Here is a 56345-nt window from a genome sequence, read left to right as displayed (position 1 = left end):
TAACAGGCGCGACCTGCCATGGCCTGATATGATCGGGCTTGGCCGCATCGCGCTCGCGGCTGGGGCCCATGGGCTGACCGTCCATCCGCGTCCCGACGAACGTCACACGCGGCGTTCCGACCTGCCCAAGATCAGGGCACTGATCGACGATGAGTTCCCCAAGGCGGAATTCAACATCGAGGGCCATCCAACCGAGGATTTCCTGGCGCTTGTGGAAATGCACCAACCCGAGCAGGTGACGCTGGTTCCCGATGATCCGGCACAGGCAACCTCCGACCATGGCTGGAACTTCGTCGCCGACGCCGCGTTCCTGTCACCGATCGTCAAGCGGCTGAAGAAGGGCGGTTTCAGGGTATCGCTGTTTTCCGATGCGGATCCCGCCGGCATCGCGGCCGCGCGTGATACGGGTGCCGACCGGATCGAACTCTATACCGGTCCTTATGGCAGTTACCATTCCGATTCCGCAAAAGCGGCCAAGGAGCTGGAAAGATTGGGGAAAACAGCAGACGCGGCATTTGCTGCCGGCCTTCAGGTCAATGCCGGGCACGACCTGACGGTAGGCAATTTGCCTGACCTTGTCCGACGCATACCGGCATTGGCCGAAGTGTCGATAGGACATGGGTTGACAGCCGACGCGTTGGAGTATGGCATGGCCGGTACGGTGGGTCGGTTCCTGAGGGCCTGCGGGTGGTAGGGATAGCTTCGCTTTGCGGATATTGGCGGCCATGGCGTGCAATTGATATCGTATCGCAGCATGCATGAAGTACCGCGCGCTTGTCAGGGAGTGGTCGATGGACCTTGCCAATCGCGGTAGCGAGGCTGAAACCGTCGAGCAATCGGGTCACTCCGGGGTCGAGCAGCACAGCACCAAGGTTCTGATGCTGGGCGCGCTTGGCGTCGTCTATGGCGATATCGGCACGAGTCCGATCTACGCCTTCCGCGAGGCGCTCCATGCTTCGCCAGGCATCGATACACGGGTTCACGTGCTTGGCGTTCTGTCGCTGATCGTCTGGGCGCTGACGATCATCGTGACCATAAAATATGTCGCCTTCGTGCTTCGTGCCGATAACAAGGGCGAAGGAGGCACGCTCTCGCTGATGTCCTTGGCGCGCAGCGCCTATCCCAAAGGCGCGCGACTGATCCTCGGTATCGGTCTTTGCGGGGCGGCGCTGTTCTTCGGTGATTCGATCATAACGCCGGCCATCTCGGTGCTGTCTGCGGTCGAAGGCCTCGAAGTGGTGACTCCGACATTGGACGCCTATGTCGTGCCGATCACGCTTCTCATCCTGGCCATCCTTTTCTCGGTGCAACGCTTCGGCACCGGAAAGGTGGCGGCGGTGTTCGGGCCGGTGACGGCGTTGTGGTTCCTGGCCATCGGCGTTGCGGGGCTCTATCACCTGATGGATGATCCATCGGTCCTCCTGGCCATCAATCCCTATTACGCGGTTGCTTATCTCGTCAGCACACCCACAGCTGCCTTCGTCACGGTCGGCGCCGTGTTCCTTGCTGTGACCGGGGCCGAGGCGCTCTACGTGGATCTCGGCCATTTTGGACGCAAGCCGATCGTGTTGGCATGGTTTTCCGTGGTTTTCCCCTGCCTGCTGCTCAATTATTTCGGGCAGGGCGCCTTTGTGCTCGCCAATGGCGGAAAGCCGACCAATCCGTTCTTCCAGATGCTGCCTGACTGGGCGCTGATGCCGATGGTGGGGCTGGCAACGGCCGCGACGGTCATTGCCAGTCAAGCGGTCATTTCAGGTGCCTTTTCGCTGACCCGCCAGGCTGTGCAGCTCAACCTTCTGCCACGCATCGAGGTACAGCATACGTCCGAAATGCAGCTTGGGCAGATTTACATGCCCCGCGTCAATCTGCTCATCGCGTTGGGAGTGATGCTGCTGGTGGTCGGCTTCGGCAGTTCGAGTTCGCTGGCTTCCGCCTATGGCATCTCGGTGACCGGCGAAATGCTGATGACGACGATCCTGCTGTTCGTGGTGATGCGCAAGATGTGGAAATGGAAGCTGGCGCTCGCTTTGGCGCTGACCCTGCTGTTCGGCATCATCGACAGCGGCTTTTTCCTGGCCAACGTCGTCAAGATCGTCGAAGGCGGCTGGGTCTCGATCACCGTTGCCTGCCTGATGGGGCTGATCATGGGGACGTGGATACGCGGCAGCCGTTACCTCTTCGACAAGACGCGCCGCAACGAGATTCCGCTCGATTTCCTCGCCGGCAATCTGCTGAAGAAGAAGCCGCAACTGGTTTCCGGCACCGCCGTTTTCCTGACCAGCGATCCGCTCAGCGCGCCGACCGCGCTGATGCACAGCCTGAAGCACTACAAGGTGCTGCACGAGCAGAACGTCATCCTCTCGGTGGTGACGGCGCCGCAGCCGGTGGTGCCCGACAGCGAGCGGGTCAAGATGGAGACGGTCAACGAGCTGTTCATGCGGGTGACACTGACCTTCGGCTACATGGAACAACCCAACATTCCGCGCGCGCTGGCCATCTGCCGCAAGCAGGGCTGGAAGTTCGACATCATGACGACCTCGTTCTTCCTGTCACGGCGTTCGCTGAAAGCCTCGCCCAATTCCGGCATGCCGGTGTGGCAGGACCGGCTGTTCATCGGCCTGGCGCGCACGGCGGCCGACGCGACCGAATATTTCCAGATTCCGACGGGCCGCGTCGTGGAAATCGGCACGCAAGTGGCTATTTAAGGCACATGCGGCAAATCTTGCTGGCGCCAGCCACGTAGGGTCGGCGGTTGTGGTCCGCGCATGTCGGGTGCCCGGCCGTTTGCCGAGCAGCCCAGCGCTTCCGGCATGGGAGCCATTACGCAGCGGCACTTGATATTGCAGTGCAGCAAGCGTAGAGCACCGCGCGCTTATCGGAGTGTCGTCCATGGCCCTTGCCAACCCTGGTAGTGAGGCAGAACCCGTCGAACAGCCGAGCCATTCGGAGATCGAACAACACAGCACCAAGGTGTTGATGCTGGGCGCGCTCGGCGTCGTCTATGGCGATATCGGCACCAGCCCGATCTATGCCTTCCGCGAAGCTCTGCATGCCTCGTCCGGCGGCAATGTTGCCAATCGTGCCGACATTCTCGGCGTGCTGTCGCTGATCATCTGGTCGCTGACGATCACGGTAACAATAAAATACATCATGTTCGTGCTGAGAGCGGATAACCGCGGCGAGGGCGGGGTGCTGTCGCTGATGGCGCTGGCGCGCGGCAGTTTCCCAAAACGTTCGGCTGTCATTCTCGGCATCGGCATCGTCGGTGCCTCATTGTTTTTCGGCGACGCGGTCATCACGCCGGCGATTTCGGTGCTTTCGGCGGTCGAAGGCATGAATGTCGTCACGCCCGCGTTCCAGCCCTACGTCGTGCCGCTCACACTGGTCATCCTTGCCGCGGTGTTCGCGGTACAGCGTTTCGGTACCGGCGGCGTCGGACTGGTCTTCGGCCCGGTGACCGCCGTGTGGTTCCTTGCCATCGGCCTTTCCGGCGTCAACCACATCGTCGCCGACCCGGAAATCCTCTGGGCGATCAGCCCTCATTATATCGCTGCCTTCCTGATCCATTCGCCCGACGTTTCCTTCGTGACGATCGGTGCTGTCTTCCTGGCCGTCACCGGCGCCGAAGCGCTTTACGCCGATCTCGGCCATTTCGGCCGCAAGCCGATCGTGCTCGCCTGGCTGTGGATCGTGTTTCCCTGCCTGTTGCTCAATTATGCGGGACAGGGAGCTTTCGTGCTGGCCAATGGCGGCGTCGTCGGCCATCCGTTCTTCGAAATGAACGAGGGTTGGGCACTGATCCCGATGGTCGTGCTGGCGACCGCTGCGACGGTGATTGCCAGCCAGGCGGTGATTTCGGGCGCTTTCTCGCTGACCCGGCAGGCCGTGCAGCTCAACATGCTGCCGCGTCTGGAAATCCTGCACACGTCGGAAAAGCAGTCCGGCCAGATCTACATGCCGCGTGTCAATCTTCTGCTGGCGCTGGTGGTGATGCTGCTGGTGGTCGGCTTCGGCGAGTCCAGCAGGCTGGCCTCGGCCTACGGCATCTCGGTTACCGGCAACATGCTGGTGACGACGACGCTGCTGTTTGTCATCATGACGCGCATCTGGAAATGGAGCCTGTGGCCAGCGATTGGACTGACGGCGCTGTTTGGGCTGATCGACGTCGGGTTTTTTGCCTCCAACATCGTCAAGGTGTTCGAAGGCGGCTGGGCCTCGCTGGTCGTGGCCTTCGCGATCGTGCTGGGAATGTGGACCTGGGTGCGCGGCAGCCGTTACCTCTTCGACAAGACCCGCCGCAACGAGATCCCGCTCGATTTCCTCGCCGGCAATCTGTTGAAGAAGAAGCCGCAGCTGGTTTCCGGCACCGCCGTGTTCCTGACCAGCGATCCGCTCAGCGCGCCAACCGCGCTGATGCACAGCCTGAAGCACTACAAGGTGCTGCACGAGCAGAATGTCATCCTCTCGGTGGTGACGGCGCCGCAGCCGGTGGTGCCCGACAGCGAGCGGGTCAAGATGGAGACGGTCAACGAGCTGTTCATGCGGGTGACACTGACCTTCGGCTACATGGAACAACCCAATATTCCGCGCGCGCTGGCCATCTGCCGCAAGCAGGGCTGGAAGTTCGACATCATGACGACCTCGTTCTTCCTGTCACGGCGTTCGCTGAAAGCCTCGCCCAATTCCGGCATGCCGGTGTGGCAGGACCGGCTGTTCATCGGCCTGGCGCGCACGGCGGCCGACGCGACCGAATATTTCCAGATTCCGACCGGACGTGTGGTAGAGATCGGGACGCAGGTGGCGATCTGACGAGCTCGATCATCAAGCGTGGTTTCAGGGGCCTGAACCACTTTGATTTCTGGGTTTAGGCAATTCCGGAAACCGCACGTACCTCCTGGAATTGCTCTTGACCTGAACAGACGCGGAGGCGGGCATGAGCGGCGAACTGGTGCTTGTCACCGGCGGATCTGGTTTCCTAGGCGCCCACTGCATCCTCGAATTGCTGAAGGCGGGCTACCGCGTGCGCACGACAGTGCGCTCCGCCAAGCGTGAAGCCGATGTCCTGGCCATGATCAAGGCTGGCGACGCCGAACCGGCCGACAGGCTATCCTTTGCCATCGCCGACCTCATGAGTGACACTGGCTGGCCGCAAGCGGTGGCCGGCTGCGACTATGTGCTTCATGTCGCTTCGCCATTTCCGCCCGGCGTGCCCAAGCATGAGGATGAGCTGATCGTTCCGGCGCGTGAGGGTGCATTGCGGGTGTTGCGGGCGGCACGGGACGCCGGAGTCAAACGCGTCGTGCTGACCTCATCCTTCGCGGCCATCGGCTATGGCGAGATGCCGTCCGACGGGCGGCCGTTCACCGAGGAGAGCTGGACAGATCCGACGGGCAAGGTCAGCGCTTATGTGAAATCGAAGACGCTTGCCGAGCGCGCGGCATGGGATTTCATCGACGCAGAGGGCGGCAGGCTGGAGCTTACGGCTGTCAATCCTGTCGGAATCTTCGGGCCGGTTCTGGGATCGGACCATTCGACCTCCACCGAATTTGTCCAGCGCATGATGAAGGGCGCCATGCCGGGCTGCCGCGCCTGTCCTTCGGCGTTGTCGACGCACGCGACGTGGCGGAGCTGCATGTGCGTGCCATGACCAATCCCATTGCCAAGGGGCAGCGGTTTCTCGCCGTCGCCGGCGATTTCATGACGGTGCGGGAAATGGCGCAGACGTTGAAAACGCGGCTCGGCGGTGTGGCGGCGCGCGTCTCGACAAGGCAGCTTCCCGATTGGCTGGTCCGGGTGGTCGGCCTGTTCAATCCGGAAGTCGCGCAGCTCGTGACCGAATTGGGCAAGGTCAAGAATGCCACCAACGCCAAGGCGGTCAGCATGCTCGGCTGGGCGCCGCGGTCTCGGGAAGACGCGCTGGCGGCGACCGGCGAAAGCCTGATCCTGCTTGGCCTGCTCAAGACATCGAAATAGCGCGGCGGGAAACCGATTCCGATTTCCCGCCGGGCTGACTTAGAGCGTTCAGCGTTCGATGGAATCGTCGATCCGCTCCAACTCCTTGTTTTTTTAGCAATCCCGAACGGAAAACCGCTACGCAATTTTCCTGGAATTGCTATAGCCCGCCAGCACGGACTCGTTGGCCTTCAGGAACTGCTTCAGCGACACCGGCTTGCGGCCGGACAGCGTCTCGACCGAATCCGTGACCATGCCGAGATCGCCGGCGCGGGTGGCGGCATCGAAGGAGACGAGAAGCCGGGCAATCGGGTCCGGCAAGCCCGCCGCCTTCATTCCCTCGGTCAAGGCCTCGTCGGACAGTTGCACAACCTCGATCGGCTTGCCGTTGACTTCGCTGACAAGCGTCGCGACCTCGGCGACAGTGTAGGCCTGGGGGCCGGTCAGTGTGTAGGTCTCGTTCTCACCGTTGCCGGAGGCAAGCCCGGCGGCGATGGCGGCCGCCATGTCGTCGCGTGCGCAATAGGAGATACGGCCGTCGCCGGCCGAGGTATACCAATGTCCGGACGCCAGGATCTGCGGCAGCGCCATAAACAGGTTCTCGGCGTACCAGCCGTTGCGGAAGATCGTGTAGGCGATGCCGGTCGCCTTGATGGCCTGTTCCGTGCCGTAGTGGTCGGGCGCGAAGAGCACGGGCGACCCGGGCTCGGTGTTGGGCAAGGAGGTGTAAAGCAGGTGCTTGACGCCGGCCTGCCTCGCTGCCGCGACCGCAGTGACCTGCTGCGCGCGCCGCTTTCCCTGAATGGCCAATTCGTTGGTCGAGATGATCAGCGCGCGGTCGGCGCCGGCGAAGGCGGTGGGGAGGGATGCCTGATCGTCGAAGTCTGCTGCCCGCACGGTGACGCCGCGCGCGGCGAGATCCGCCAGGCTCGCCGGCGTGCGGGTGGTGGCGATGATCCGGGACGCCGGCACTTTGAAGGTGTCCAGCAGGTGGTTGACGACGCTGCGGCCAAGCTGGCCGGACGCGCCGGTGACGAGAAGGGTTTCGGGCATTGAAGGATCCTGATTTTGTGCTGAAGGGGCGGGATTCTCTTTGGTCTTTCGCAGGTCTCTAAAAGAGACCAACGCTAAAATAAGAATTGACCCGTCGCCGTAAAGAAGGCAGTTTTTCGGGAGGTAGGCACACGCAGGGAACCAGCCATGGACAGCCGGATCGTCAACCTGAAATCGAAACTGGACATCTACAAAGCGATGACCGGCGGCGGCGATCTTTCCGATTGCCCGGTCAGAGACGTGATCCAGGGTCTTAGTGGCAAATGGAGTTCGCTGCTGATGGCAGCGCTCGCCGAACAACCCTATAGCTTCGGCGAACTGCGGCGGCTGGTGCCTGATATCTCGCAGCGCATGCTCACCCAGACACTCTATGATCTGCAGCGCGACGGCTACGTGCATCGCGAAGTGTTCCCGACCAAGCCGCCGAGCGTCGAATACAGCCTCACCGATCTGGGCCGATCGATGTTCGGCGCCTTGCATCAGCTGCTCCAGTGGGCCGAGCTCAACCACGATGCAGTGCGCGAGGCGCGCAAGGGATTTGATGCCGCCCAAGCCTGAGCCCGGCTTGCGCCTGACGTAAGCGTAAAAGCGCCAGCTTGCCTTGGCTGCATCCATGAGGGATTGTGCCGCCAGTTGGCGCACGGTGAAGCTTCCCGTCGGCGGAGGTTGGCTGTCATCGGCGATGCCGCGCATTCGACGAGCCCCCACCCAGGCAAGGGGCCAACGTGGCGCTGCCCTTCATCCGCGACCGGCTGGTGGCGACCATCGCGAAGATCCCGCCGGCCCCGCGGTTCCTCGCCTCGATGGGCCGGCACGGTGATCGATCCAGGCGGGCAGGGCTTGCCGAAGCGCAGTGGCCGAGCGAACGGCGTTGGGAAGCGTAGACGATCCTCCCACCATGAAGTGCCTATTCCTTGTGAGATTTCTCCTGAGGGACAACCGCCGGAACAGAACTCCAAAAAACAGGATGTGCCGGCAGAAGCTGGCCACCGCTTCTATGCACGAGGGTCAGGATTGAGTTTGCGAGTTGATGCTCAGGCGCGGTCAAAAAGCTGCACTGGATATGAGCCTCGCCGGCTTTGCGTCGCCACAACAGCGGATAGCCAAGTCGAATTGATCTGGGCAAGAGCGCCGGCTCTCGCATCCGCAAGGACACGCCCCAGTAGCCAGTCCTGCCCATTATTGGTTTAGCGCTCAAAACATCAGCCCATTTGACCGATAGGCCCGAGCGGTTGTCCAGCAAGCCATGCCTGTCGATGATCAAGGCGGGTTTGCGAAGACCTGCGTCCCAGAAGGAAAACGCTGCTGCGATAGAGAGAAACGGCGCATAGGAGAGGGCGTATAGCAGGATTCCGAACAGTGCCATCTTCTCAAAGAGAGTCCGGCCGCCATCAGGATCCCCGAGAATGAATGCGAGCGCGGGCGCCAGCATCAGCAGGGTACAGAATGAACAGAAAAGACCCTTGAATATATACATGCCGCGACGGCAGTGGACCACGAGTGGCAGTTTGATGCTCAATGGCGGCACGAGCGATTTTCGGAATGTCGGCATCCCTGGGATGAGGATAATGTTTTCGTTATCGACTGATACTCCCATCGACGATTTCCGATCTCTTTTCGCGCGAGCTAAGCTACATCTGTCTAGAGCTGGAATGATAACGGTTTCATCGCATAATCTTTCTAATGCTTCTCACCACAAATCCCTTCGGCATCGCATAAGTGCAGTTTGCGGCGGCGGCTTTTTGCCGTCGTCGAATCGGAGCGGGCCGGCCGGGCCATGCATCTTTTTCGCCTTTGCTCTTGCGCGCGGCGATGGATTGCGCAATATGCCGAACCGTAACGTACGGTACGGCTCGCGCTCACGCGGCCAAGGACCACCATCAACGGGAACGGGACGTGTTGCTGGCACACGCCGACATCGACAACAGCGAAGGGCTGACGGAGCGGCAGCAGGCCGTCCTCGACGCGGCATTGCGGCTGCTGGTCGAGGAGGGCGACAATCTGACCATGACCGCCGTGGCGCGGCGGGCTAGCTGTTCCAAGGAAACGCTCTACAAATGGTTCGGCGACCGCGACGGCCTGTTGACCGCGACCGTGCAATGGCAGGCGTCGAAGGTGCGGGTCGCTTCAGTCGACGGCAAGGGATTGGACCTTGCGTCGCTGACGGCGAGCCTCGAGCGCTTTGCCTCCGACTGGCTCAGTGTCATTTCAAGCGATACCTCGATCGCTCTGAACCGGGTGGCGGTTGGCCATGCTGGATCGGGCAAGGACGATCTTGGCGCCGTCGTGCTGGAGAATGGCCGTTTCGCGCTGGCCAGGCGGCTGAAGCCGGTGCTCGAGGCCGGGCGTCAGGCGGGGCTTCTCGAATTTACGGATGCCGAGACGGCTTTCCGTACCTTTTTCGGGCTGGTAGGCCGGGACGTGCAGATCCGTCTGCTGCTCGGCGACCGGCTGGAATTGACTGAGGCGGCGATCGGCGGCGACGCCGCCCGGGCGACGCAGCAGTTTCTCGCTCTTTTCGGAGCAAAAGCCGGGCCGCAAGGCCTTTGATCTTAGAAAACGGGAAGGAAGTAAAATGCGCGTCTATTACGATCGTGATGCCGATCTCAACCTGATCAAGGGGAAGAAGGTCGCCATCATCGGCTATGGCAGCCAGGGCAGGGCGCACGCCCTGAACCTCAAGGATTCCGGTGCCAAGGACATCGCCATCGGCCTCAAGGCCGGCTCGGCGACCGCCAAGAAGGTCGAGGCCGACGGCCTGAAGGTGATGAGCGTGGCCGATGGCGCCAAATGGGCCGACCTGATGATGATGGCGACGCCTGACGAGCTGCAGGCCGACATCTACAAGAACGAGATCGCGCCGAACATTCGCGATGGCGCGGCCATTGCCTTCGCGCACGGCCTCAACGTGCATTTCGGCCTGATCGAGCCGAAGCCGACCGTCGATGTCGTCATGATCGCGCCGAAGGGCCCGGGCCACACGGTGCGCGGCGAATATCAGAAGGGCGGCGGCGTGCCGTGCCTGGTCGCCGTCAACCAGGACGCGTCGGGCAATGCGCTCGACCTGGCTCTGTCCTACGCCTGCGGCGTCGGCGGCGGCCGTTCAGGCATCATCGAGACCAATTTCCGCGAAGAATGCGAAACCGATCTGTTCGGCGAGCAGGTCGTGCTGTGCGGCGGCCTGGTCGAACTGATCCGCGCCGGCTTCGAGACGCTGGTGGAAGCCGGCTACGCTCCGGAAATGGCCTATTTCGAATGCCTGCACGAGGTCAAGCTGATCGTCGACCTGATCTATGAAGGCGGCATCGCCAACATGAACTACTCGATCTCGAACACCGCCGAATGGGGCGAGTATGTCTCGGGTCCGCGCATCATCACCGCCGAGACCAAGGCCGAGATGAAGCGCGTGCTGAAGGACATCCAGACCGGCAAGTTCACCTCTGAGTGGATGCAGGAATACCGCGCCGGCCTGTCGCGCTTCAAGGGGATCCGCCGCATGAACGACAGCCACCAGATCGAGGAAGTCGGCGCCAAGCTGCGTGCCATGATGCCGTGGATCTCGAAGAACAAGCTGGTCGACAAGGCCAAGAACTAAGGGCTTCGCCCAGCGGTCGCAGGTATCTTCAGGACCAAGATGGTGGACAAGGCCAGAGACCCGAGCGATCCATGCTCGATATCAAAAACCAAGAACGGCGCCTCGCGGCGCCGTTTTCATTTCAACCCGATAGATCTGGTCGCATCTCACCTGTAAGGCGACCAGCACTGCTGGCGCGGGCCATTGTAGGGCTGGAACGTATTGTCCCAGGCGCGATACGACCGGTACCTGTTATAGCACCACCGGACATGGGCACTCGAGAGCCGGCCCGCGCGATAATAGCGGCGCGGCGGCGGCGCATAATAGTCGTAGTTATTGTACAGGCTGCCGAGGCCGAGCCCCAGGCCAAGGCCCAGAATCGCGGCACCCGCGCCATCATCGTAGTAGCCGCCGCGATAGTGGCGATGGCGCCAACGCCAATTGTCGCCGCGATTCCAGTCGCCACGGTTCCAGTTGCCGCGTCCCCAGTTGCCACGATCCCAGTTGCCGCGGTTCCAGTTGCCAGACCGGCGCCATCTCCATTCGTTGTTGAACGTTCCGTTGTTGTTGCCCGCCCAGTCTTCGCGGACCGGCGTGACGGTCGGCGCCGCTGTGCTGGCGGGAATCGACAGGTCCGGCTGCAGGATCGGTCCGGCGGCGGACGGCGCCGTTATGCCGGAGACAATGCCGAGCGCAATCAGCCCGGATTTGATGGTGGAAGAAAAGAGCGAATTCATTGCACTCTCCAAGAGGTACAGGCCCCACGCCTACCCTGGGAATGGAGCCAATGTGGATGTTTGCGTCTGAACGGCGGATGAACGGAAAGGTTCCGTCAACCATGGCGTGAAATGCCGCAGGTCCAGACGATCTGGGCTTGTGGCCCTGCCAGCTTGTTTTCTCCGCCGCTTGCAGGCAAAGGTCACGGCATGTCGCTGCGCCTTGCCACTTTCAATGTCGAGAACCTGATGAACAGGTTCGATTTTTCCGGCTATCGCAATCAGCTCAACGAGGATCGGACGCTGGCGCTGTTCGATATCCAGAGCGAGGCCGAGTACAAGATGCTGGAGCAGGCCCGCGCCATCGCGCAATCAGACGACACGCGCCAGCTGACGGCGCTGGCGATCGCCGCCACCCGGGCCGACATCATCTGCATGCAGGAGGTCGACAACATCGAGGCGCTTAAGGCCTTCGAATACGGCTATCTGTTCAAGATGGTGGGGCAGGGCTACCGCCAGAAATACACCACGTCAGGCAATGATTCGCGCGGCATCGACGTCGCCGTGATGATGCGCAACGAAACCGCGCAGGGACAGCCGATCGAATTCGTGCGCATGACCAGCCATGCCTATGTCACCTACGAGCAGTTCGGGCTGCACACGCCGGAACTCGAGGCGCTCGGCAAGCAGGCCAATGAGCGCATCTTCCGGCGCGACTGCCTTGAAGTCGATATCACCGTGGGCGGTGCGCCGCTGACGCTCTACCTCGTGCATTTCAAGTCGATGGGGCCGCCCCGCAACGGGCTCGACGGTCGCGAGGCGACGATGCCGGTCCGCATCGCCGAGGCGCAAGCGGTGCGCCGCATCATCGAGGAGCGCTTCGGCAAGGAGCACGCCGCCGACAAGCGCTGGGCGATCTGCGGCGACATGAATGATTACCGCCAGCGGGTCAAGATTGCCGGCGATGATGTCGGCGGCTACCGTTTCGAGGTGGTCGACGAGGCCCGGTCCAGCATCGACGTGCTGACGGCTGGCGGCTTCTGCGAGAACGTCGTCGAGCGGCGACCGGAAATGAACCGTTGGACCTTTTACCATACCCGTGGGCCCGAAGAGCGGCATCTCTGCCAGCTCGACTATATCCTGCTCTCCAGGGGACTGGCGGCCAGGAATGCCACCGCCGTTCCCGACATCATCCGCGGTGGCCAGCCCTGGCGCACGATCTTTCCGGCAGGCCAGGAAGTCGAGCGCTTCCCACGCGCCGGCTGGGACCGCCCAAAGGCATCCGACCATTGCCCGGTGGCGATCACACTGGACATGGTTCGATAGGCGGCACTGGGGCTGATACAGATGAGTTTCGACCTGCCGCGCAATGTCATCCTGCCGGTCGATACCATCGACGTCCGGCTCGATCCCGGCCCGCACCCTTTCGCGCGGGACAATGAATGCGCAATCGCCGAAAACTGGCAGCGCGAGATAGCAGCCAATCCGGCGCTGTTCGACGGCACCGTGGTGTTGCTCTCGCAACTTGCCTGGGGCGACAACCGCCTCGTCGGCCGCTGCCATGCGGTCAACTATTCCACCTTCATGCTCTGGCGTAAGCGGCGCGAGAATTCCGGTGCCGAGCACGCCTATGCCCACGCCATGCTGGTGGCCGGCGACAATGCGCTGGTGGCGATCCGTATGGGCGCGAGAACGGCCAGTCCCGGCCGGGTCTATTTCGCCGCCGGCTCGTTCGAGCCGCTCGACTTCCGCGACGGGCAGGTCGATGTCGATTTCAACATGATCCGCGAGGTGCGCGAGGAAACCGGCCTCGACCTGTCGAATGCCGAACGAGGCAAGCGCTACCACGCCCTGTCGACGGCAAGCGGTACGGTGATCTTCCGCCGCTATCACCAGACGGCACCGGCCGACGAGATCGCGCGGCGAATCTCGGCCTTCGTCGCCACTGAAACCGATCCGGAGATCGAGGGGCCGGTGATCATCCGCCATGCCGCCGACCTTCCGGATAGCCTGGCGCCGCACATGAAGCCGCTGGTCGAGTGGCATTTCGAAAGCGGCAAGTAGGATAGTCCTGGCCTTGGTGCCTTCTACTCGTGCCGCAGCGCGTCGATCGGGTCGAGCCTGGCGCCACGCAGCGCGGGAAAGAAGCCGAACACCATTCCGATCAGCGCGGAGAAGCCGACGGCGAGCAGGATGACGGCCGGGCTCGGCGCGAAGGGGATGGTCAGGGTCACCGAGGCGAGGCCGGCCAGTGCAAGGCCGATGAGGATGCCGATGATGCCGCCGAGCAGCGACAGCACCGTGGCCTCGACCAGGAACTGGATGAGGATGTGCTTTTCATGCGCGCCGATGGCGAGCCTGATGCCGATCTCGCGCGTGCGTTCGGTGACCGAGACCAGCATGATGTTCATGATGCCGATGCCGCCGACCAACAGGCTGACGCCGGCCACCGCGCCCAGCATGCCGGTCATGGTGGTGGTGGCGCTGGCCATGGCGTCGGCGATCTGCGTCATGTCGCGGATGGCGAAATCACTTTCGCGGTCTGGCGTGACGCGGCGCGCGTCGCGCAAAATGTCCTCGACGCGCGGCTGCAACTCGCTGGTCGGCGTGCGATCGTCTGCGGCGATATAGATGTTGTCGATATCGCGGTTGCCGGCGATGCGACGCTGATAGGCATGCAGCGGCATCAAAACGACATTGTCCTGGTCCTGGCCGAAGCCGGTATAGCCCTTGGGCTCGAGCAGCCCGATTATCTTGCAGGAGGTGCGGTTGACGCGGATGATCTCGCCCTCGGGATCGCCGGCGCCGAAGAATTGCTGGCGCACCGTCTCGCCGATCAGGCACACACCGGTGCCGGAACGGGTTTCGGAATCGCTGAACGGGCGGCCGGACACCAGCTTCCAGTCGCGTGCGTCGAGATAGGCGCTGTCGGTGCCGGTGACGCCCGAAGTCAGGCTCTCGGTGCCGAAAATGACGCGCACCTGTTTCTGCGAGGCTGGCGAGATGGCGCGCGAGCCGGTGAGATGCGCGACCAGCGCCGCCAAGTCCTTCTCGGCCAATGGACGCACTGCCTGGTCGAGCCCGCCCGGGCCGCCAGGACCGGCGGGCCGCCCGGCACGGACGACCAGCAGATTGCTGCCAAGCTTGGAGATATCGGCCTTGACCTTTTGCGTGGTGCCGGAGCCGATGGTCAGCATGGCGATGACGGCGGCCACGCCGATGACGATGCCCAGCAGCGTCAGGAACGAGCGCAGCACGTTGCGGCGGATGGAGCGGAGCGAGAGGCGGACGGTTTCCCAGATCATAGTTAGGCCGTCTCCAGATTCATGGTGTCGGAGGCGACGTGACCGTCCAGGAAGCGGATTGTGCGTTCGGCGTATTCGGCGACATCGGCCTCGTGGGTGACGATTGTGATGGTGAGGCCAAGCTCCTTGTTCAGCTGCGTCAGCAATTCCATGATCTCATGGGTGCGGGCGGTGTCGAGGTTGCCGGTGGGCTCGTCAGCGACCAGAAGGGTCGGCCTGGTGACGATGGCGCGCGCGATCGCCACGCGCTGCTGCTGGCCGCCGGAGAGTTCCGCCGACGTGTGGTGCTCGCGGCCGACCAAGCCGACCTGGGCCAGCGCCTGCATGGCAAGGTCGCGGCGCTCGCGGGCGGCGACGCCGCGATAGATCAGCGGCAGTTCGACATTCTCCGCCGCGGTGGTGCGCGCCAGGAGATTGTAGCCCTGGAAGACGAAACCGACATAGAGGTTGCGCAACATGGCGCGGCGGTTGCGGTCGAGCCGGCCGGCGTCGACGCCCATGAAGGAATAGGTTCCGGCCGTCGGCGTGTCGAGGCAGCCGATGATGTTCATTGCCGTCGACTTGCCGGATCCGGACGGACCCATGATGGCGACGAATTCACCGCGCCGGATCGCCAGGTCGACGCCGGCCAGTGCGTGCACCCTTGCCTCGCCCTGGCCATAGCTCTTCCAGACCTTGTCGAAGGTGATGAGGGGCGCACCCGCGGCCACGGCTTAGCTCCGCAACTGCGAAGCGGTGATCACCTGTGCGCCTTCCTCAAGGCCCGAGGTGATCTCGGTCAGTTCGCCATCGGTCGAACCGATCTTGACGTTGACCGGATGCGGCCGGCCGTTCTCCAGCACATAAAGCGTGCGCGAGCCGTCGGTGGGGGCCGTTGCCGCCTGACGCTGGCGATTGCCGCCGGGACGCCCCATGCGGCCGGTGAACAGGTCGCTGAGGCTCCAGCCACGCGCGGCCTGTTGCGCCGGGCGGTAGCGGAAGGCGCTGGCGGGTACGGTGAGCACATCCTTGGCTTGCCTTGTGACCACCGAAACGGTGGCGGTCATGCCGGGGCGCAGCAGCAACTCGTTATTGTCGACCTCGAGCCGCGCATTGTAGGTGACGACGCCGTCCGTCGTGACCGAGGCATAGGAGATGTCGCGGATCTCGGCATCGAATGGCCGGTCCGGGAAGGCGTCGACGGTGAAGCGGGCATGCTGGCCCGACTTGACCGCGCCGATATCGGCCTCGTCGACCGCCGCCACCAATTCCATGTTCCTCAGATCCGCCGCGATGATGAACAGCACCGGCGCCTGCAGCGAGGAGGCGACCGTCTGGCCCGGGTCGACCGAGCGCGTCAGCACGATGCCGTCGATCGGCGCATAGATGGTGCTGTTGGCAAGATCGGTCTGCTGCGATTTGAGATCCGCGTTGGCGATGGCGAGATTGGCCTGGGCGCTGTCGAGCGTGGCCTTGGAACGGTCGCGCGTCGCGGTCGCCGCCTCCAGCGACTGGTCGGTCGCCATGCCGCGCTTGGTCAGGGCCGCCGCGCGCGCCAGTGCGCTCTCGTTCTCGGCCAGCGTCACCCTTGCATCCTCGACATTGGCGGCCGCCGCCTTGGCCGAGGCCTGCGCCCGCTCGATCTGGACCTGCAGCTTGGCGGTGTCGAGCGCGGCCAGCACGTCGCCCTTCTTCACCTGCTGGTTCTCGTTGACCGAAACCGAGCGTATGATGCCGGAGAGCTGGCTGGAAATGTCGACCTGAGTGAGCGGCTGCAGCTTGCCCGTTGCCGACACCTGGACGGTGAGGTCGGCCTTTGCGGCTGGCACGGTGGTGTAGTCGATCCTGGCAGGCGTGCCGGCATACCATTGATACAGGCCAAGGCCGGCGGCAAGCACGATCAGGGTGAGCAACGCATAGAGCCAGCCACGCCGCCGCGTCTTGCGCAGACCTTGTCTGTCGAGACCGAGCGCCGTCTCGATGGCGGAATCCGATTCCGTCTTTGGCAGATTGACAATCTGGTCCACGCTGGACCCCTATGATGCGTGATGTCCCTATCCGTCCACAGATCAGGCTTGATGGTTCAAATATCAAATTAAATTTCGCCCATGTTGGGATTGAGGCAGGAATGCAAACCCGGAATTACTTGCTTTACGACGTGTTTACGACCGAGCGGCTGGCCGGCAACCCGCTGGCCGTTGTGTTGGATTGCAAAGGGCTGGACACGGCCGCGATGCAGGCCATCGCCCGCGAGTTCAATCTGTCTGAAACGGTTTTCGTGCTGCCGCCGGACAACCCCAAGCACCGAAACCGCGTCCGCATCTTCACGCCCGACTATGAAATGCCGTTCGCCGGCCATCCGACTGTCGGGTCGGCCATCGCGCTGGCGGAATTGGAGGGGGAGGGCAGCGCCGGCATTTTCGTGCTGGAAGAGAATATCGGACCGGTGCGCTGCGCCGTCAGCAAGCATGATGGCGCCACCTTCGCCGAGTTCGATCTCGCCAAACTGCCGGAACCGCTGGACCTGTCCGCCGATCCGCAGGCGATCGGCGCCGCGCTCGGGCTGGCGCCACATGAGATCGGTTTCGAGAATCACCGCGTCGCGTTCTGGTCGGCCGGTGTGCCGTATGTGACCATTCCGGTTGCCAATCTCGAAGCGGCGGGCCGCATCAGGCTGGACAACCAGGCCTGGTCGGAGCTGGCGCCGCGCAAGAGCGAATGGGCCTTCGCCAGTCCCTACGTCTACTGCCGCGAGACCGTGAATCACGAAAGCGCGTTCCATGTCCGCATGATCGTGCCCGGCACGCCTTCCTATGAAGACCCGGCTACCGGTTCGGCGGCGGCGGCCTTTGCCGGCGCCATCATGCATTTCGACGGCCCGACGGACGGGGTTTCGCGGCTGTGGATCGAGCAGGGGCTGGAAATGGGCCGCCCGTCGCGCATCCGCCTGGAACTCAACGTGGAGGGCGGAAAACTGGCCTCCGCGCGCATTGGCGGCAACGCGGTCAAGGTGGCGGAAGGCAAGCTTTTCGTGTGATGTGCCGGGCTTCGCCAAAGGTTCGAGAGACCCTTGGTACGATTTGTCGGGAAATGATTCCGGCAGGGCTGGACAGGATCGGTGTCGGCGGCTATATGCCCGCCAACGCCGGTTTTTGCCGGCCGAGTGGGTGCGTAGCTCAGTTGGTAGAGCAGCTGACTCTTAATCAGCGGGTCCACAGTTCAATCCTGTGCGCACCCACCAAATTCTTCAAAGACTTGGTGGAAAGACCCTGAAAGCGAGACACGTTTGGCGCGTCTCGGGCCGTGCCTCTGATCGTGATCTTTGACGAGCGACGGCACTTCTTTTTCAAGTCGGCTGGGTCAGAATCTATTGAGCGCCAGGGGCGGTAGCGGCCATGAAAAGCTGCCCGCAGCGTCGCCGCGCCTCCTGTCAGGCGGCGCGCTCTCGACCGGGGTAGCTGTGACGGTGCTCTTGGCTTTTTCATGTTCGGTGTATATGTTCCATATACGAACCGTATATGGAGATCCCGATGGGCATCGTGAACATTGATGATGACTTGCACGATCAGCTGCGCAGGGCGAGCAAGGTATCGTATCGTTCGATCAATGCGCAGGCCGCCTACTGGATCAAGGTCGGCATGCTGTGCGAGACCAATCCGACGCTCAGTTTCACGGAGATCATCGAGCGCGAACTCAGTTCCGCCGGCGTTTCGGCTCAATCACTGGCTTTCAGCGAAGCATGACGAAGCAGCCTCAGGAACTGGCACTGCTCGCCGAATCCGGCCGGCTGCTGGCCTCCGTCTTCGGTCTGCTGGATCGAGCCTCGCTTGCCGGTGCGTCGACCCTTCAGATCAATGACATGGTCGAACGCTTCATCGTCCACGATCTCCAGGCCCGACCCGCGAGCAAGGGCCAATATGGCTATGGTTTTGTGTTGAATTCTTCGGTGAACGATGTGGTCTGCCACGGCATTCCATCGCAATCGGATGTGCTTCGGGACGGAGATATCGTCAATTTCGATATCACGCTGGAGAAGAACGGTTATATCGCCGATTCCAGCAAAACCTATCTCGTCGGCGAGGTCACTCCAGCCGCCAGGAGGCTGGTCCACACCACCTACGAGGCCATGTGGATGGGCATCCGGGCTGTTCGTCCGGGGGCGCGGCTCGGGGACATCGGCTGGGCGATCGAACGCCATGCCAAGCGAAATGGCTATTCCGTGGTGCATGAATATTGCGGTCACGGCATCGGCACGGAGATGCATGAGGAACCGCAGGTTCTGCATTTCGGGAAGCCGGGAACCGGCCTCGCCCTCCGCGAGGGCATGGTCTTCACGATCGAGCCGATGCTCAATCGAGGCCGGCGGACTGTCAGAACCGAGGCTGACGGCTGGACTGTCGTGACGAGAGACGGGTCGCTTTCCGCGCAGTTCGAGCACACCGTCGCCGTTGCGGCTTCCGGCGTATCGGTGCTGACGCTGCGCCCTGACGAACTAGCCGCGCTGAAAAACGCGGCTTAGAAACCGGCCGAATCGGAAAGCAATGCTCTTTTCCGTGGCATCGTTAGCGCCGATTCCGCCTTTCCCGCCTGAGCCTATTTCTCCGAAACACCAGCCTCGGCAAAGCTTGCCATCCTGGCATGGCACTCCAGCGCCGAGCGGACGATGTTGACGGCGAGGCAGGCGCCGGAGCCTTCGCCGAGCCGCATGCCGAGATCGAGCAGCGGCGGCAGGCCAAGCGCTTCGAGCAGGCCTCGGTGGCCTGATTCGGCCGAGACGTGGGCGGCGATGGTGTGGGCGAGCCCGGTCGGATGCAGTCTTGCCAGCGGAGCGGCCGCGGCGGTGCAGACGAAGCCGTCGAGCAGCACGGGTATGCCCAGATGCCGTGCGGCCAGCGCGGCGCCAAAGATCGCGGCGAGTTCGCGCCCGCCAAGGGCGGCGGCGACGCCCAGCGGATCAGCGAGGGCGGCGGCGTGGCGCTTCAGGCCGGCTTCGATGGCCACCACCTTGCGCTTCAGGCCGGCATCGTCGACGCCGGTGCCGCGCCCGGTCCATTTTTCCGCGCCACCGCCGAACAGCGCCGCCGAAATGGCGGCGGCCGGCGTGGTGTTGCCGATGCCCATTTCGCCAAAGCAGACGAGGTCGAGGTCTTTTGTCACCGCGTCATAGCCGGCGGAGACGGCGGCAAGGAATGTTTTCTCGTCCATTGCCGGCACTTGCGTGAAGTCGCCGGTGGGATGATCGAGATCGAGCGGTATAACGTCGAGTTCGGCGCCGGCGACGCGGGCGAGCTGGTTGATGGCGGCGCCGCCGCCGGCGAAATTCGCCACCATCTGCACGGTGACTTCCGAAGGATAGGCCGAGACGCCTTGAGCGGTGACGCCGTGGTTGCCGGCGAAGACGAACACCTTCACCCGGTCGAGTTTCGGCATGTCGCGGCCCTGCCAGCGCGCCAGCCATGCGGCAAGGCTCTCCAGCCGGCCGAGGCTGCCTTGCGGCTTGGTGAGCGTGTCCTGGCGGCGGGCGACGGCATTGGCGGCTATCTCGCTGCCGGCGGGCAGGTCAAGGCAGGCCGCGCGCAATTCATCGAGGGATTTGAAGGGCATGGGGGCAAGGTCTCCAAAAGAGAATCAGGAAAGGGCAACGGAAGCGACGAGCAGCACCGCGATTTCGCTCACCTGTTGCAGGGCGCCGATCGTGTCGCCGGTCTGGCCACCGATCTGGTTGAGGCAAAGGGCGTGGAACGCGGCAAACAGCAGGCCAAGCAGGATCAGCGCGGCGATGGCGCCGCCGGGGCCGAGCAGGAGCAGGGGAATCGCGCCAAGCACGGCGCCGGCAATGGCGGTGTCGAGCGAGACAGGGCCAGCGCCGGCCGACAGGCCGTCGGACCGAGCCGGCGGCAAGAGATGCATGAAGGCGCCAAGCAGGCCGCGCGAGGCGGCGTGGGCAGCCACAAGGGCAAAGAGCGCCTGTGTGGGGTCGGCGAATTCCGAAAGCACGTTCCAGCGGGTCAGCAGCGACAGGGCCAGAGCCACCGCACCGTAGGCGCCGATGCGGCTGTCGCGCATGATCTCGAGTTTGCGGCCACGCGACTTGCCGCCGCCGAAACCGTCGGCGACATCCGACAGTCCGTCTTCATGCAGGCAGCCTGTGGTGATGACGGTTGAGACGAGGCCAAGGGCGGCCGCCGGCCCCATGGCAAGGCCAAACCGTTCCGCCGTGGCAAAGACAATGGCGCCGATCAGGCCGACAACGACGCCGGCAACCGGTGCGGCCCAGATCGCGGCGGCGAGGCCACGGCCGCGAAAGTCTAGGACGGGCAGGGGCAGGCGAGTGAAAAACACCAGGCAGAGCGCGACATCGTCGAGAATCTGCCGGGGCGAAAGGGTCATATTTGGAAGCTTCACGCGCCAGCCCTCGCTATCGCATGGAAGAAGGTGCCACTGACATGGCCGCGCCGGTAGCCGGAAGCGCCGATCGGATTGCCCTGGCCATCGGCGAGGTCGGCCAGCGGTTCGTCATTGCCGGTGGCCGTCATCTGGGCATAGTGGAATTCGTGGCCACGGATCAGCGCGCCTTGCGGCCCCAGCGGACAGTCCGCACGCAGCCGCGCCTCGCGATAGCCGAGGTTCATCTTCCGCCTGGCAAAGCTGGTGGCGTGGCCAAGCAGGCCCAGCATGCGATGCGTTTCGCCGGAGGCATCCTCCAGCGCTTCCCCAAGCACCATGAAGCCACCGCACTCGCCATGGACGGGCTTCGCCTCCGCGAAACGCGCCATCCCGGCATGGAAATTCGCGGCGGCGGCGAGCCGCCCCGCGTGAAGCTCGGGATAGCCGCCGGGCAACCAGCAGACATCGCAATCATCGCCCGGCGCTTCGTCGGCGAGCGGCGAGAAGGGTACGATTTCCGCGCCGGCCTTGCGCCAATGGGCGGCGACATGCGGGTAAAGAAAAGTGAAGGCGGCGTCCTTGGCCAGCGCGATGCGTTGGCCAGGCGGCTGCAGCGCGTCGGCGAAATCGCCAACTGCCGGATTCAGCGGCGTTGCCAGCGCCATGACGGCATCGAGATCGAGCGACTTCTCAGCCATGTCGGCCAGCCTGTCCAGATGCGCCATCAGGTCATCATATTCGCCGGCCTGGACGAGGCCGAGATGGCGCTCGGGCAGATTGAGCGAGGGGTCGCGCAGGATGGCGCCGACCACGGGCAGGCCGATTGCCTCGATCGCGTCGCCGGACAGCCGCCGGTGGCGCTCGCTGCCCAGCCGGTTGAGCACGACGCCGGCCATGCGCACATCCGGGTCGTAAGTGGCAAACCCTTTGGCGACGGCCGCCGCCGTGGTCGACTGGCCAGAAACATCGAGCACCAGCAGCACCGGCAGGCCGTAGAGGCGGGCGAGATCGGCGGCCGAGCCGGTGCGCCCCGGCGCGGCCGGAATGCCGTCGAACAGGCCCATGGCGCTTTCGAGGATGACGAAATCGGCATCGTCGGCTGCCTGTGCGGCCAGCGCGTTGAGCAGCGAGGGCGGCATCGCCCAGCTGTCGAGATTGACGCCGGAAAGACCGGTGGCGGCGGTGTGGAAGCCGGGATCGATATAGTCGGGACCGGATTTGGCGCCGCGCACCTTCAGGCCGCGCCGGGCGAGCGCGCGCAGAATGCCGATGGTGACGCTGGTCTTACCCGAGCCGGAGCGCGGCGCGCCGATGATGATCGCGCGCGCCGTCATGTCCCGCCCGCCAGTGCCGCGCGCATGGCGACGATGCCGCCGACGACGATCAGCGCCGGCGAGGCCAGGCCGGCAGCGGCGGCTTCCTCGGCGATGGTGGCGAGCGTGGCGACGACGATCCGTTCCTTTGGCGTGGTCGCGGCGACGATCACAGCCGCCGGCGTCGAGGGCGCCAGTCCGCCGTCGAGCAGGGCTGCCGTAATCAGCGGCAGATTGGCCATGCCCATATAGACCACGACCGGCTGGCCGGTGCGGGCAATTGCAGCCCAGTCGATGTCGTCATCGGTGCCGGCGGCGTGGCCGGTCGCCAGGATCACCGCCTTGTTGATACCGCGCATGGTGGCCGGAATGCCGGTGGCGGCCAGCGCGCTGAGGCCTGATGTCAGACCCGGCAGCACATGGAACGGGATGCCTTCGCGGGCCAGCGCCAAAGCCTCTTCGCCGCCCCGGCCGAAAATATAGGGATCGCCGCCCTTCAGCCTGACGACGCGGCGGCCTTCACGCGCCAGCCGCACCAGCAGGGCGGTGATGTCGTCCTGTTTCATCGAGGGCTGGCCGCCGCGCTTGCCCGCAAAGAAACGCTCGGCATTTCCGGCAACAGCCACGACATCAGGCGAGACCAACGCGTCGTAGACCAGCGCATCCGCTTCGGCCAATGCCGCCAGCACTTCCAGCGTCAGGCAGCCGGGGTCGCCGGGACCGGCGCCGGCCAGCCAGACATGGCCCGGCTCAAGCGGACGCGGCTTGAAGTTCAGCCGCGCCAGCGCCTGTGCGAGCGTGGCGTTTTCGCCCTTGTTCCTGTTGCTGCCGCTCACAATCCGTCCCGTCCGCGAAAACGCCGCTGGTAATGGGCGTCGTACAATGAACTCTCGCCGAAGCCTTCCGCTGCCAGCGAGCGGCCGACGAAGATGATCGCCGTGCGCTCCATCGGATCGGCGGCGAGCCTTGCCTCGATCGTCTCCAGCGTACCGGTCAGCACGCGCTCATCCGGCCAGGAGGCGCGAAAGACGATCGCGACCGGGCAATCACCACCATAGTGCGGCGTCAATTCGGCGACGACGCGGTCGATGGCGTGGATGGCAAGATGAATGGCCAGCGTGGCGCCGGTGCGGCCGAAGCCGGCCAATGTTTCGCCGGGCGGCATTTTGGAGGCGCGGCCGGAGACGCGGGTCAGCACCAGGCTCTGCGCGACTTCGGGAATGGTCAGCTCGCGGCGAAGGGCCGCGGCCGCGGCCGCGAAGGAAGGAACGCCCGGCGTCAGCGTGTAAGGGATGCCGTGCTTTTCCAGCCGGCGGATCTGCTCGGCAACCGCGCTCCATACCGACAGATCGCCCGAATGCAGCCTCGCGACATCATGGCCGGCTTTGTGGGCGTCGAGATAGGCTGCCTCGATCTCGTCGAGCGACATCGGCGCGGTGTCGATCAGTTTTGTGCCCGGGGCGCAGTGCTGCAGCAATTCGGGTGCCACGATCGAACCGGCGTGGAGGCACACCGGGCAGCTTGCCAGGAGTCTCGCACCACGCAGCGTGATGAGGTCGGCCGCACCGGGACCGGCCCCGATGAAATGGACGGTCATGGCGCGTCTCCGCTGATGGCGATGGCGCAGGTGACCGGGCCAAGCACGGTGCGTGGGCCGAGCAGCGTCGCGCCTTTGCCGGCAACCGCAAGGGCCGACGCTTCGGAAACCGATGGCGTGCCGGCCGATTCCTGCGACAGGCTGGAATTGCTGAGCGTTCCCGGCGATACAGCCCGAAGGGCAGCGTCATCGACGATGATGACCGGGAGATTCAGCGTGCGACCGGCGGCAGCGATCGCGTCTTCATCCTTCTTGAGCGCGGCGGTGGCCAGTGCCGAAAGAGCCGACATCGCCAGCCCATGCGCTTCGAGCGCGGTTTCTATCGCGGCAAGCACGTCTTCAACGCTCACGCCTTTCCGGCTGCCGATCCCCGCGACAATCATGGCTTCACCCGGCTCCCCATCATGGCTTCACCCAAGCCCACTGCGTAACCGGCATCGCCGGCCGCCAGGCCTGCATCGAGCCGACCGGCGAGGCGCGCGAAATGGCGATGCGGGTGAGATCGCCACCCAATTTGATGTGTTGGGCAAGAAGCAGGGCTTCCATCTCCAGCGTTACCGCATTGGCGACCAGACGGCCCCCGCCGCGCAGCGCCTTGATGGCGGCGTTCAGCACTCCGGTGTCGCTGCCGCCGCCGCCGATGAAGATCGCGTCGGGTGTGTCCAGCCTGGCCAGCGCCTTGGGCGCGCTGCCTTCCACCACGACGAGGCCGGGAACGCCGCAGGCCGCCGCGTTGCGGCCGATGCGGGCGGCTCGGGTCGCGTCGGCTTCAATGGCGATGGCGCGCATCGCGGGGTGGGCAAGCATCCATTCGATGCCGATAGAGCCGGAACCGGCGCCGATATCCCACAGCAATTCGCCGCGCCTTGGCGCCAGCGCCGAAAGGGTGACGGCGCGGATTTCGCGCTTGGTGATCTGGCCGTCATGATCGAACAGGTGATCGGCAAGGCCTGATGTGAGCGGCAGCACGCGGGCCTGCGGATTAGAATCAATTTCGATGGCCAGCACGTTGAGCGGATTGATGTTTTCGAGGGCGAAGGCATCGGCGCGGGCCGAACGTTTGATCTCGTTCGGTCCGCCCAGCGCCTCCAGAACGGTAAGCCGTGATGCACCGAAGTCGAGTTCGGTGAGCAGGCGGGCGATTGCCGCTAGCGCATCGCCATCGGATGTCAGCGCCAGGATGCGCGCATTCGGCTGCAGCAGCGGCCGGATCAGGTCGAGCGGCCGGCCATGCAGCGAAACGGTCTCGATATCCTGCAGCGCCCAGCCTAGCCGGGCGGCGGCCAGCGAAACGGCCGACGGCGCGGGAATGACGTGCATCTCCTGCAGCTTGACTTTGCGGGCCAGCGTGGCGCCGACACCGTGGAAGAACGGATCGCCAGAGGCGAGCACGCAGACACGCCTGCCGGCCAGCGCCAGCACGTCAGCCATCCCCGCATCGAAAGGCACCGGCCATCGGCGCGGCTCGCCCTTGGCGAAGGGGGCGACCAGCGCCAGGTGCCGCTTGCCGCCGAAGATGATTTCCGCTTCAGCAATCTGCTGCTTGGCCTCGTCGCCGAGACCGGCTAGACCGTCCTCGCCGATGCCGATGATCGTGAGCCATTGGAGTGTTGGCTGCTTGTTGTTTGACATGCCAGCGCTGCCCCTCATCCGCCTGCCGGCACCTTCTCCCCGTATAGAGACGGGGAGAAGGGACTAGCGGCAACGCTGGCGATCCGCCTCTCCCCGTTCTTACGGGGAGAGGGTAAGGGTGAGGGGCAGCGCCGACGTGGTCCAGTAGGGTGCCTATGAAGACGATCCTGATCCTTGGCGGCACCACCGAAGCCCGGCAACTGGCGGGAAGGTTGGCCATGCGCGCCTCGGTCACGTTGTCCCTGGCCGGCCGCACCGAAAGCCCGGTCGCCCAAGGCGTTCCCGTGCGGGTCGGCGGATTTGGCGGTGCCGACGGGTTGGCGAGCTACATCAGGGAGACGGGTACGGATCTGCTGATCGACGCCACGCATCCCTATGCGGCGCGAATCTCCGCCAACGCGGCGCAGGCCGCGCGGCTGAGCCGTGTGCCGATCCTTGCCTTGCGCCGCCCGGGTTGGAAGCCTGTCGAAGGCGACCGCTGGATTGAGGTCGATGCGGTCGGCGCTGCCGTGCAGGCGCTTGGCGATACGCCGCGCCGGGTCTTCCTGGCGCTTGGTCGGCAAGAGGTTGCGGCCTTCGAAGCGGCCGCCCAGCATCATTATCTCATCCGCAGCGTCGATCCGATTGAGCCGAAACTGGCCGTGCCCGATGCTGATTATCTGCTGGCGCGCGGTCCGTTCGGTGAGCCGGACGAGCGCGCTCTGCTCAGCGAACAGCGCATCGAGATTGTCGTTTCCAAGAACAGCGGCGGCGTGGCCACTTACGGCAAGATTGCCGCCGCGCGGGCGCTCGGCATCGAGGTGATCATGGTCCGCAGGCCAGCGCTGCCGGAAGTGCTTTCGGCTGAAACCGTCGAAGCCCTGGGCGCGATGGTGGATCATTTCGTCGAGCCAGCGGCCGAACGCGGCGTGTAGACCAACGCCGGCTTGTCGCCGCGCTTGATGATCCGGGTTTCCGGTGAACCGATGATGATGCAGGTCGCCATGTCGGCCTTTTGCGCGTCGACGTTGGCCAGCAGGAAAACCTCGATGCGTTCGTCCGGGCGGCCAGCGGCGCGCCCGAAGATCACCGGGGTGGTGCCGGGCAGGATCGCGCTCAGGCATTCGAAGGCGCGGCCAAGCTGCCAGGGGCGCGCCTTGCTGATTGGATTGTAGAGCGCGATGACGAAGCCCGCGCCCGCCGCCGCCAGAAGACGAAGCTCTATCAGCTCCCATGGCTTCAGATTGTCGGACAGCGAGATGGCGCAGAAATCATGGCCGAGCGGGGCGCCGATGCGGGCGGCGACCGCGAGCATGGCTGTAATGCCGGGCACGACGGAAAGATCGACCGCGCGCCATTCGGCCGGGCCGGCCTCGATCGCCTCGCAGACGGCGGCCGCCATGGCGAAGACGCCGGGATCGCCGCCGGAAACGACGGCGACGTCATGGCCCTCGGCGGCTTTGACCAGCGCATCCTTGGAGCGGGCGAGTTCCTCGCGATTGTCGGAGGCGACGCGGGTCTGGTCCGGGCGTAGGTCAAGCCGGTCGAGATAGGGCTTGTAGCCATAGAAGAATTTCGCTTCCGCCACGGCGCGGCGGGCTTCCGGCGTGACCTGATCAGCATTGCCGGGGCCGAGGCCAATGACGGTGAGGCGGCCGCTCATGCCTGTGCTCCCAGGGCGCCGGGCCGGCCGGACCAGCCGGCGACCAACACGATGGCGAAGTAGGGCGCCTTGTCATCCGGCTTGTCGGCCAGCCGCATCGAGATACTGCCGGCCATGGTAGCGCGTTCGACATAGACGGCGCGCGTCAGCTTTCCTGTCGCCTCCAGCGCCCGCCTTATCTTGGGCAGGTTGCGGCCGACCTTCATGATGACGGCGGCATCGGTGTCGGCTAGGCGGCGCGTCAGCTCGAACTCGCTCATTGTGCCGGGCAGCACGGTCAGAACATCGTCCCCCTGGACGATCGGCAGGCCGGTCGCCGACCAGCAGCCTGACATGGCGGTGATGCCGGGAATAATCTCGGTAGGGAAACGATGCGCCAGCCTGACATGCAGATGCATGTAGGAGCCGTAGAACAGCGGATCGCCTTCGGACAGCACAGCCACGATCCTGCCAGCCCCGAGATGTTCCGCGACCTTCTCGGCCGATTCCTCGTAGAAGCCGGTGATCTGCGAGCGGTAGTCGTCGTGATCCTTGTCGATTTCGGTGGTCACGGGATAAAGCAGCGGCAACTCCAGCATATCGGGCCGGAAGCGCGTTTCGACGATGGCGCGCGCATTGCTGTTGTTGCCGCGCTTGGCGAAATACGCCACCACATCGGCTTCCGCCAAGGCGCGCGCGGCCTTCAGCGTCAACAGTTCGGGGTCGCCGGGACCGGTGCCGACGCCGACGAGTCGGCCTTTTGCCGATCCTTCCTTGACGGGGGCGTTCACAGGCCCGGCCTCGCCAGCGAATTGAGGGCGGCGGCGGTCATCGCGCTGCCGCCAAGCCTGCCGCGCACGATGGCATAGGGCACGCCATAGGAATTTTCGGCCAGCGCGTCCTTCGATTCGGCGGCACCGACGAAGCCGACCGGCATGCCGATGATGGCCGCCGGCTTCGGCGCGCCGTCACGCAGTTTTTCCAGCAGGTAGAAAAGCGCTGTCGGCGCGTTGCCGATGGCGACCACCGCGCCGGCCATGCGCTCGCCCCACAGGTCGATCGCCGCGGCCGAGCGGGTGTTGCCGATCTCCCTGGCGATTTCATGCGTGCGCGGGTCGCGCAAGGTGCAGATCACCTCGTTGCCGGCCGGCAGCCGGGCACGGGTGACGCCATGCGAGACCATTTCCGCGTCGCAGAAGATCGGTGCGCCGGCGGCAAGTGCCTTGCGCGCGGCGGCAACAAAATCGCTGGAGAAGACAAATTGACTGGCGGCTTCGACTTGTCCGCAGGCATGGATCATGCGGATGGCGACATCGGCCTCGACTTCCGAAAAGCGTGACAGATCGGCCTCGGCGCGGATGATGGCGAAGGAGCGCTCGTAGATCGCCGTGCCGTCGTGGATGTAGTCGTAGGCGGCCATGCTTATTCCTGTCGGTAAGCCTCTGCGATGCCGGCCGGCCCCAGCCTTGTCAGGCAAGCGGCGGCGGTTTCGCCTTGATATCGTGCGCTGCGGATCACCGCCGCGACGCGGCTCATGCCGCGCGCGGCGTCATAGCCCGGCCTGTAGCCGGCAGGAAGAGCCTTTGCCGTCGCGTTCACGACAAGTCCGGCTCCGTTTTCGTCGCCGACAATTGTTAGTGTCGCCGGACCGGGGTGCGCGCAGCCCTTGGCACAGCCGGAAATGTGCAGCGTGAAGTCTGGAATGTCGGCATTCCCGGCGGCAATCGTTTCGGCGATGTCGCGTGTCGGGATCCGACCGGAGGCGCAGGCCGGCGTCCCGGGGCAGGCGGCGATGCGGGTGCGGGGGTCGGCGGGCGAGGTGACGAAGCCGAGGGCGGCGGCGGCGTCCTGGAGAGGTTGGTTGGTATGTGCTGGCTGACCGAGGAAGAGCAAGGCACGGCCTGGGGCGAGGCGGATTTCGGTCGCGCCGAGGTTCGCTGCTTGGCTGGCGAGTTCGATCAGCTTTTGGGCCGGCATGCTGCCATAGGGGAGGCCGATGCCGACGGTGTGGCCGTGGCTTAGGTCGAAAAGGCCAATCGGCGTGCGAGGGCGCCCTACGGCGCCCCCCTCTGTCCTGCCGGACATCTCCCCCACTAGGGGGGAGATCAGCAGTTCGGCCGACGGCGCTTCTTCCTCCACGTTGGAGCTTGGCTGGACGTTGGCGGTTGGCGAAAGCAGAGATGAGGGCGCAATCTCCCCCCTTGTGGGGGAGATGTCCGGCAGGACAGAGGGGGGCGCGACGGAGTGCCAGCCTGCGAGAGATGCCAATTGCCTCTCCGACAAATCTCTCGCATGAGCTTCTCGACCTTTCTCGGCAACCATCCTGAGTGCACGAACAGCGATGTCGCACGCTGCGTCCTCATCGACCCTGCCGACCGGCTTCGCTTGCCTTCCGTCTCCGGCAATCAACAGCTGCCACTGAACTTCGTCACCCATCTGAACAGCAACCACCCTGATATCGGCCGTCACCGAATCCATCGCCAATTGCCCGCCGCCGTCCACGATAACCGAAACCTTCGGGCCAAGCCTTGCCGTCAGATCAGCCTCTTCAATAGCCACCCTGATCCGCTCAGCCACCGGTCGCGGGTCGGCGATTTCCCGGGGATCGATGCCCGCCAGCGGCCCGGTCTCGACCGGCACGCCGGTACGCACCGCGATGCCCAGCGCGTCGACTTCCGCCGCCAGCGACCGTGCGCTTTCCGTTGTCAGCCCACGTATCTGCAAGCTGCCGCGTGCCGTCACCTCCATGATGCCGTTGCCGTGCCGCAGGGCGGATTCTGCGATCTCGATCAACAGCTTCGGCGACAATCCTCCAGCGACCGGGTTGAGCCGCACCAATAGCCCGTCCCCGGTCTGCATCGGCGCGGACAGGGCCGGGCAGGCGCCGCGGCGCGAAAAGGCGTTCATGCCGCCACCCCAAGCGCCTCGGCCTCGGCAATCAGCGCGGCGAGGTCGTCGTCGATCGAATTGCGCAAGGGATGCCAGAGACCGCGCCGGCGCGCCGACAGGAAGCGTTCGGCGATGACTTTCGCGGCGGCGGGATTTTCGCGCAGGATGAAGGCGCGAACTTCGGGATCGCCAACATAGGCATCGTGCACGGCCTCGATCAGCGCGCCTGAAATAGCATGGGTGGTCTCGGCGAAGCCGACCAGCCGGTCGACCGTTTCGGCGAATTCCGATGCGCCGCGCGGGCCGTGGCGCATCTGACCAGCGATAAAGCGTGAATTGACCGCACGGGCGCGCACCACCCGCGATACGGCCTCACCGACAGAGCGCGGCTTTGGCTTTTGCGGATCTGTCGTGTCGAGCACGATGACGTCGGCATTCCGGCCGAGGGCCGCAAGCGCGGCCGAAAAGCCGCCGATGAAGGCGACATCGGCTGATCCTTCGAGAATGTCGCGGCCGGGATCGTCGCCGGTGTGGACGAGAAGATCGGCCTCGGCGATGCGTCCCTCGAAAGCGCCGGGTGCGGAGATGCCTTCACCCCCGGCACCGCCATAGGCGTGCGAGGTGGCATCGAGATAGGCACGCCCGATCTCTTCGCGCGCGCCCCAGTCGCCGTTCGACAACAGCTCCTCGACGCCGGCGCCGTAAGTGCCTGGCGAGGTGCCGAAGATGCGGGGGCTGATCTTGCCGTCAGCGCGGGTCTTCGCGGCGAGCGGGTTTTCCGAATCGTCCTCGTCGCGGGCGGCGACGGCGCCGGCGGCGGCATCGATGAGCGCGATCTGCGTCGGGAACATGTCGCGGAACAGGCCTGATATCCGCCAGGTGACATCGACGCGGGGGCGGCCAAGCGTGGCCGGCGGCAGCACCTCGATGCCGGTGATGCGGCCGGTGGCGGTGTTCCATTGCGGCCGGCAGCCCATCAGCGCCAGGCCCTGCGCGATCTCCTCGCCGCCGGTGCGCAGCGACGCCGAGCCCCAGAGGTCGATCACCAGCGAGCGTGGCCAGTCTCCATGCGACTGCAAGTAGGCGCGCACGACCTCCTCTGCCGCCGCCTTGCCGATGTCGTAGGCGGTCGGCGTCGGCATGGTGCGGGGATCCGACGTGAACAGGTTGCGGCCGGTGGGCAGCACATCGGAGCGGCCTCGCGCGGGTGCGCCGGCCGGGCCGGCCTTGACGTGACGGCCATCGAGCGCGGCAAGCAGCGCGGCCTTTTCGGCGTTCGCGCTCTGGCGGCGCATGGCATCGGGTTCGTCGTCGGAGGCGCGACCGTAGATGTGCAGCCCGTCCTTGATGGAGAAATCCTTGAGGTCGCAGAGCCACGCATCGATACGGCGCAAAGCCTCATCAGGCGCGTCGGTCCTCGCAACGCCTGCTTCGGAGGCGAGGCCGTTCTGTTGCGCGGTGTCGACGATCAGCTTCGCCAGCTGGTCGCGGCGCCGCCGGTCGAGCCCATCGGCCTGGGCATATTCGTCGACCAGGCGTTCGAGCCGATGCTGGTCTTGGTCGAGGCCAGCGCCGGTCAGCGGCGGCGGCAGATGGCCGAGCGTGACGGCGGCGATGCGCCGCTTGGCTTGTGCCGCCTCGCCGGGATTGGAGACGATGAAGGGATAGATGACAGGCAGGGGTCCGGCGACGATCTCGGGGAAGCAGTTTTGCGACAGCGCAACCGTCTTGCCCGGCAGCCATTCCAGCGTGCCGTGGGCACCGACGTGGATGAGGGCGTTGACGCCCAGCGATTTCCGGAGCCACAGACCGAAGGCGAGTAGGGCATGGCGCGGGGGGAGCGTGGGGTCGTGGTAATCGGCGCGGCGGTCGGCGGAGCGGCCGCGATCCGGGGCGAGCGCTACGGTGATGTTGCCGAAGGTGGCGGCGCGGAAGGGGAAAAATCTCGGACGCTGGTGTTCCGGCCCACCCCCCTCTGTCCTGCCGGACATCTCCCCCGCAAGGGGGGAGATCGAGCTTTCATCGAAGCTCTCGCCAGCTATTGGCCTCGCAGGAACAGCGCCGGCATCCGAGCTGCCAATCTCCCCCCTTGCGGGGGAGATGTCCGGCAGGACAGAGGGGGGTGCCTCGCATAAACCTGCCTCATCTTCTGGTTTTCCCCATGCTGCTTCTACTGCGGCAATCACAGCTCTCGGCAACTCCTTCGAGAAGCCCAAATACTCCTGTAGGGCCAATCCGTCGTTGCTATGCTCCAGCAAATCCAGCAGTTCCCGCGGCGTTCGCGGAATCCCGTCAACGGCATAGCCCTGTTCGCTGAGGTCATGCAGCATGGCCAGCACGCTTGACGGTACGTCGAGGCCGACGGCATAGCCGGTGCGGCCGGGGGCGCTCGGGTAATCCGGGATCAGGATGGCGAGCTTGCGCTGGGCGCGAGATGTCTCCTGCAGGCGGACAAAAGCTGCTACACGATCGGCAACCTGGGCCACGCGGTCCGGCTCCGGCCGGTTGGCGAAGGCGCGGTGGCCAAGTGCGGGATCGACATCGCTTTCGTCCTTGAAGGAAATGGCGCCGGCGAGGATGCGGCCGTCGAGTTCGGGCAGAACGACATGCATGGCGAGGTCGGCGGGTGCCAGGCCGCGCTGGTTATTTTCCCAAACGTCGCGGCGCGTGCTGGCGACGATGACCTGGAACACAGGGACGCCGGCTCGATCGAACAGGGTTTCGACACCAGGTTCCGCGCCAGACGCGAAAGCGGTCGCGGTGATGATGGCAGCCGGTTTCAGCGTGGCGAGGGCGTTTTCGACGAACGCGAAGGATGCTGGGTCCTTCAGGCTGGAGACGAAGATCGGTACAGGGGTGATGCCGCGCTGCTGCAAGGCGTCGAAAAGCGCATCGATTGGCGCGACATCGGCGGCCAGCAGCATCGAGCGGTAGAAGAGGATGGGCACGATCTTTCCCTCCCCCTCGAGGGGAGGGTGGCCCGCAGGGCCGGGTGGGGTCGGTGCGACTGGATACGGTGTTTCTCGAAGTCGGCGCATTTCACCGGCGACCCCACCCCCGGCCTGCGGCCGGACCCTCCCCTCGAGGGGGAGGGGGACGCCGCACTCGACGACGCCACGTCCTGGCTCGTAGTAACCCGCTTTGGGCACGGTTACCGGCGCGGCTGCTGCTTCATCCTGTCCTGCCAGCCCTGCCAACCTCCGCACCAGCGCGCACATATTGGCCGGGCCGCCCTCGCGGAAATAGCCGAGCAGCGCGTCCAGTTCCGCGCGCGGCAGCGTCGAGGCTTCGATCAGCCGGAGATCCTCGTCGTGGCTTTCACCGGGCAGCAGCGCCAGTTTTATGCCGCGCTCGCGGGCGGTCGCGGCAAGCTGGTCGCAGCCATAGCGCCACCAGTCGTAGCCGCCGAGGATGCGCACCAGGATGATCCTGGCGTGGCGGGCGACGCTGTCGATCCAGAGGTCGACGGACATGGGGTGGCGCAGGTCACGCAGCGCGGCCAGCCGCATCGAGGGCAGGCGGCCGGCATCCGCCTTCCACGCGGCGGCGAGGCCGGCGAGGTCGCTGTCGGTGAAGGACAGGGCCACGATATCCGCCGGCGTCTGCCGCAGATCGACCGGCTCGGCGAGATCGTCGAGCGAGGCGGATGTCGTGGTGAGGATGTGCATCGCGGCCCGTGCCTGAAAATCAGCCGGCGAGTATACGCTCGATCGCAGGGCGGTTCAGCCCCTTGAGGCCGATGACGACGAGACGCGAGCGGCGGTCGTCCTCGGCGGTCCAGGCGCGGTCATAGTAATGGTTGACGCGCGGGCCGACGGCCTGCAGCAAAAGCCGCATCGGCTTGCCGCCGACCTCTACGAAGCCTTTCACGCGCAGCACGTTTTCCTGTTCGGCGGCGGCAGCGACGCGTTTTGCCAGTTCGTCCGGATTGGCGATCGAGGGGATGTCGACAATGAAGGTGTCGAAGTCGTCATGCTCGTGGTCGAATGCGCCGTCGTGATGGGACTTGCGGTTCTCGATGTCGTCCTCTACGGCGAGGCCGAGCCCGAGCAGTACGGAGGGATCGACCTTGCCGTGGGACGTCGGCACGATCTTGACGGCCCGGGCGGAGTGTTCGTTGACGATGGCGTTGGCGCGGGCCGAACCGGCGGCGTCCATCAGGTCACTCTTCGACAGGATGATCAGGTCGGCGCAGGCGATCTGGTCCTCGAACACTTCCTCGACCGGGTCGTCATGGTCGAGGCTGTCATCCCCGGCGCGTTGGGCCTGCAGGGCGTCCATGTCGTTGGCGACGCGGCCTTCGGCCAGTGCGGGGCCGTCGACCACGGCGATCACGCCGTCGACGGTCACGCGGCTCTTCACCGTCGGCCACTGGAAGGCCTGGACCAGCGGCTTCGGCAAAGCGAGGCCGGAGGTTTCGATCAGGATATGGTCGACCCTCGGCGTCAGTGACAGGATCTGGTCGAGTGCCGGTACGAAATCGTCGGCCACGGTGCAACAGATGCAGCCATTGGCCAGTTCGACGATGTTTTCCTCCGGGCAAGTGTCGATGCCGCAGCCCTTGAGGATCTCGCCGTCAATGCCGATGTCGCCGAACTCGTTGACGATAATCGCGATGCGCTTGCCGCCGGCGTTTTCCAGGAGATGGCGGACCAGTGTCGTCTTGCCGGCACCGAGAAAGCCGGTGACGACGGTGCAGGGAACGCGGGAGACGGAAGCGGTCATGGTCAGTCTTTCAGCAGGTCTAGGGGAGGGATGCGGGCAACGAGGCCGCGCTTCAGGGAATCAGGGCGGCCGCGCCAAGGGATGAGGCCGTCGCTCGAGGTGGCGAAGAGTCTGGCGCCGGTAACGAGGTCGGCGCCGCTGCTCGTGGTCAGGTCGCCGAAGACATAGCTCCAGCAGCCGTCGCGCAGGATCGCGGCGCTGAGCCGGCGTTTGCAATTGCCGAGACATTCGACCGTGCGGACGCGGACGTTCTCGGATGCTGCCGCGCGGCGCGTGTCCTGCGCCAGCGATTCGCCGGCGCGGGGATGGGCGTCGGAGCCGGTTTCGTCGCGGCAGGACGCGCAGACGATGACGGTGACGTCGGACAAGGCGTCGCCATTGGCGGAAGATATATCCGCTGCACCAGCCGAAAAACTGCCGTTATGGTCCAAAAACCGGGCTCCTTGCCCGGAAACCCGCCGGGCGATCGGATTCTTCTGTCGCAGACGGCAGGTCTCCTGGCTCGCGGGTCATCGCCTTGGTTAGCCGCCTTCCCGGGAACTCCCAGTGGCTTTCGGCCTTGGCTCTTCGCTTACAGTTGCGGGGACAGCCGCGGATTTGAGACCGAAATCCCGCACCGCATTCCCTCTTAGCCCCAGCCGTTGCGGGCAGGGGACCGTCTGGACGGGATTTAGGCTTTTGCAGGCAGCGGTGTCAACGCGCGGCTACGACATGGCGATGTCGGCCAGCGCCGGGCCTAGATCGCCGGCAGGCGTCACTTCCATTCGTTCAAGCTCGAGCCAGCCTTGCATCTGTTTCAATTCGTCGAAGAGCTGGGCGGCTGTTTCAGGCGGCGCTCCGGGCTCGGCGTAGGCCGCGTGGACGCGCAGCACGCTTGCCGGCCGGTCGGCTCTCAGGTCGACGCGAGCGACGATCCTGTCGCCAAGCAGGAAGGGCAGGACATAGTAGCCGTACTGGCGTTTTTCGGCAGGGGTGTAGATTTCGATGCGGTAATGGAAATCGAATAGCCGCTCGGTGCGCGAGCGTTCGAAGACGACGGGGTCGAAAGGCGCCAGCAAGGCGCGCGCTTCGATCTTGCGGGGCAAACGGGCGTCCTTATAGAGGTAAGCCGGCTTGTTCCAGCCCTCGACACGCACCGGCAGCAACTCGCCCAACTCGGCCAGTTCCTCCAGCCGGCCTTTCATGTCGGCGGGCGACAGACGGAAATAGTCGCGCAGGTCCCCGGCTGTAGCCACCCCATGGGCGCGGGCTGAAATGCGCAGCAATTCGCGATGCGCGTCCTCGGCAGCGGGCACCGGCAAATCGAGGATCGCCTGCGGCAGCACGCGTTCGGGCAGGTCATAGAAGCGCTCGAAGCCGCGGCGGTGCGCGGTGGTGATGCGGCCGGCCCAGAACAGCCATTCGAAGGCATGCTTGGCATGGCTCCAGCCCCACCAGCCGCCGGAACCTTTCTGGCCTTCAAGCGCCGAGGCGGCGATCGGGCCGCGATCGGCGACTTCCCGATAGATCTCTTCGATGTAGGCGGCGTGCTCGCGGCCCCATTTGGCGAGGCCCAGATACATTTCGTCGCCTTGCTCGGCGCGCTGCATGCGCCAGCGCATCAAGGGGTATGTCTCGACCGGCAGGAACGAGGCTTCATGCGCCCAGTATTCGAACACCATGCGCTTGCGCGTCACGGCGGCATTGTCGAGGAGCGCGAGCGGGTAGGGGCCAAGCCGCGAATAGAGCGGCATATAGTGCGCGCGCACCACCGCGCTGACGGAATCGATCTGCAGCAGGCCGGTGCGGGAAAGAACCCGGGCGAAGTGGCGGCGGTCTGGCGTGCCATTCGGGCGAGGATCGAGAAACCCCTGGGCGGCGAGTGCAACGCGCCGAGCGGCGGCAAGCGAGATCTTTTCCTTCATGCAGGTGTCACTCTGAGGGCGATTTATGGCGGTTCAGACCGGTGATTCCAGCCCATGCTAGCAGGGTTTTGGCGGCAACCATGTCAGGAGATAAAAGTGGAGTAGAACGCGAAGGAAATCAAACAGGAGCGCATCGGACCAGTTTCTCCTGTAATGCCGTCCAGGTCGGCGTTTTGAACAAGGTTTGACTTGCTTCGCTGGAAGTGCTGCGCTAACCCTCGCCGCGTTGCAGCATGGGCCCCTCTTAAAACGGTTCAGCGGTTAAACTGTCACGCTTCCGCATTAAGGTCCGGTGCTGTAACAAAAGTGGATTGGCGCCAACGGAAAGCCGCTGCATGAACGCACTTCTCAGTTCGTACCTGCCCATCGTCCTGTTCATCGGCGTGGCATTGGTCGTCGGCCTGGCGCTGCTGGCCGCACCGTTCCTGGTGGCCTACCGCAACCCCGATCCTGAAAAGCTTTCCGCCTACGAGTGCGGTTTCAACTCGTTCGACGACGCCCGCATGAAATTCGACATCCGTTTCTACCTGGTGTCGATCCTGTTCATCATCTTCGACCTGGAAGTGGCCTTCCTGTTTCCCTGGGCGGTGTCGTTCTCGAAGATCGGCATGCTCGGCTTCTGGTCGATGATGGTGTTTTTGGCAGTGCTGACCATCGGCTTTGCCTATGAATGGAAAAAAGGAGCGCTGGAATGGGATTGAACGACAGTTCAGGCACCCTCGTCGCGCCGAAGCCCAAGGGCATCATCGATCCCAACACCGGCAGGCCGGTGGGAGAGGACGATCCCTTTTTCCTCGAAATCAACAATGAGCTCGCCGACAAGGGTTTTCTGGTCACCTCGACAGAGGCGCTGATCACCTGGGCGCGCAGCGGCTCGCTGATGTTCATGACCTTCGGCCTCGCCTGCTGCGCGGTCGAGATGATCCACACCTCGATGCCGCGCTATGACTCGGAGCGGTTCGGCGTGGCGCCGCGCGCGTCTCCGCGCCAGTCCGACATCATGATCGTCGCCGGCACGCTGACCAACAAGATGGCGCCGGCGCTGCGCAAGGTCTACGACCAGATGCCGGAGCCGCGCTACGTCATCTCGATGGGCTCGTGCGCCAATGGCGGCGGCTATTATCACTATTCCTATTCGGTGGTGCGTGGCTGCGACCGCGTCGTGCCGGTCGACATCTATGTGCCCGGCTGCCCGCCGAGCGCCGAAGCACTGCTCTACGGCATTCTTCTCCTGCAGAAGAAAATCCGCCGCACCGGCACGATCGAACGGTAAATCCATGGCCGCATCACTGAGCGAACTGTCGAGCTATCTCGGCGAGAAACTGAGCGGACGGATCTCGGACGCGGTGTTCGCCTATGGCGAACTCACCATCCATGTCGAACCTCGCGACCTGGTCGACGTGATGACTTTCCTGCGTGACGATGCGCGCTGCCAGTTCATCTCGATCATCGATGTCTGTGGCGCCGACTATCCGTCGCGAGCCAAACGCTTCGACGTCGTCTACCATCTGCTGTCGCCGAAACAGAATGTGCGCATCCGCGTCAAGGTGCAGGCCGACGAGGAGACGATGGTGCCGTCGATCACCGGCGTCTATCCCGGCGCCGACTGGTTCGAGCGCGAGACCTACGATCTCTATGGCGTGCTGTTCTCGGGCCATCCGGACCTGCGCCGCCTGCTGACCGACTATGGTTTCGAAGGCCATCCGCTGCGCAAGGATTTCCCGCTGACCGGCTTTGTCGAGGTTCGCTACGACGACGAGGCCAAGCGCGTCATCTACGAGCCGGTCGAGCTCAAGCAAGAATTCCGCAATTTCGATTTTTTGTCCCCTTGGGAAGGCACCGATTATGTGCTGCCCGGGGACGAAAAAGCGAAGCAGTGAGTAGGGAAGTAGTCAGTAGTCGGTGGGGAAGAATTGGAGCAACGGATCGAATCTTATCGCGACTTGAAGGTGTGGCAATCGGCGATGGCACTCGCAGAAGACTGTTATCGCTTCACCAGAGAGTTTCCGAAGGAGGAGATCTACGGCATGACCTCGCAGATGCGCCGATCGGCGGTTTCGATCGCGGCCAACATCGCAGAGGGCTACGGTCGGGAAAACAGAGGTTCGTTCGTTCAATTTTTGCGCATGGCGCAGGGTTCGTTGAAGGAACTGGAAACGCACATATTGCTGGCAGGCCGGGTTGGCTTGTTAGAAAAAGACAACGAGATTGAACTGCTGCTGCGATGCGAAGAGATTGGAAAGATGACGAGATCTCTCATTCGCACAGTGCAGGCCAAGCAGGCGGAATGAAGTAGGCATTGAGATTGATGGTCACTACTCACTACTCACTACTGACTCGTCGCCAGAGGCGCCAGAATGGCTGAAACCTCCGTCCGCAATTTCAACATCAACTTCGGCCCGCAGCATCCGGCCGCACACGGCGTTTTGCGCCTCGTGCTGGAGCTTGACGGGGAAGTGGTCGATCGCGTCGATCCGCATATCGGGTTGCTGCACCGCGGCACCGAGAAGCTGATCGAGGCCAAGACCTACCTGCAGGCGGTGCCCTATCTCGACCGGCTGGATTATTGCGCGCCGATGAACCAGGAGCATGCCTTCGCGCTTGCCGCCGAGCGCCTGCTCGGCATCGACGTGCCGAAGCGTGGCCAGCTGATCCGCGTGCTCTATTGCGAAATCGGCCGCATCATGTCGCACATCCTCAATGTGACGACGCAGGCGATGGACGTCGGCGCTCTGACGCCGCCGCTGTGGGGTTTCGTCGAGCGTGAAAAGCTGATGGTATTCTATGAGCGGGCTTCCGGCTCGCGGATGCATGCGGCCTATTTCCGTCCCGGCGGCGTCCATCAGGACCTGCCGCAGAAGCTGGTCGAGGATATCGGCAAGTGGATCGATCCGTTCCTGAAGTCGATCGACGACCTTGATGCACTGCTCACCGGCAACCGCATCTTCAAGCAGCGCAATGTCGATATCGGTACGGTTTCGCTGGCCGACGCCTGGGCCTGGGGCTTTTCGGGCGTGATGGTGCGCGGTTCGGGCGCGGCGTGGGATCTGCGCAAATCGCAGCCCTATGAATGCTATTCGGAAATGGATTTCGACATTCCGATCGGCAAGAACGGCGACTGTTTCGACCGCTACCTCGTGCGCATGGAAGAGATGCGCCAGTCGGCCCGGATCATGCGCCAGTGCGTCGATCTGCTGCTCGGCAAGGAGAGCGCCGGTCCGGTGTCGAACCTCGACGGCAAGGTGGTGCCGCCGAAGCGCGCGGCGATGAAGCGCTCGATGGAAGCGCTGATCCATCACTTCAAACTCTATACCGAGGGTTACCGGGTGCCGGCCGGCGAGGTCTATGCCGCCGTCGAGGCGCCGAAGGGCGAGTTCGGTGTCTATCTGGTTTCCGACGGCACCAACAAGCCCTACCGCTGCAAGCTGCGCGCCCCCGGCTTCGCGCATCTTCAGGCCATGGATTTCCTGTGCCGCGGCCACATGCTGGCCGACGTCACCGCCGTCCTCGGCTCCCTCGACATCGTGTTTGGTGAGGTCGATCGCTAAATGTCAGTCCGCCGTCTCGCAGAAGCCAACGTCCAGCCAGCATCCTTCGCCTTCAACAGGGCGAACGCGGCAGCGGCGAAGCAATGGATCAAGAAGTATCCGAAGGGCCGCGAGCAGTCGGCGATCATCCCGCTTCTGATGCTGGCGCAGGAACAGGAAGGCTGGGTCACCAAGGCGGCGATCGAGAGCATCTGCGATATGCTTGAAATGCCCCGTATCCGCGGGCTCGAGGTCGCGACCTTCTACACGCAGTACCAGCTTAGTCCAGTCGGCACGCGCGCGCATATCCAGGTCTGCGGCACCACACCTTGCATGCTGCGCGGTTCGGAAGCGCTGATGGAAGTGTGCCGCTCGAAAATCCACCACGACCAGTTCCACACCAACGACAAGGGTACGCTTTCGTGGGAGGAGGTCGAGTGCCTTGGCGCCTGCGTCAACGCGCCAATGGTCATGATCTTCAAGGATACCTTCGAGGACCTGACGCCCGAACGGCTGGCCGAGATCATCGATCTCTATGATGCGGGCAAGGGGGCTTCGGTGCCGCCGGGACCGCAGAACGGCCGCACAGGCTCGGAACCGGCCTCGGGCCTGACGACGCTGACAAGCGAGAAAGCGATCCTGAAATCGACCCGGGACAGGGACGCCAGGGCGGCGGCGAAAGCAGCCAAGGCTGCGGCCGTTCCAGCGAGCGCGCCTGCGGCCGTTGTCTCGCAGCCGCCTGCTGCTCCGGCACCGACGGCTCCGGTCGGGCCATCGAAGTCCAGCAAGCCGAAGACCGATGCGCTGGAAACGAGCCCGGCGATGACGACACCGTCGCCGGTCAAGGTCGCGCTGGCCGAGGAGAAGGCGGCAAGCGTCAGACCGCCGCGCCACTCCGCCGCTAACGCCAATCAAGCTGCCCCGGAAGTCGAGGCGGTTTCGAAGCCGCGCAGCGGGCCGAAGCCCAAGTCCGAACCGGCCGGCGCTTTCAAGTCGCCGGAAGCCAAGCAGCCTGCCGCCAAGACGGCAAAGCCCTCGCTCGAAGACAAGAACCGTCCGGCCGGAATCGAGCGCCCGGCTTCGGTCGACGATCTCAAGCTGATCTCGGGCGTCGGGCCGAAGATCGAGGGCATCCTGCATTCGCTGGGCATCTACACCTTCGCGCAGGTCGCTTCGTGGCAGAAGGCCGAGCGCGAGTGGGTGGACGGCTATCTCTCCTTCCAGGGCCGCATCGACCGGGACGACTGGGTCAAGCAGGCCAAGGCGCTCGCCAAGGGCGGCATCGCCGAATACATCCGCGTCTTCGGCAAGAAGCCGGTCTGAGGAACGAACAATGCTTCAGGACAAAGATCGCATCTTCACAAACATCTATGGCCTCTTCGACAAGTCGCTGGCTGGTGCGATGGCGCGCGGCGCCTGGGACAACACCCCCGGCATTGTCGCCAAGGGGCGCGACTGGATCGTCAACGAGATGAAGGCGTCGGGCCTGCGCGGCCGTGGCGGCGCCGGTTTCCCGACGGGCCTCAAATGGTCGTTCATGCCCAAGCAGAGCGACGGCCGTCCGAGCTATCTGGTCATCAATGCCGACGAATCAGAGCCCGGTACCTGCAAGGACCGCGACATCCTGCGCAATGACCCGCACACGCTGGTCGAGGGCGCGTTGCTCGCCGGCTTCGCCATGGGCGCGATAGCCGCCTACATCTATGTGCGCGGCGAGTTCATCCGCGAGCGCGAGGCGCTGCAGCGCGCCATCGACGAGGCCTATGAAGCCAAGCTGATCGGCAAGGGCAACACGTCCGGCTATGATTTCGACGTCTATATGCATCACGGCGCCGGCGCCTATATCTGCGGCGAGGAAACGGCGCTTCTGGAAAGCCTCGAAGGCAAGAAGGGCCAGCCCAGGCTGAAGCCGCCATTCCCGGCCAATGTCGGCCTCTATGGCTGCCCGACCACCGTCAACAATGTCGAATCGATCGCGGTGGCGCCGACCATCCTGCGCCGTGGCGCGGCATGGTTCTCGTCCTTCGGCCGGCCGAACAATGTCGGCACCAAGCTGTTCTGCGTCTCCGGCCACGTCAACAATCCGTGCACCGTCGAAGAGGCGATGTCGATCCCGTTCCGTGAACTGATCGAGACGCATTGCGGCGGTATTCGCGGCGGCTGGGACAATCTGCTTGCCGTCATTCCGGGCGGCGCCTCGGTGCCGCTGGTGCCGGCCGAGCAGATCATCGACACGCCGATGGATTTCGACGCGCTGCGCGATCTCAAATCTGGCCTTGGCACGGCGGCCGTCATCGTCATGGACAAGTCGACCGATATCGTGAAGGCGATCGCGCGGCTGTCCTACTTCTACAAGCATGAGAGCTGCGGCCAGTGCACGCCATGCCGCGAAGGCACCGGCTGGATGTGGCGGGTGATGGAGCGCCTGGTGCGCGGCGAGGCGCACAAGCGCGAGATCGACATGCTGCTGGATGTCACCAAGCAGGTCGAGGGTCACACGATCTGCGCGCTGGGCGATGCGGCGGCGTGGCCGATCCAGGGTCTGATGCGGCATTTCCGCGGCGAGGTGGAGCGGCGCATCGACGAGTTTTCGCGCAACGCGCACCGGGCCGAACCGGTGATGGTGGCGGCGGAATAGAAGAATTTGCGACTGCGGGAATAACGGGGCGGGGCAAACGAAGAAACGACCAGGAGAATTTCTATGGCGCCGTATTCGACACCCTACTCATTGATGCCCAATTTGGACCAGCTCGAGAAAATGAACCAGGACCTGACCAGGATGATGCCGCAGGAGATGGCCAGCGCCGTCAACCTTCTCGCGCACCCTGTCGCGGGCGCGGCGGCGATGTCGGCGCTTGGCATCGGGTTCGCCAACCATGCGTTCGGCGTCTGGATGGGCGCGCTTTCGGGAGCCGCCGAGGCATCCCAGCGCCTTATGCAGCCGTTGATCGAGGATTTCGAGGCGCGCATCGAGCAATTCGAGGACGCGAACTCGTCGTCCACCAAGGCGCGCGTGACGGCGAAGAGCCTGATTGCCGAGGCGCAGTCCTTCGCGCAGGAAGTCACGGACATCGCCGCCAAGGAAGCCGCCACCACGGCGCCGGTGGCTGATGCCGGTCCGGCAGCGGGCGAGGCCGCCGATGTGCTGCTGCCGGAGGATTTCCGCCAGCCCAAGGCCATCGACAGACCGGCGAAGCCTTCGGATCTGAAGGCGATATCGGGTATTGGCCCGAAGCTGGAGAGGGTGCTGAACGGTCTCGGTATCTGGACGTTCGCCCAGATCGCCGCGTGGTCGCCGCAAGAGATCGCCTGGGTCGACGACTATCTGTCGTTCAAGGGCCGCATCGGCCGCGACGACTGGACTGCCCAGGCGGCGGCATTGGCCGCGAAGACGTGAATGAAATGTCGGGCGCTGCATCTGTCGCGCCCGGGAAATGAGATTGCGGGAAATCCGCAGGGGTTTGAGACGAATGGCAAAGCTCAAGGTCGACGGGAAAGAAATTACTGTACCCGACCATTACACGCTGCTGCAGGCGGCCGAGGACGCGGGTGCGGAAGTGCCGCGCTTCTGCTTCCACGAGCGGCTGTCGATCGCCGGCAATTGCCGCATGTGCCTGATCGAGGTGAAGGGCGGGCCGCCCAAGCCACAGGCTTCCTGCGCCATGGGCGTGCGCGACCTGCGCCCCGGTCCCAACGGCGAGCCGCCGGAAATCTTCACCAACACGCCGATGGTCAAGAAGGCCCGGGAAGGCGTGATGGAATTCCTGCTGATCAACCATCCGCTGGATTGCCCGATCTGCGACCAGGGCGGCGAGTGCGACCTGCAGGACCAGGCGATGGCCTTCGGCGTCGATTCCTCGCGCTATCACGAAAACAAGCGCGCGGTCGAAGACAAGTATATCGGGCCGCTGGTCAAGACGGTGATGAACCGCTGCATCCACTGCACGCGCTGTGTCCGCTTCACCACCGAAGTCGCCGGCATTTCCGAACTCGGCCTGATCGGCCGTGGCGAGGACGCCGAGATCACCACCTATCTCGAACAGGCGATGACCTCGGAGCTGCAGGGTAACGTCATCGATCTTTGCCCGGTCGGCGCGCTGACGTCCAAGCCGTTCGCCTTCCAGGCACGGCCGTGGGAACTGACCAAGACCGAATCCATCGACGTGATGGACGCGGTCGGCTCGGCGATCCGCATCGATAGCCGGGGCCGCGAAGTGATGCGCATCCTGCCGCGCGTCAACGAGCAGGTGAACGAGGAGTGGATCTCCGACAAGACTCGCTTCATCTGGGACGGATTGCGCACGCAGCGCCTCGACCGGCCCTATGTGCGCAAGGACGGCAAGCTGGTTCCGGCAAGTTGGGCCGAAGCGTTCGCCGCGATCAAGGACGCGGCGTCGAAGACATCACCCGACAAGATCGGCGCCATTGCTGGCGATCTCGCCGCGGTCGAGGAAATCTACGCGCTGAAGCTCTTGATGGCCTCGCTCGGTTCGAAGAATGTCGACTGCCGTCAGGACGGTGCCGCGCTCGATCCGGCGCTCGGACGCGCCAGCTACATCTTCAACCCGACCATCGAGGGTATCGAGCAGGCCGATGCGGTGCTGATCATTGGCGCCAATCCGCGCTTCGAAGCCTCGGTGCTCAACGCCCGCATCCGCAAGCGCTGGCGGATCGGCGATCTGCCGGTCGGCGTCATCGGCGAGATCGGCGACACGCGCTATGACTATGAACTGCTGGGCGCCGGGCCGGACTCGCTGAAGGATTTGGCCGACGGCAATGGCAAGTTCTTCCAGACGCTGAAGAAGGCGACGCATCCGCTGATCATCGTCGGCCAGGGCGCGTTGGCGCGCGCCGACGGCGCGGCCGTGCTCGGCCAGGCGGCAAGGCTTGCCGCTGCCGTCAACGCCGCCCGCGCTGACTGGAACGGCTTTGCCGTTCTGCACAACGCGGCCGGACGTGTCGGCGGCCTCGATCTCGGCTTCGTGCCGGGCGAGGGCGGCAAGAACGTCGCCGGCATGCTGGGTGAAACGGACGTGCTGTTCCTGCTCGGTGCCGACGAGATCGACATGGGCAAGACAGGCGGCGCCTTCGTCGTCTATATCGGCACCCATGGCGATGCCGGCGCGCACCGCGCCAATGTCATCCTGCCGGCGGCCGCCTACACGGAAAAGTCCGGCACCTACGTCAACACCGAAGGGCGCGTGCAGCAGACCAACCGCGCCGGCTTCGCGCCGGGCGATGCCCGCGAGGACTGGGCCATTTTGCGGGCGCTGTCGGATGTGCTGGGCAAGAAGCTGCCGTTCGATTCGCTGCCGCAACTGCGCCACAAGCTCTACGGCGAGTACCCGCATCTTGCCCGCATCGACCAGATCGCGGCCGGCAGCGCCGCGGATATCGCCAGCGCGGCGAAACTCGGCGGGCGGCTGAACAAGGGCACCTTCACCTCGCCGGTGAAGGATTTCTATTTGACCAACCCGATCGCGCGGGCATCGGCCGTGATGGCGGAATGCTCGGCACTGGCCAAGAGCGGCTTCAAGCAGGCGGCGGAATAAGCATGGACACTTTCTTCTCCTTCTACGTGCTGCCGGCGCTGCTGATCCTGTTGAAATCGGTCGTGCTGATCGTGGTGCTGCTGATCTTTGTCGCCTACATCCTCTATGCCGATCGCAAGATCTGGGCGGCGGTACAGCTGCGCCGCGGTCCGAACGTGGTCGGCCCGTTCGGTACGCTGCAGGCCTTCGCCGACTTGCTGAAATTCGTCTTCAAGGAGCCGGTGATCCCGTCGGGCGCCAACAAGGGCGTCTTCCTGCTGGCGCCGCTTGTGTCGGCGGTGCTGGCGATCTCGGCCTGGGCGGTCATTCCGGTCAACCAGGGCTGGGCGATCGCCAACGTCAATGTCGGCATCCTCTATGTCTTCGCCATCTCCTCGCTCGAAGTCTATGGCGTGATCATGGGCGGCTGGGCCTCCAACTCGAAATATCCGTTCCTCGGCGCGCTGCGTTCGGCAGCGCAGATGGTGTCCTACGAAGTCTCGATCGGCTTCGTCATCGTCACCGTGCTGCTCACCGCCGGCTCGCTCAACCTCAGCGATATCGTGCTGTCGCAGCAGGGTGGACTCGGCACGCGGCTTGGCCTGCCCAACACGTTCCTCGACTGGAACTGGCTGGCACTGTTCCCGATGTTCATCATCTTCTTCATCTCGGCCCTGGCCGAGACGAACCGGCCGCCTTTCGATCTGGTGGAAGCCGAATCGGAACTGGTCGCCGGCCACATGGTCGAATATTCGTCGACGCCGTTCCTGCTCTTCTTCCTCGGTGAATACGTCGCCATCGTGCTGATGTGCGCGCTGGCCACCATCCTGTTCCTTGGCGGCTGGTTGCCCCCCTTCAACTTCGCGCCCTTCACCTGGGTGCCGGGCGTCATCTGGTTCGTGCTGAAGGTCTGCTTCGTGTTCTTCGGCATTTCGATGGTGAAAGCCTTCGTGCCGCGCTACCGCTACGACCAGTTGATGCGGCTTGGCTGGAAGGTGTTCCTGCCGATCTCGCTGTTCATGGTGGTCGCCACCGCCGCCTTCCTCAAGATCACGGGGTTTGCGTGATGAGTAATTTGTCTGTCGGCTTTTTGGGAGCAATTGTCGGCCTTCTTATCGCGTTGTTCGAGTATCTGGTTCTGCTGCCTCGTATTTTGAAGCAACTAAGCGCGGACGCTGTAAAGCCGATAGTATTTGTGTTTCGTGTCGTGACGCCCATCCTGTTTGGATGTGCCGGCTATTTCATTGCAATAAACCTGTATGGGAGTGGCCAATGAACGCGCTAGCTCAGGCCGCAAAATCGCTGCTGCTGCAGGATTTCGTCAGCGCCTTCTTCCTGTCGATGCGCCAGTTCTTCGCGCCGAAGGAGACGATCAACTATCCGCACGAGAAGGGGCCGGTGAGCCCGCGCTTCCGCGGCGAGCATGCGCTGCGCCGCTATCCCAACGGCGAGGAACGCTGCATCGCCTGTAAATTGTGCGAGGCGATCTGCCCGGCTCAGGCCATCACCATCGAGGCCGGTCCGCGCCGCAATGACGGCACGCGCCGCACGGTGCGCTACGACATCGACATGGTGAAGTGCATCTATTGCGGCTTCTGCCAGGAAGCCTGCCCGGTCGACGCCATTGTCGAGGGGCCGAATTTCGAATTCGCGACGGAAACGCGCGAAGAGCTCTACTACGACAAGGACAGGCTGTTGGCGAATGGCGACCGGTGGGAGCGCGAGCTGGCGCGCAACATCTCGCTGGACGCGCCCTATCGGTGATTGGCGTCCTTCTCCCCGTTTACGGGGAGAAATGCCGGCAGGCGGATGAGGGGCGGCGCCAAGGTCGCCAATCTTTGCGCTGCCCTCATCCGGCCCTTTGGGCCACCTTCTCCCCGTAAACGGGGAGAAGGAACAAGAAAGTGGACGGCGCAACGTCGCCCGTCTAAGGAACACGCGAATTCGGACCGGAGTCGGGACGGAATCGGAATTAGGAACCTGGGGGAACCCCATGCTGAGTGGATTAGAGGCGGCCTTTTTCTACCTCTTCGCCTTTGTCGCGGTGGCATCGGCGTTCATGGTCATTTCGTCGCGCAACCCCGTGCATTCGGTGCTGTTCCTGATCCTGACCTTCTTCAACGCCGCCGGCCTCTTCATGCTGACCGGCGCCGAATTCCTGGCCATGATCCTGCTCGTCGTCTATGTCGGCGCGGTCATGGTGCTGTTCCTGTTCGTCGTCATGATGCTTGACGTCGACTTCGCCGAGATGAAGGAAGGCGCCCTGCAATACGCACCGATCGGTGCGCTGGTCGGGCTGATCCTGGCGGCGGAACTGATCGTGGTGCTGGGCGGCTATACATTCGCGCCGCAACTCGCCACGGCGGTCTCGAAGCCCATTCCGGATCTCGCCACCCGCTCGAACACGGCAGCGCTGGGCGACATCCTCTACACCGACTACCTCTATTACTTCCAGGTTTCGGGCCTCATCCTGCTGGTCGCCATGATCGGCGCCATCGTGCTGACGCTGCGCCACAAGGAAGGGATTAAGCGGCAGTCGATCGCAGCCCAGGTCGGCCGCACCGCGGCGACCGGCATGGAAATCCGCAAGGTCAAGTCGGGCGAAGGAGTCTGAGATGGTCGTCGGCATCGCACATTATCTGACCGTATCGGCGATCCTGTTCACGCTCGGCGTGTTCGGCATCTTCCTGAACCGCAAGAACGTCATCGTCATCCTGATGTCGGTCGAACTGATCCTGCTTGCGGTCAACATCAACTTCGTCGCCTTTTCGGCCGCACTTGGCGATCTGGTCGGCCAGGTGTTCGCGCTGTTCGTGCTGACGGTCGCTGCCGCCGAGGCGGCCATCGGACTTGCCATTCTCGTCGTCTTCTTCCGCAACCGCGGCTCGATCGCGGTCGAGGACGTGAACATGATGAAGGGTTGACGGGACTATCATGTATCAAGCGATCGTCTTCCTTCCGCTGCTCGGCTTCCTGATCGTCGGCCTGTTCGGCAATTCGCTCGGCGCCAAGGCATCGGAATACATCACCTCGGGCTTCCTGGTGATATCAGCCGTCCTGTCGTGGGTTGCCTTCTTCACCGTCGGCTTCGGCCATGGCGAGGTGTTCACCGTGCCGGTGCTGCGCTGGATCCAGTCCGGCGGGCTGGAGGCGTCCTGGGCGCTCCGGATCGACACGCTCACCGTGGTGATGCTGGTGGTGGTCAACACCGTCTCGGCGCTGGTTCACATCTATTCGATCGGCTACATGCATCACGATCCGGATAGGCCGCGCTTCTTCGCCTATCTGTCGCTGTTCACCTTCGCCATGCTGATGCTCGTGACCGCCGACAACCTCGTGCAGATGTTCTTCGGCTGGGAAGGGGTGGGCCTCGCGTCCTATCTGCTGATCGGCTTCTGGTACAAGAAGCCCTCGGCCAATGCCGCGGCCATCAAGGCTTTCGTCGTCAACCGCGTCGGCGATTTCGGCTTCGCGCTCGGCATCTTCGGCGTGTTCGTGCTGTTCGGCTCGGTCAATCTCGGCACCATCTTCGCCAATGCGGCGACATTCATTCCGGCTGAAGGCGCGCCACAGGGCGCCGCCGTGCTGACCTTCCTTGGCCATGCGCTGGACAAGCAGACGGCGATGACCGTCGTCTGCCTGCTGCTCTTCATGGGCGCCATGGGCAAGTCGGCGCAGGTGCCGCTTCACACCTGGCTGCCGGACGCCATGGAAGGCCCGACGCCGGTCTCCGCGCTTATCCATGCCGCCACCATGGTGACGGCCGGCGTGTTCATGCTGGCACGGCTTTCGCCGCTGTTCGAACTGTCGCATTCGGCGCTGACGGTGGTGACCTTCATCGGCGCCTTCACCGCTTTCTTCGCGGCGACCGTCGGTCTGGTGCAGAACGACATCAAACGCGTCATCGCCTATTCGACCTGCTCGCAGCTCGGCTACATGTTCGTGGCGCTGGGCGTCGGCGCCTATGGGGCTGCGATCTTCCATCTGTTCACGCATGCCTTCTTCAAGGCTTTGCTGTTCCTCGGCTCGGGTTCGGTCATCCATGCCGTCTCCGACGAGCAGGATATGCGCAAGATGGGCGGCCTGAGAAAGCTGATCCCGACCACCTACTGGATGATGGTGGTCGGCACGCTGGCGCTGACCGGTGTCGGCATTCCGGTGACCGTCATCGGTACCGCCGGCTTCTTCTCCAAGGACGCTATCGTCGAAGCGTCCTTCGCCGGCCATAATTCGGTCGCGGGCCTTGCCTTCGTGCTCCTGGTCATCGCCGCCTGCTTCACCTCCTTCTACTCCTGGCGGCTGATCTTCATGACCTTCCACGGCAAGCCGCGGGCAAGCCATGAGGTGATGCACCACGTCCATGAATCGCCGCCGGTCATGCTGGTGCCGCTGTTCATCCTGGCGGCTGGCGCGCTGTTCGCCGGCATCATCTTCCACGGCGCGTTCATCGGCGAGGGCTATGCCGAGTTCTGGAAGGCGTCGCTGTTCACGCTGCCGGACAACCACATCCTGCACGAGATCCACGAATTGCCGCTGTGGGTCGAACTGTCGCCCTTCATCGCCATGCTGATCGGCCTGGCGGTGGCGTGGAAGTTTTACATCCGCTCGCCGGAATTGCCCCCGAGCGTCGCCGCCAACCATCGCTTGCTCTACGCCTTCCTGCTCAACAAGTGGTATTTCGACGAGCTCTACGACTTCCTGTTCGTGCGGCCCGCCAAGCGTCTCGGCCATTTCCTGTGGAAGACCGGTGACGGGACCGTCATTGACGGCCTCGGGCCTGACGGCATTTCGGCGCGGGTCGTCGATGTCACCAACCGCGTCGTCAAGCTGCAGACCGGCTATCTCTACCACTATGCCTTCGCCATGCTGATCGGCGTTGCCGCACTCGTCACCTGGATGATGCTCTGATGACCGCCTGGCCAATCCTCTCGCTGGTCACCTTCCTGCCGCTGGTTGGTGTGCTGCTGATCCTGTTCATCAACGATGACAGCGAAAACGCACGCCGCAACATCCGCGCCATCGCGCTGTTGACCACGGCGTTCACGTTCATCATCTCGCTGTTCATCTGGACCGGCTTCGACAATTCGCAAGCCGGCTTCCAGTTCGTCGAGAAGGCGGCCTGGCTCGACTCCGGAATCTCCTACCATATGGGCGTCGACGGCATTTCCATGCTGTTCGTCATCCTGACGACCTTCCTGATGCCGCTCTGCATCCTGGCGTCGTGGGACGCGATCGAGAAGCGCGTCAAGGCCTACATGATCGCCTTCCTGCTGCTGGAGACGCTGATGATCGGCGTGTTCTGCGCGCTGGATATCGTGCTGTTCTACGTCTTCTTCGAAGCCGGCCTGATCCCGATGTTCATCATCATCGGCGTGTGGGGCGGCAAGCGGCGCGTCTATGCCTCGTTCAAGTTCTTCCTCTATACGCTCGCCGGCTCCGTGCTGATGCTGCTCGCCATCATGGCGATGTTCTACCAGTCCGGCACGACCGACATTCCGACGCTTCTGACGCATAGTTTCCCGGCCAATATGCAGACATGGCTGTGGCTCGCCTTCTTCGCGTCCTTCGCGGTGAAGATGCCGATGTGGCCCGTGCACACCTGGTTGCCGGACGCGCACGTCGAGGCGCCGACGGCCGGCTCGGTGATCCTGGCCGCCATCCTCTTGAAGATGGGCGGGTACGGCTTCCTGCGTTTCTCGCTGCCGATGTTCCCGCTGGCGTCCGAAATGTTCGCGCCGCTGGTGTTCACGCTGTCCGTCGTTGCCATCATCTACACCTCGCTGGTGGCGTTGATGCAGGAGGACATGAAGAAGCTGATCGCCTATTCGTCGGTCGCCCATATGGGCTTCGTCACCATGGGCATCTTCGCGCTGAACCAGGAAGGCGTGCAGGGCGCGATCTTCCAGATGCTCAGCCACGGCCTCGTCTCGGGCGCCCTGTTCCTGTGCGTCGGCGTTATCTATGACCGCATGCACACGCGTGAGATCGCCGCCTATGGCGGGCTGGTCAACAACATGCCCAAGTACGCCACCGTGTTCATGGTCTTTACCATGGCCAATGTGGGGCTGCCCGGCACCAGCGGCTTCGTCGGCGAGTTCCTGACCATGCTCGGCGTGTTCCGCGTCAACACCTGGGTGGCGTTCTTCGCCGCCACGGGCGTCATCCTGTCGGCGGCTTACGCGCTCTGGCTTTACCGCCGGGTGATCTTCGGCGCGCTGACCAAGGACAGCCTGAAGGGGCTGCTCGATCTGTCGGCGCGCGAAAAGGCCATCATCTACCCGCTGGTCGTGCTGGTCATCTTCTTCGGCGTCTATCCCGCTCCCGTCTTCGACGCGACGGCCCAATCGGTCAAGTCGCTCGTCACCAATGTCACCGCATCCATCGGCGCCGCGCAGACCGCGGCGGCGAATTAACTCAAGGGTTTTGCGAATCATGACGCCGGACCTTCTCTCCAGCCTGTCGCTCTCGACGCCCGAGCTGATCCTTGCCATCGGTGCGCTCGCGCTGCTGATAGTCGGAGCCTATTCCCGTTCCAACACCGCCAATACGGTGACTGGCCTTGGGGTCGCCGTACTGGTCATATCAGGCGCCTGGCTGATCTTTTCCACGGGACAGGGCAATGCCTATGGCAACGCCTTCGTCCAGGATTCCTTCGCCCGCTTCATGAAGGTGCTGGCCCTGGTCGGCTCTGCGGTGACGCTGGTCATGTCGATGCGCTTTGCCAAGGCGGAACGTTTCGACAAGTTCGAATATCCGGTGCTGATCCTGCTGTGCACGCTCGGCATGATGCTGATGATCTCGGCCAACGGGATGATCGGGCTCTATCTCGGCCTCGAACTGCAGTCGCTGGCGATCTACGTGCTGGCGGCGATCAACCGCGACAATCTGCGTTCGACCGAGGCCGGCCTGAAGTATTTCGTCCTTGGCGCGCTGTCGTCCGGCATGCTGCTCTATGGCATCAGCCTGGTCTACGGCTACACCGGCAACACTGGCTTCCACGAGATCGCCACCGCACTCGGCGGCGGCGAGCGTCAGCTTGGCCTCGTTTTCGGCCTGGTCTTCGTGCTGGCCGGCCTTGCCTTCAAGATCTCGGCGGTGCCGTTCCACATGTGGACGCCCGACGTCTATGAAGGCGCGCCGACGCCGGTGACCGCCTTCCTGGCGGCAGCGCCGAAGATGGCGGCGATGGCGCTGATCGTGCGCGTCACCATGGGCGCGTTCAAGCCGATCGCATCCGACTGGCAGCAGATCATCGTCTTCATCTCGATCGCCTCCATGGCGCTCGGTGCCTTTGCGGCTATCGGCCAAACCAACATCAAGCGGCTGATGGCCTATTCCTCGATCGGCCATATGGGCTACGCGCTGGTCGGCCTTGCCGCCAACAGCCAGGCTGGCGTGCGCGGCGTCGCCATCTATATGCTGATCTACCTGGTGATGACGCTCGGCACCTTTGCCTTCATCCTCGCCATGCGGCGCAAGGAAGGCAATGTCGAGCAGATCAGCGATCTGGCGGGCCTCGCCTCGACCAATCCGATCATGGCGACGATCCTCACCATCCTGATGTTCTCGCTGGCCGGCATTCCGCCGCTCGCGGGCTTCTGGGGGAAGTGGTATGTCTTCCTCGCCGCCATCAACGCCGGCCTCTACGCGCTGGCCATCATCGGCGTTCTGGCCTCGGTGGTGGGCGCCTACTATTATCTGCGTATCATCAAGATCATGTGGTTTGATGAGCCGGTTGGCGGTTTCGTGCCGATGGCCAGCGAATTGCGCCTCGTGCTCGGCGTCTCCGGCGCCTTCGTGCTGTTCTATGTGCTGATCGGCGGCCCGATCGGAACCTACGCCGAAGCCGCCGCCAAGACCTTCTTCTAGCTGGTGACTAAGTTTGACGTCCGCACTCGGGGCGCGCCAAGTGGTGTGCGAATGTCAAATTTGAAAACTCCGCTGGAAACTCATATTTGGCTGGTGGTCCTTTGATTCTGACATTCGCTCACTGCGCTGCTGAAACGGGATGCGAATGTTAGAAACGGACCACTAGTATGGCATTTCGGCTGGCTCCAACCTCTGTGTCGGAAGGGTTCCGGCTCGAGGCGCATGACAGCGTCGGTTCCACCAACACAGTGGCGCTCGATCATGCCCGGGCAGGCGACCCGGGCAGATTATGGGTGGTTTCCAAGAAGCAGGAAAGCGGGCGCGGCAGGCGCGGCCGCGCCTGGGTGTCGCCCGAAGGCAATCTGGCGGCGACCTTGCTCGTCATCACCGGTGGTGAACTCCGCCTTGCCGCGACGCTGGGTTTCGTTGCCGGCCTCTCGCTTGCCGATGCGCTCGACGCGGTGGTGCCCAAGGGCCGCATCGCCGTCGGACTCGATGGCGCGAGCCAGGGACAAAACCGTTTCGAGTTGAAATGGCCAAACGACGTGCTTGCCTCCGGCGCCAAGCTCGCCGGCATCCTGCTGGAATCGGCGGTTCTGGACGGCGGCCGCTTCGCGGTTGCGGTTGGCATCGGCGTCAATGTCGTGGCGCACCCCGAGGACGTGCCTTATCCGGCGACATCGCTGCACGCGCTCGGCGCGACTTGCGACGCGGAAACGCTGTTCCTGGCGCTGTCGGATGCCTGGAGCGAGAATGCACGGCTGTGGGACGAAGGGCGCGGCCTTGCCGCCGTCAGGCGGCGTTGGCTGATGCGCGCGGCGGGACTTGGCGGCGAGGTTGCTGTCAGAATTGACGGTAATGTGGTGCGTGGCGTGTTCGAGACCATTGACGAGGACTGCCGTTTCGTGATCCGCGACGGTGAGGGGACTGTTGTGACGATCGCCGCCGGCGATGTGCATTTCGGCGCGGTCGCATCCGCCCGGGTGTGATTTGTTTTTGCGCAATTCCGGACGGAAAGCCGTTACACACTTTTCCCGGAATTGCTTCAACGGCTTGGCCTGAGGGCCAGGAAGGGAAAAATAATGGCGAAAGCGGAAAACGCCGAACTCGTCTTCGTGCCGCTCGGCGGCGTCGGCGAGATCGGCATGAACTTCGCCCTCTACGGCTACGGCCCGCCGAGCGCGCGCGAATGGATCGTCATCGATGTCGGCGTTACCTTTCCCGACGCGGCGCATCCGGGCGTCGACCTGATCCTGCCCGACACGCGCTTCATCGAGGAGAACCTCGCCAATCTGCGTGGCATCGTCATCACTCACGCGCATGAGGATCATTATGGTGCTCTGCTGGACATCTGGCCGAGGCTGAAGGCGCCGGTATGGATGACGCCGTTCAGCGCCGGGTTGCTGGAAGCCAAGCGGCAAGGCGAGCAGGGCGCGCCGAAGATCCCGCTGACGATCTACCGCGCCGGCGAGAAATTCACCGTCGGCCCCTTCGAGATCGAAGCCATTCCGGTCGCGCACTCCATTCCCGAGCCGATGTCGCTGGCGATCACGTCGCCGGCGGGTACCGTCATCCACACCGGCGACTGGAAGATCGATCCAGAACCGACCATCGGTCCCAAGACCGACGAGGCGCGCTTCCGCGCCTATGGCGACAAGGGCGTTCTGGCGCTGATCTGCGATTCGACCAATGCGCTGCGGGAAGGCGATTCGCCTTCGGAAGTCGCCGTTGGCGAGGGCCTCAAGGGCGTTATTCAGGCCGCCAAGGGCCGCGTCGCCGTCACGACGTTTTCCTCCAATGTCGGCCGCATCGTTTCCATCGCCAGGGCGGCGCGCGATGCCGGTCGGCAGTGCCTGGTGCTCGGCCGTTCGCTGAAGCGCGTCATCGATGTGGCCGACGAGCTCGGCTACATGGACGGCCTGCCGGAGTTCATCGCCGAGGAGGATTTCGGCTTCATCCCGCGCGAAAACCTGGTGATCATCTGCACCGGAAGCCAGGGCGAACCGCTGGCAGCACTTGCAAAACTCTCGCGTGACGAGATGAAATCGGTGTCGCTGACGGCGGGCGACACGGTGGTGTTTTCCTCGCGCACCATTCCCGGCAACGAGAAGGCGATCCTCGAGATCAAGAACCGCCTCATCGATCTCGGCATCAAGATCATCGAGGACGGCGACGCCCTGGTGCATGTCTCCGGTCATCCCCGTCGCAGCGAATTGCGCAAGATGTACGAATGGGTGCGCCCGCAGATCGGCGTTCCCGTGCATGGCGAGGCGGCGCATCTGGTGGCGCAGGGCTCGCTGATGTCGACCTCGGGTATCGGCCAGGTGGCGCAGGTGCGCGACGGCGACATGCTGAGGCTCGCGCCGGGACCCGCCACCATCATCGACCAGGTGCCGTTCGGCCGTATCTACAAGGACGGCAATCTGATCGGCACCGACCAGGCAATGGGCATCCGCGACCGGCGCAAATTGTCCTTCGCCGGCCATGTCGCGGTCAATGTCGTGCTCGACGACAAATATGAGCTGGCCGGCGATCCCGACTTGGTCGCTATCGGCGTCGCCGAGGCCGATGCCAGCGGCGAGACGCTGGAGGACCTGATGATCGATGCCGCCGTCGGCGCGGTGGATTCGATTCCTCGTCAGCGCCGAAAGGACCTCGACCTGGTGCAAGAGGCGGTTCGGCGCGCGGTGCGTGGCGCGGCCAACGAAGCCTGGGGCAAGAAGCCGCTGGTGACGGTTTTCGTCACCAGGTGACGAACAGGGGAGTAGGGG

Annotated in this window: 51 protein-coding genes, 1 tRNA gene, 1 pseudogene and 1 riboswitch (1 of these 54 running past the window's edge); of the genes and pseudogenes, 32 read left to right on the top strand and 21 right to left on the bottom strand. The window is 64.0% G+C overall.

The features are described 5' to 3' along the window. From FJ958_RS13095 to FJ958_RS13080, 4 genes and pseudogenes are all read left to right on the top strand, one after another. Positions 1 to 694: the 3' portion of a pyridoxine 5'-phosphate synthase gene (locus FJ958_RS13095; protein WP_140743163.1), read on the top strand. 47 nt of this gene lie to the left of the window's left edge; 694 of the gene's 741 nt are visible here — the last part of the coding sequence; its start codon lies beyond the left edge, outside the window; its stop codon occupies positions 692 to 694. A 97-nt stretch (positions 695 to 791) separates the two neighbouring features. After that, positions 792 to 2705 (top strand): potassium transporter Kup, encoded by a 1914-nt coding sequence (locus FJ958_RS13090; RefSeq protein ID WP_140743161.1) that lies wholly within the window; start codon positions 792 to 794, stop codon positions 2703 to 2705. A gap of 184 nt (positions 2706 to 2889) precedes the next feature. Further along, entirely contained in the window at positions 2890 to 4809 is a 1920-nt protein-coding gene (locus FJ958_RS13085) for a potassium transporter Kup (protein ID WP_140743159.1), read from the top strand. Between the two features lie 124 nt (positions 4810 to 4933). Then, positions 4934 to 5973 (top strand): annotated as a pseudogene (locus FJ958_RS13080) (aldehyde reductase). A gap of 117 nt (positions 5974 to 6090) precedes the next feature. Here FJ958_RS13080 and FJ958_RS13075 read toward each other — a convergent pair. Beyond that, entirely contained in the window at positions 6091 to 7005 is a 915-nt protein-coding gene (locus FJ958_RS13075) for an SDR family oxidoreductase (protein ID WP_140743157.1), read from the bottom strand. A gap of 147 nt (positions 7006 to 7152) precedes the next feature. On the opposite strand from FJ958_RS13075, the gene FJ958_RS13070 reads away from it, so the two are divergent. Beyond that, positions 7153 to 7563: a helix-turn-helix domain-containing protein gene (locus tag FJ958_RS13070; protein WP_140743155.1), complete on the top strand. Its 411-nt coding sequence runs from the start codon at positions 7153 to 7155 to the stop codon at positions 7561 to 7563. Between the two features lie 349 nt (positions 7564 to 7912). On the opposite strand, the gene FJ958_RS13060 is transcribed toward FJ958_RS13070, so the two are convergent. Next, positions 7913 to 8602, bottom strand: coding sequence for a hypothetical protein (locus tag FJ958_RS13060; protein ID WP_140743153.1), 690 nt, complete (start codon positions 8600 to 8602; stop codon positions 7913 to 7915). 299 nt (positions 8603 to 8901) lie between these two features. Here FJ958_RS13060 and FJ958_RS13055 point away from each other — a divergent pair, with 299 nt between their 5' ends. Together FJ958_RS13055 and ilvC are read left to right on the top strand one after the other, a co-directional pair. Further along, entirely contained in the window at positions 8902 to 9555 is a 654-nt protein-coding gene (locus FJ958_RS13055) for a TetR/AcrR family transcriptional regulator (RefSeq protein ID WP_140743151.1), read from the top strand. A gap of 25 nt (positions 9556 to 9580) precedes the next feature. Then, entirely contained in the window at positions 9581 to 10600 is a 1020-nt protein-coding gene (gene ilvC / locus FJ958_RS13050) for a ketol-acid reductoisomerase (protein ID WP_140743149.1), read from the top strand. Between the two features lie 146 nt (positions 10601 to 10746). Here the strand turns inward: ilvC and FJ958_RS13045 are convergent, their stop codons facing one another. Then, positions 10747 to 11316: a BA14K family protein gene (locus tag FJ958_RS13045; protein WP_140743147.1), complete on the bottom strand. Its 570-nt coding sequence runs from the start codon at positions 11314 to 11316 to the stop codon at positions 10747 to 10749. Between the two features lie 189 nt (positions 11317 to 11505). On the opposite strand from FJ958_RS13045, the gene FJ958_RS13040 reads away from it, so the two are divergent. Then, entirely contained in the window at positions 11506 to 12621 is a 1116-nt protein-coding gene (locus FJ958_RS13040; RefSeq protein ID WP_140743145.1) for an endonuclease/exonuclease/phosphatase family protein, read from the top strand. Between the two features lie 21 nt (positions 12622 to 12642). Beyond that, positions 12643 to 13359 carry a hypothetical protein gene (locus FJ958_RS13035; RefSeq protein WP_140743143.1) on the top strand — a complete coding sequence of 239 codons (717 nt, stop codon included), beginning with the start codon at positions 12643 to 12645 and terminating at the stop codon, positions 13357 to 13359. A gap of 23 nt (positions 13360 to 13382) precedes the next feature. Here the strand turns inward: FJ958_RS13035 and FJ958_RS13030 are convergent, their stop codons facing one another. From FJ958_RS13030 to FJ958_RS13020, 3 genes are read right to left on the bottom strand one after another with little or no spacing between them, the layout of a single operon-like run. Then, complete coding sequence (locus FJ958_RS13030; protein WP_140743141.1) at positions 13383 to 14600, bottom strand: ABC transporter permease; 1218 nt, start codon at positions 14598 to 14600, stop codon at positions 13383 to 13385. A gap of 2 nt (positions 14601 to 14602) precedes the next feature. Further along, positions 14603 to 15310 carry an ABC transporter ATP-binding protein gene (locus FJ958_RS13025; protein ID WP_140743139.1) on the bottom strand — a complete coding sequence of 236 codons (708 nt, stop codon included), beginning with the start codon at positions 15308 to 15310 and terminating at the stop codon, positions 14603 to 14605. A 3-nt stretch (positions 15311 to 15313) separates the two neighbouring features. After that, the gene (locus FJ958_RS13020; protein ID WP_140743137.1) at positions 15314 to 16606 is read right to left on the bottom strand and encodes an efflux RND transporter periplasmic adaptor subunit; all 1293 of its coding nucleotides are present in this window, start codon (positions 16604 to 16606) and stop codon (positions 15314 to 15316) included. Between the two features lie 101 nt (positions 16607 to 16707). On the opposite strand from FJ958_RS13020, the gene FJ958_RS13015 reads away from it, so the two are divergent. The 4 genes from FJ958_RS13015 to map all read left to right on the top strand — a co-directional run bounded on the left by FJ958_RS13015 (position 16708) and on the right by map (position 19098). Then, positions 16708 to 17616 (top strand): PhzF family phenazine biosynthesis protein, encoded by a 909-nt coding sequence (locus tag FJ958_RS13015; protein WP_140743135.1) that lies wholly within the window; start codon positions 16708 to 16710, stop codon positions 17614 to 17616. 128 nt (positions 17617 to 17744) lie between these two features. Beyond that, positions 17745 to 17820 (top strand) — tRNA-Lys (locus FJ958_RS13010). A gap of 289 nt (positions 17821 to 18109) precedes the next feature. Continuing rightward, positions 18110 to 18322: a ParD-like family protein gene (locus tag FJ958_RS13005; RefSeq protein WP_140610451.1), complete on the top strand. Its 213-nt coding sequence runs from the start codon at positions 18110 to 18112 to the stop codon at positions 18320 to 18322. Beyond that, complete coding sequence (map, locus tag FJ958_RS13000; RefSeq protein ID WP_140743133.1) at positions 18319 to 19098, top strand: type I methionyl aminopeptidase; 780 nt, start codon at positions 18319 to 18321, stop codon at positions 19096 to 19098. The genes FJ958_RS13005 and map overlap by 4 nt, the downstream gene beginning before the upstream one ends. Positions 19099 to 19172: 74 nt before the next feature. On the opposite strand, the gene cobT is transcribed toward map, so the two are convergent. The 7 genes from cobT to cbiE are packed head-to-tail and all read right to left on the bottom strand — an operon-like array spanning position 19173 to position 25508. Further along, a complete protein-coding gene (cobT, locus tag FJ958_RS12995; protein WP_140743131.1) occupies positions 19173 to 20183 on the bottom strand; it encodes a nicotinate-nucleotide--dimethylbenzimidazole phosphoribosyltransferase in 1011 nt (336 codons plus the stop codon). 24 nt (positions 20184 to 20207) lie between these two features. After that, the gene (gene cobS, locus FJ958_RS12990) at positions 20208 to 20984 is read right to left on the bottom strand and encodes an adenosylcobinamide-GDP ribazoletransferase (protein ID WP_140743129.1); all 777 of its coding nucleotides are present in this window, start codon (positions 20982 to 20984) and stop codon (positions 20208 to 20210) included. Further along, positions 20981 to 22300 carry a cobyrinate a,c-diamide synthase gene (locus FJ958_RS12985; RefSeq protein WP_140743127.1) on the bottom strand — a complete coding sequence of 440 codons (1320 nt, stop codon included), beginning with the start codon at positions 22298 to 22300 and terminating at the stop codon, positions 20981 to 20983. Before FJ958_RS12985 ends, cobS begins: the two co-directional genes overlap by 4 nt. Further along, complete coding sequence (cobA, locus tag FJ958_RS12980) at positions 22297 to 23115, bottom strand: uroporphyrinogen-III C-methyltransferase (RefSeq protein WP_140743125.1); 819 nt, start codon at positions 23113 to 23115, stop codon at positions 22297 to 22299. The genes FJ958_RS12985 and cobA overlap by 4 nt, the downstream gene beginning before the upstream one ends. Next, positions 23112 to 23876 carry a precorrin-4 C(11)-methyltransferase gene (gene cobM / locus FJ958_RS12975; protein WP_140743123.1) on the bottom strand — a complete coding sequence of 255 codons (765 nt, stop codon included), beginning with the start codon at positions 23874 to 23876 and terminating at the stop codon, positions 23112 to 23114. Before cobM ends, cobA begins: the two co-directional genes overlap by 4 nt. Beyond that, the gene (locus tag FJ958_RS12970) at positions 23873 to 24259 is read right to left on the bottom strand and encodes a cobalamin biosynthesis protein (RefSeq protein ID WP_140743121.1); all 387 of its coding nucleotides are present in this window, start codon (positions 24257 to 24259) and stop codon (positions 23873 to 23875) included. The genes cobM and FJ958_RS12970 overlap by 4 nt, the downstream gene beginning before the upstream one ends. A 19-nt stretch (positions 24260 to 24278) precedes the next feature. Further along, positions 24279 to 25508: a precorrin-6y C5,15-methyltransferase (decarboxylating) subunit CbiE gene (gene cbiE / locus FJ958_RS12965; protein ID WP_140743119.1), complete on the bottom strand. Its 1230-nt coding sequence runs from the start codon at positions 25506 to 25508 to the stop codon at positions 24279 to 24281. Between the two features lie 155 nt (positions 25509 to 25663). Between cbiE and FJ958_RS12960 the strand changes: the two genes are divergently transcribed. Beyond that, positions 25664 to 26422 carry a cobalt-precorrin-6A reductase gene (locus tag FJ958_RS12960; RefSeq protein WP_140743117.1) on the top strand — a complete coding sequence of 253 codons (759 nt, stop codon included), beginning with the start codon at positions 25664 to 25666 and terminating at the stop codon, positions 26420 to 26422. On the opposite strand, the gene FJ958_RS12955 is transcribed toward FJ958_RS12960, so the two are convergent. The 8 genes from FJ958_RS12955 to FJ958_RS12920 form a co-directional block, all read right to left on the bottom strand. Continuing rightward, the gene (locus FJ958_RS12955) at positions 26386 to 27150 is read right to left on the bottom strand and encodes a precorrin-3B C(17)-methyltransferase (protein WP_140743115.1); all 765 of its coding nucleotides are present in this window, start codon (positions 27148 to 27150) and stop codon (positions 26386 to 26388) included. The two genes, FJ958_RS12960 and FJ958_RS12955, sit on opposite strands and share 37 nt — an antisense overlap. Then, on the bottom strand, positions 27147 to 27920 hold the full coding sequence (locus FJ958_RS12950; RefSeq protein WP_140743113.1) for a precorrin-2 C(20)-methyltransferase: 774 nt from the start codon (positions 27918 to 27920) through the stop codon (positions 27147 to 27149). The genes FJ958_RS12955 and FJ958_RS12950 overlap by 4 nt, the downstream gene beginning before the upstream one ends. Further along, positions 27917 to 28549 carry a precorrin-8X methylmutase gene (locus FJ958_RS12945; protein WP_140743111.1) on the bottom strand — a complete coding sequence of 211 codons (633 nt, stop codon included), beginning with the start codon at positions 28547 to 28549 and terminating at the stop codon, positions 27917 to 27919. The genes FJ958_RS12950 and FJ958_RS12945 overlap by 4 nt, the downstream gene beginning before the upstream one ends. A 2-nt stretch (positions 28550 to 28551) precedes the next feature. Then, entirely contained in the window at positions 28552 to 30036 is a 1485-nt protein-coding gene (gene cobG / locus FJ958_RS12940) for a precorrin-3B synthase (protein ID WP_140743109.1), read from the bottom strand. Next, on the bottom strand, positions 30033 to 33686 hold the full coding sequence (locus FJ958_RS12935) for a cobaltochelatase subunit CobN (protein ID WP_140743107.1): 3654 nt from the start codon (positions 33684 to 33686) through the stop codon (positions 30033 to 30035). The genes cobG and FJ958_RS12935 overlap by 4 nt, the downstream gene beginning before the upstream one ends. A 19-nt stretch (positions 33687 to 33705) precedes the next feature. Continuing rightward, entirely contained in the window at positions 33706 to 34743 is a 1038-nt protein-coding gene (cobW, locus tag FJ958_RS12930; RefSeq protein ID WP_140743105.1) for a cobalamin biosynthesis protein CobW, read from the bottom strand. Positions 34744 to 34745: 2 nt separating this feature from the next. Next, a complete protein-coding gene (locus FJ958_RS12925; RefSeq protein WP_140743103.1) occupies positions 34746 to 35174 on the bottom strand; it encodes a DUF1636 family protein in 429 nt (142 codons plus the stop codon). A gap of 38 nt (positions 35175 to 35212) precedes the next feature. After that, a riboswitch (cobalamin riboswitch) is annotated at positions 35213 to 35418 on the bottom strand. Positions 35419 to 35447: 29 nt separating this feature from the next. Further along, a complete protein-coding gene (locus FJ958_RS12920; protein WP_140743101.1) occupies positions 35448 to 36647 on the bottom strand; it encodes a winged helix-turn-helix domain-containing protein in 1200 nt (399 codons plus the stop codon). A gap of 335 nt (positions 36648 to 36982) precedes the next feature. Here FJ958_RS12920 and FJ958_RS12915 point away from each other — a divergent pair, with 335 nt between their 5' ends. The 18 genes from FJ958_RS12915 to FJ958_RS12830 all read left to right on the top strand — a co-directional run bounded on the left by FJ958_RS12915 (position 36983) and on the right by FJ958_RS12830 (position 56327). Further along, positions 36983 to 37348: an NADH-quinone oxidoreductase subunit A gene (locus FJ958_RS12915; protein WP_010910112.1), complete on the top strand. Its 366-nt coding sequence runs from the start codon at positions 36983 to 36985 to the stop codon at positions 37346 to 37348. Further along, the gene (locus FJ958_RS12910; protein WP_015317338.1) at positions 37339 to 37920 is read left to right on the top strand and encodes an NADH-quinone oxidoreductase subunit B; all 582 of its coding nucleotides are present in this window, start codon (positions 37339 to 37341) and stop codon (positions 37918 to 37920) included. Before FJ958_RS12915 ends, FJ958_RS12910 begins: the two co-directional genes overlap by 10 nt. 4 nt (positions 37921 to 37924) lie before the next feature. Beyond that, a complete protein-coding gene (locus FJ958_RS12905; RefSeq protein ID WP_140743099.1) occupies positions 37925 to 38527 on the top strand; it encodes an NADH-quinone oxidoreductase subunit C in 603 nt (200 codons plus the stop codon). Between the two features lie 33 nt (positions 38528 to 38560). Next, on the top strand, positions 38561 to 38938 hold the full coding sequence (locus FJ958_RS12900) for a four helix bundle protein (RefSeq protein ID WP_140743097.1): 378 nt from the start codon (positions 38561 to 38563) through the stop codon (positions 38936 to 38938). 66 nt (positions 38939 to 39004) lie between these two features. Continuing rightward, the gene (locus FJ958_RS12895) at positions 39005 to 40195 is read left to right on the top strand and encodes an NADH-quinone oxidoreductase subunit D (RefSeq protein ID WP_140743095.1); all 1191 of its coding nucleotides are present in this window, start codon (positions 39005 to 39007) and stop codon (positions 40193 to 40195) included. Beyond that, positions 40196 to 41497 (top strand): NADH-quinone oxidoreductase subunit E, encoded by a 1302-nt coding sequence (locus tag FJ958_RS12890; protein WP_140743093.1) that lies wholly within the window; start codon positions 40196 to 40198, stop codon positions 41495 to 41497. A 10-nt stretch (positions 41498 to 41507) separates the two neighbouring features. Then, positions 41508 to 42812, top strand: a complete 1305-nt coding sequence (gene nuoF, locus FJ958_RS12885) for an NADH-quinone oxidoreductase subunit NuoF (protein ID WP_140743091.1) — start codon at positions 41508 to 41510, stop codon at positions 42810 to 42812. Positions 42813 to 42875: 63 nt separating this feature from the next. Continuing rightward, positions 42876 to 43571: an NADH-ubiquinone dehydrogenase gene (locus FJ958_RS12880; RefSeq protein WP_140743089.1), complete on the top strand. Its 696-nt coding sequence runs from the start codon at positions 42876 to 42878 to the stop codon at positions 43569 to 43571. A gap of 73 nt (positions 43572 to 43644) precedes the next feature. Then, on the top strand, positions 43645 to 45726 hold the full coding sequence (gene nuoG / locus FJ958_RS12875; protein WP_140743087.1) for an NADH-quinone oxidoreductase subunit NuoG: 2082 nt from the start codon (positions 43645 to 43647) through the stop codon (positions 45724 to 45726). A 2-nt stretch (positions 45727 to 45728) separates the two neighbouring features. Next, positions 45729 to 46772 (top strand): NADH-quinone oxidoreductase subunit NuoH, encoded by a 1044-nt coding sequence (gene nuoH, locus FJ958_RS12870; RefSeq protein WP_140743085.1) that lies wholly within the window; start codon positions 45729 to 45731, stop codon positions 46770 to 46772. 205 nt (positions 46773 to 46977) lie between these two features. Beyond that, positions 46978 to 47469, top strand: a complete 492-nt coding sequence (gene nuoI, locus FJ958_RS12865) for an NADH-quinone oxidoreductase subunit NuoI (RefSeq protein WP_140610478.1) — start codon at positions 46978 to 46980, stop codon at positions 47467 to 47469. Between the two features lie 229 nt (positions 47470 to 47698). Further along, positions 47699 to 48319, top strand: coding sequence for an NADH-quinone oxidoreductase subunit J (locus FJ958_RS12860; protein ID WP_140743083.1), 621 nt, complete (start codon positions 47699 to 47701; stop codon positions 48317 to 48319). Between the two features lies 1 nt (position 48320). Further along, positions 48321 to 48629: an NADH-quinone oxidoreductase subunit NuoK gene (gene nuoK, locus FJ958_RS12855; RefSeq protein ID WP_019858930.1), complete on the top strand. Its 309-nt coding sequence runs from the start codon at positions 48321 to 48323 to the stop codon at positions 48627 to 48629. Between the two features lie 10 nt (positions 48630 to 48639). After that, a complete protein-coding gene (gene nuoL, locus FJ958_RS12850; RefSeq protein ID WP_140743081.1) occupies positions 48640 to 50613 on the top strand; it encodes an NADH-quinone oxidoreductase subunit L in 1974 nt (657 codons plus the stop codon). After that, positions 50613 to 52118 (top strand): NADH-quinone oxidoreductase subunit M, encoded by a 1506-nt coding sequence (locus tag FJ958_RS12845; RefSeq protein WP_140743079.1) that lies wholly within the window; start codon positions 50613 to 50615, stop codon positions 52116 to 52118. Before nuoL ends, FJ958_RS12845 begins: the two co-directional genes overlap by 1 nt. Before the next feature lie 19 nt (positions 52119 to 52137). After that, positions 52138 to 53574, top strand: coding sequence for an NADH-quinone oxidoreductase subunit NuoN (gene nuoN / locus FJ958_RS12840; protein WP_140743077.1), 1437 nt, complete (start codon positions 52138 to 52140; stop codon positions 53572 to 53574). A gap of 167 nt (positions 53575 to 53741) precedes the next feature. Continuing rightward, a complete protein-coding gene (locus FJ958_RS12835) occupies positions 53742 to 54563 on the top strand; it encodes a biotin--[acetyl-CoA-carboxylase] ligase (protein WP_140743075.1) in 822 nt (273 codons plus the stop codon). A 93-nt stretch (positions 54564 to 54656) separates the two neighbouring features. Then, entirely contained in the window at positions 54657 to 56327 is a 1671-nt protein-coding gene (locus FJ958_RS12830) for a ribonuclease J (RefSeq protein ID WP_140743073.1), read from the top strand. Positions 56328 to 56345: the final 18 nt, after the last annotated feature.

It is taken from the genome of Mesorhizobium sp. B2-3-5 (genome assembly GCF_006442395.1).
GTDB lineage: Bacteria > Pseudomonadota > Alphaproteobacteria > Rhizobiales > Rhizobiaceae > Mesorhizobium.
Note: the sequence above shows the minus strand (reverse complement) of the source record. Positions and strands in the feature narration are given on the sequence as shown.

Bases quoted from the DNA above. Each gene is read 5' to 3' on its own strand.
- nuoL (WP_140743081.1), top strand. From the start codon at position 48,640: ATGTATCAAGCGATCGTCTTCCTTCCGCTGCTCGGCTTCCTGATCGTC.
- FJ958_RS12985 (WP_140743127.1), bottom strand. From the start codon at position 22,300: ATGACGGCGCGCGCGATCATCATCGGCGCGCCGCGCTCCGGCTCGGGT.
- FJ958_RS12835 (WP_140743075.1), top strand. From the start codon at position 53,742: ATGGCATTTCGGCTGGCTCCAACCTCTGTGTCGGAAGGGTTCCGGCTC.
- FJ958_RS13015 (WP_140743135.1), top strand. From the start codon at position 16,708: ATGCAAACCCGGAATTACTTGCTTTACGACGTGTTTACGACCGAGCGG.
- cobG (WP_140743109.1), bottom strand. From the start codon at position 30,036: ATGAACGCCTTTTCGCGCCGCGGCGCCTGCCCGGCCCTGTCCGCGCCG.
- ilvC (WP_140743149.1), top strand. From the start codon at position 9,581: ATGCGCGTCTATTACGATCGTGATGCCGATCTCAACCTGATCAAGGGG.
- cobT (WP_140743131.1), bottom strand. From the start codon at position 20,183: ATGCCCTTCAAATCCCTCGATGAATTGCGCGCGGCCTGCCTTGACCTG.
- map (WP_140743133.1), top strand. From the start codon at position 18,319: ATGACGAAGCAGCCTCAGGAACTGGCACTGCTCGCCGAATCCGGCCGG.
- nuoG (WP_140743087.1), top strand. From the start codon at position 43,645: ATGGCAAAGCTCAAGGTCGACGGGAAAGAAATTACTGTACCCGACCAT.
- FJ958_RS12830 (WP_140743073.1), top strand. From the start codon at position 54,657: ATGGCGAAAGCGGAAAACGCCGAACTCGTCTTCGTGCCGCTCGGCGGC.
- FJ958_RS12935 (WP_140743107.1), bottom strand. From the start codon at position 33,686: ATGCACATCCTCACCACGACATCCGCCTCGCTCGACGATCTCGCCGAG.
- cobW (WP_140743105.1), bottom strand. From the start codon at position 34,743: ATGACCGCTTCCGTCTCCCGCGTTCCCTGCACCGTCGTCACCGGCTTT.
- FJ958_RS12910 (WP_015317338.1), top strand. From the start codon at position 37,339: ATGGGATTGAACGACAGTTCAGGCACCCTCGTCGCGCCGAAGCCCAAG.
- FJ958_RS12970 (WP_140743121.1), bottom strand. From the start codon at position 24,259: ATGATTGTCGCGGGGATCGGCAGCCGGAAAGGCGTGAGCGTTGAAGAC.
- FJ958_RS12945 (WP_140743111.1), bottom strand. From the start codon at position 28,549: ATGGCCGCCTACGACTACATCCACGACGGCACGGCGATCTACGAGCGC.
- nuoN (WP_140743077.1), top strand. From the start codon at position 52,138: ATGACGCCGGACCTTCTCTCCAGCCTGTCGCTCTCGACGCCCGAGCTG.
- FJ958_RS13060 (WP_140743153.1), bottom strand. From the start codon at position 8,602: ATGGGAGTATCAGTCGATAACGAAAACATTATCCTCATCCCAGGGATG.
- FJ958_RS13045 (WP_140743147.1), bottom strand. From the start codon at position 11,316: ATGAATTCGCTCTTTTCTTCCACCATCAAATCCGGGCTGATTGCGCTC.
- FJ958_RS12915 (WP_010910112.1), top strand. From the start codon at position 36,983: ATGAACGCACTTCTCAGTTCGTACCTGCCCATCGTCCTGTTCATCGGC.
- nuoF (WP_140743091.1), top strand. From the start codon at position 41,508: ATGCTTCAGGACAAAGATCGCATCTTCACAAACATCTATGGCCTCTTC.
- nuoI (WP_140610478.1), top strand. From the start codon at position 46,978: ATGAACGCGCTAGCTCAGGCCGCAAAATCGCTGCTGCTGCAGGATTTC.
- FJ958_RS12880 (WP_140743089.1), top strand. From the start codon at position 42,876: ATGGCGCCGTATTCGACACCCTACTCATTGATGCCCAATTTGGACCAG.
- FJ958_RS13035 (WP_140743143.1), top strand. From the start codon at position 12,643: ATGAGTTTCGACCTGCCGCGCAATGTCATCCTGCCGGTCGATACCATC.
- FJ958_RS12960 (WP_140743117.1), top strand. From the start codon at position 25,664: ATGAAGACGATCCTGATCCTTGGCGGCACCACCGAAGCCCGGCAACTG.
- FJ958_RS12860 (WP_140743083.1), top strand. From the start codon at position 47,699: ATGCTGAGTGGATTAGAGGCGGCCTTTTTCTACCTCTTCGCCTTTGTC.
- nuoH (WP_140743085.1), top strand. From the start codon at position 45,729: ATGGACACTTTCTTCTCCTTCTACGTGCTGCCGGCGCTGCTGATCCTG.
- FJ958_RS13005 (WP_140610451.1), top strand. From the start codon at position 18,110: ATGGGCATCGTGAACATTGATGATGACTTGCACGATCAGCTGCGCAGG.
- FJ958_RS13040 (WP_140743145.1), top strand. From the start codon at position 11,506: ATGTCGCTGCGCCTTGCCACTTTCAATGTCGAGAACCTGATGAACAGG.
- FJ958_RS12895 (WP_140743095.1), top strand. From the start codon at position 39,005: ATGGCTGAAACCTCCGTCCGCAATTTCAACATCAACTTCGGCCCGCAG.
- FJ958_RS12905 (WP_140743099.1), top strand. From the start codon at position 37,925: ATGGCCGCATCACTGAGCGAACTGTCGAGCTATCTCGGCGAGAAACTG.
- FJ958_RS13030 (WP_140743141.1), bottom strand. From the start codon at position 14,600: ATGATCTGGGAAACCGTCCGCCTCTCGCTCCGCTCCATCCGCCGCAAC.
- FJ958_RS12920 (WP_140743101.1), bottom strand. From the start codon at position 36,647: ATGAAGGAAAAGATCTCGCTTGCCGCCGCTCGGCGCGTTGCACTCGCC.
- FJ958_RS12955 (WP_140743115.1), bottom strand. From the start codon at position 27,150: ATGAGCGGCCGCCTCACCGTCATTGGCCTCGGCCCCGGCAATGCTGAT.
- cobM (WP_140743123.1), bottom strand. From the start codon at position 23,876: ATGACCGTCCATTTCATCGGGGCCGGTCCCGGTGCGGCCGACCTCATC.
- FJ958_RS12845 (WP_140743079.1), top strand. From the start codon at position 50,613: ATGACCGCCTGGCCAATCCTCTCGCTGGTCACCTTCCTGCCGCTGGTT.
- FJ958_RS13070 (WP_140743155.1), top strand. From the start codon at position 7,153: ATGGACAGCCGGATCGTCAACCTGAAATCGAAACTGGACATCTACAAA.
- FJ958_RS13085 (WP_140743159.1), top strand. From the start codon at position 2,890: ATGGCCCTTGCCAACCCTGGTAGTGAGGCAGAACCCGTCGAACAGCCG.
- nuoK (WP_019858930.1), top strand. From the start codon at position 48,321: ATGGTCGTCGGCATCGCACATTATCTGACCGTATCGGCGATCCTGTTC.
- cbiE (WP_140743119.1), bottom strand. From the start codon at position 25,508: ATGTCAAACAACAAGCAGCCAACACTCCAATGGCTCACGATCATCGGC.
- FJ958_RS13075 (WP_140743157.1), bottom strand. From the start codon at position 7,005: ATGCCCGAAACCCTTCTCGTCACCGGCGCGTCCGGCCAGCTTGGCCGC.
- FJ958_RS12890 (WP_140743093.1), top strand. From the start codon at position 40,196: ATGTCAGTCCGCCGTCTCGCAGAAGCCAACGTCCAGCCAGCATCCTTC.
- FJ958_RS13090 (WP_140743161.1), top strand. From the start codon at position 792: ATGGACCTTGCCAATCGCGGTAGCGAGGCTGAAACCGTCGAGCAATCG.